This window comes from Allorhizobium ampelinum S4 (assembly GCF_000016285.1).
GTDB lineage: Bacteria > Pseudomonadota > Alphaproteobacteria > Rhizobiales > Rhizobiaceae > Allorhizobium > Allorhizobium ampelinum.
The window spans coordinates 1-57671 of record NC_011982.1 but is presented as its reverse complement, the minus strand read 5'-3'; the positions used below and the strand labels follow the sequence as shown (position 1 = coordinate 57671).

Annotated in this window: 42 protein-coding genes and 17 pseudogenes (1 of these 59 running past the window's edge); 26 read left to right on the top strand and 33 right to left on the bottom strand. The window is 57.3% G+C overall.

The features are described 5' to 3' along the window. From AVI_RS29975 to AVI_RS31275, 5 genes and pseudogenes are all read right to left on the bottom strand, one after another. Positions 1 to 1051 (bottom strand): IS630 family transposase gene (locus AVI_RS29975; RefSeq protein WP_174083776.1). Its coding sequence is split into 2 segments (ribosomal slippage): positions 1 to 557 and positions 560 to 1051, totalling 1062 coding nucleotides (it extends 13 nt beyond the left edge of the window); the frame shifts between segments, so codons are not numbered across the junction. 86 nt (positions 1052 to 1137) lie between these two features. Then, positions 1138 to 2505 (bottom strand): annotated as a pseudogene (locus tag AVI_RS24740) (lactate dehydrogenase); the annotation flags it as partial. Positions 2506 to 2733: 228 nt separating this feature from the next. Beyond that, positions 2734 to 3336, bottom strand: coding sequence for a DUF1419 domain-containing protein (locus tag AVI_RS24735; protein ID WP_012648950.1), 603 nt, complete (start codon positions 3334 to 3336; stop codon positions 2734 to 2736). A gap of 142 nt (positions 3337 to 3478) precedes the next feature. Continuing rightward, positions 3479 to 4441: a DUF3991 and toprim domain-containing protein gene (locus AVI_RS24730; protein ID WP_041699470.1), complete on the bottom strand. Its 963-nt coding sequence runs from the start codon at positions 4439 to 4441 to the stop codon at positions 3479 to 3481. A 217-nt stretch (positions 4442 to 4658) separates the two neighbouring features. Then, on the bottom strand, positions 4659 to 4835 hold the full coding sequence (locus tag AVI_RS31275) for a hypothetical protein (protein ID WP_041699469.1): 177 nt from the start codon (positions 4833 to 4835) through the stop codon (positions 4659 to 4661). 759 nt (positions 4836 to 5594) lie between these two features. Between AVI_RS31275 and AVI_RS24720 the strand changes: the two genes are divergently transcribed. The 4 genes and pseudogenes from AVI_RS24720 (at position 5595) to AVI_RS24705 (ending at position 8409) form a co-directional block, all read left to right on the top strand. Then, entirely contained in the window at positions 5595 to 5954 is a 360-nt protein-coding gene (locus AVI_RS24720) for a type II toxin-antitoxin system RelE/ParE family toxin (protein ID WP_041699467.1), read from the top strand. After that, a complete protein-coding gene (locus AVI_RS24715; protein ID WP_041699465.1) occupies positions 5951 to 6277 on the top strand; it encodes an XRE family transcriptional regulator in 327 nt (108 codons plus the stop codon). The genes AVI_RS24720 and AVI_RS24715 overlap by 4 nt, the downstream gene beginning before the upstream one ends. Before the next feature lie 168 nt (positions 6278 to 6445). After that, on the top strand, positions 6446 to 7696 hold the full coding sequence (locus tag AVI_RS24710) for a glucoamylase family protein (RefSeq protein ID WP_041699553.1): 1251 nt from the start codon (positions 6446 to 6448) through the stop codon (positions 7694 to 7696). Continuing rightward, positions 7693 to 8409 (top strand): annotated as a pseudogene (locus tag AVI_RS24705) (IS6 family transposase). The gene AVI_RS24710 and the pseudogene AVI_RS24705 overlap by 4 nt, the downstream one beginning before the upstream one ends. Before the next feature lie 379 nt (positions 8410 to 8788). Here AVI_RS24705 and AVI_RS24700 read toward each other — a convergent pair. Continuing rightward, on the bottom strand, positions 8789 to 9541 hold the full coding sequence (locus tag AVI_RS24700) for an IS6 family transposase (RefSeq protein ID WP_041699462.1): 753 nt from the start codon (positions 9539 to 9541) through the stop codon (positions 8789 to 8791). Between the two features lie 529 nt (positions 9542 to 10070). Between AVI_RS24700 and AVI_RS24695 the strand changes: the two are divergent. From AVI_RS24695 to AVI_RS24670, 5 genes and pseudogenes are all read left to right on the top strand, one after another. Then, a pseudogene (locus AVI_RS24695) lies at positions 10071 to 12282 on the top strand (putative bifunctional diguanylate cyclase/phosphodiesterase). Positions 12283 to 12296: 14 nt separating this feature from the next. Continuing rightward, the gene (locus AVI_RS24690) at positions 12297 to 12719 is read left to right on the top strand and encodes a helix-turn-helix domain-containing protein (protein WP_041699550.1); all 423 of its coding nucleotides are present in this window, start codon (positions 12297 to 12299) and stop codon (positions 12717 to 12719) included. Then, positions 12716 to 13660, top strand: a complete 945-nt coding sequence (locus AVI_RS29360) for a sensor domain-containing diguanylate cyclase (RefSeq protein ID WP_012648940.1) — start codon at positions 12716 to 12718, stop codon at positions 13658 to 13660. The genes AVI_RS24690 and AVI_RS29360 overlap by 4 nt, the downstream gene beginning before the upstream one ends. Positions 13661 to 14140: 480 nt before the next feature. Next, positions 14141 to 14877 (top strand): annotated as a pseudogene (locus AVI_RS29970) (IS5 family transposase). Between the two features lie 150 nt (positions 14878 to 15027). Beyond that, a pseudogene (locus AVI_RS24670) lies at positions 15028 to 16127 on the top strand (IS630 family transposase). On the opposite strand, the pseudogene AVI_RS31585 reads toward AVI_RS24670, so the two are convergent. Continuing rightward, a pseudogene (locus tag AVI_RS31585) lies at positions 16124 to 16246 on the bottom strand (IS481 family transposase); the annotation flags it as partial. The pseudogenes AVI_RS24670 and AVI_RS31585 overlap by 4 nt on opposite strands. Before the next feature lie 166 nt (positions 16247 to 16412). Between AVI_RS31585 and AVI_RS24660 the strand changes: the two are divergent. After that, positions 16413 to 17763: pseudogene (locus tag AVI_RS24660) on the top strand (IS3 family transposase). Here AVI_RS24660 and AVI_RS31915 read toward each other — a convergent pair. The 3 genes and pseudogenes from AVI_RS31915 to traA all read right to left on the bottom strand — a co-directional run. Further along, a pseudogene (locus tag AVI_RS31915) lies at positions 17760 to 17918 on the bottom strand (hypothetical protein); the annotation flags it as partial. The pseudogenes AVI_RS24660 and AVI_RS31915 overlap by 4 nt on opposite strands. A 12-nt stretch (positions 17919 to 17930) precedes the next feature. Further along, positions 17931 to 18182, bottom strand: a complete 252-nt coding sequence (locus AVI_RS31910; RefSeq protein ID WP_080517077.1) for a S24/S26 family peptidase — start codon at positions 18180 to 18182, stop codon at positions 17931 to 17933. A gap of 44 nt (positions 18183 to 18226) precedes the next feature. Then, positions 18227 to 21520: pseudogene (traA, locus tag AVI_RS24650) on the bottom strand (Ti-type conjugative transfer relaxase TraA). A gap of 255 nt (positions 21521 to 21775) precedes the next feature. Here traA and traC point away from each other — a divergent pair. From traC to AVI_RS31905, 4 genes are all read left to right on the top strand, one after another. Then, the gene (gene traC, locus AVI_RS24645) at positions 21776 to 22072 is read left to right on the top strand and encodes a conjugal transfer protein TraC (RefSeq protein ID WP_012648938.1); all 297 of its coding nucleotides are present in this window, start codon (positions 21776 to 21778) and stop codon (positions 22070 to 22072) included. A 4-nt stretch (positions 22073 to 22076) separates the two neighbouring features. Further along, positions 22077 to 22292, top strand: coding sequence for a type IV conjugative transfer system coupling protein TraD (traD, locus tag AVI_RS24640; protein ID WP_012648937.1), 216 nt, complete (start codon positions 22077 to 22079; stop codon positions 22290 to 22292). Then, the gene (locus AVI_RS24635; protein WP_012648936.1) at positions 22279 to 22827 is read left to right on the top strand and encodes a hypothetical protein; all 549 of its coding nucleotides are present in this window, start codon (positions 22279 to 22281) and stop codon (positions 22825 to 22827) included. The genes traD and AVI_RS24635 overlap by 14 nt, the downstream gene beginning before the upstream one ends. An 81-nt stretch (positions 22828 to 22908) precedes the next feature. Next, a complete protein-coding gene (locus tag AVI_RS31905; protein WP_041699461.1) occupies positions 22909 to 23529 on the top strand; it encodes a BA14K family protein in 621 nt (206 codons plus the stop codon). An 83-nt stretch (positions 23530 to 23612) separates the two neighbouring features. Here the strand turns inward: AVI_RS31905 and AVI_RS24625 are convergent, their stop codons facing one another. Continuing rightward, positions 23613 to 24329 carry an IS6 family transposase gene (locus AVI_RS24625; protein WP_012648935.1) on the bottom strand — a complete coding sequence of 239 codons (717 nt, stop codon included), beginning with the start codon at positions 24327 to 24329 and terminating at the stop codon, positions 23613 to 23615. A 7-nt stretch (positions 24330 to 24336) separates the two neighbouring features. Here AVI_RS24625 and AVI_RS29965 point away from each other — a divergent pair. Both AVI_RS29965 and AVI_RS31270 read left to right on the top strand, forming a co-directional pair. Continuing rightward, positions 24337 to 24684, top strand: a pseudogene (locus tag AVI_RS29965) (helix-turn-helix domain-containing protein); the annotation flags it as partial. Between the two features lie 755 nt (positions 24685 to 25439). Beyond that, positions 25440 to 25634 (top strand): hypothetical protein, encoded by a 195-nt coding sequence (locus AVI_RS31270; RefSeq protein WP_162292250.1) that lies wholly within the window; start codon positions 25440 to 25442, stop codon positions 25632 to 25634. Here the strand turns inward: AVI_RS31270 and AVI_RS29955 are convergent. Further along, positions 25542 to 26242, bottom strand: a pseudogene (locus tag AVI_RS29955) (IS6 family transposase). The gene AVI_RS31270 and the pseudogene AVI_RS29955 overlap by 93 nt on opposite strands. A gap of 65 nt (positions 26243 to 26307) precedes the next feature. On the opposite strand from AVI_RS29955, the pseudogene AVI_RS24605 reads away from it, so the two are divergent. Then, positions 26308 to 26946, top strand: a pseudogene (locus AVI_RS24605) (Tn3 family transposase); the annotation flags it as partial. Between the two features lie 17 nt (positions 26947 to 26963). Then, a pseudogene (locus tag AVI_RS24600) lies at positions 26964 to 27430 on the top strand (DUF1612 domain-containing protein); the annotation flags it as partial. A gap of 101 nt (positions 27431 to 27531) precedes the next feature. Here the strand turns inward: AVI_RS24600 and AVI_RS24595 are convergent. Next, positions 27532 to 28332 (bottom strand): SbcC/MukB-like Walker B domain-containing protein, encoded by an 801-nt coding sequence (locus AVI_RS24595; RefSeq protein ID WP_012648932.1) that lies wholly within the window; start codon positions 28330 to 28332, stop codon positions 27532 to 27534. Between the two features lie 105 nt (positions 28333 to 28437). Here AVI_RS24595 and AVI_RS24590 point away from each other — a divergent pair. Next, positions 28438 to 29160 (top strand): annotated as a pseudogene (locus AVI_RS24590) (IS6 family transposase). A gap of 63 nt (positions 29161 to 29223) precedes the next feature. Here AVI_RS24590 and AVI_RS24585 read toward each other — a convergent pair. Next, positions 29224 to 29544: an ArsR/SmtB family transcription factor gene (locus AVI_RS24585; protein WP_012648931.1), complete on the bottom strand. Its 321-nt coding sequence runs from the start codon at positions 29542 to 29544 to the stop codon at positions 29224 to 29226. Between the two features lie 756 nt (positions 29545 to 30300). On the opposite strand from AVI_RS24585, the gene AVI_RS24580 reads away from it, so the two are divergent. Further along, the gene (locus AVI_RS24580) at positions 30301 to 30579 is read left to right on the top strand and encodes an HU family DNA-binding protein (protein ID WP_012648930.1); all 279 of its coding nucleotides are present in this window, start codon (positions 30301 to 30303) and stop codon (positions 30577 to 30579) included. Positions 30580 to 30932: 353 nt separating this feature from the next. Here the strand turns inward: AVI_RS24580 and AVI_RS24575 are convergent, their stop codons facing one another. After that, positions 30933 to 32717 carry a methyl-accepting chemotaxis protein gene (locus tag AVI_RS24575; RefSeq protein ID WP_012648929.1) on the bottom strand — a complete coding sequence of 595 codons (1785 nt, stop codon included), beginning with the start codon at positions 32715 to 32717 and terminating at the stop codon, positions 30933 to 30935. Between the two features lie 196 nt (positions 32718 to 32913). After that, a complete protein-coding gene (locus tag AVI_RS24570) occupies positions 32914 to 33630 on the bottom strand; it encodes an IS6 family transposase (protein WP_012648935.1) in 717 nt (238 codons plus the stop codon). A 50-nt stretch (positions 33631 to 33680) separates the two neighbouring features. On the opposite strand from AVI_RS24570, the pseudogene AVI_RS24565 reads away from it, so the two are divergent. Then, positions 33681 to 34514 (top strand): annotated as a pseudogene (locus AVI_RS24565) (recombinase family protein); the annotation flags it as partial. A 27-nt stretch (positions 34515 to 34541) separates the two neighbouring features. On the opposite strand, the pseudogene AVI_RS29950 reads toward AVI_RS24565, so the two are convergent. From AVI_RS29950 to AVI_RS24555, 3 genes and pseudogenes are all read right to left on the bottom strand, one after another. Further along, a pseudogene (locus tag AVI_RS29950) lies at positions 34542 to 34775 on the bottom strand (IS66 family transposase); the annotation flags it as partial. 222 nt (positions 34776 to 34997) lie between these two features. Beyond that, positions 34998 to 36659 carry an alpha-amylase family protein gene (locus AVI_RS24560; RefSeq protein ID WP_012648927.1) on the bottom strand — a complete coding sequence of 554 codons (1662 nt, stop codon included), beginning with the start codon at positions 36657 to 36659 and terminating at the stop codon, positions 34998 to 35000. Positions 36660 to 36718: 59 nt separating this feature from the next. After that, positions 36719 to 37696: a TIGR03885 family FMN-dependent LLM class oxidoreductase gene (locus AVI_RS24555; RefSeq protein WP_012648926.1), complete on the bottom strand. Its 978-nt coding sequence runs from the start codon at positions 37694 to 37696 to the stop codon at positions 36719 to 36721. 294 nt (positions 37697 to 37990) lie between these two features. On the opposite strand from AVI_RS24555, the gene AVI_RS29940 reads away from it, so the two are divergent. Both AVI_RS29940 and ligD read left to right on the top strand, forming a co-directional pair. After that, positions 37991 to 39054, top strand: a protein-coding gene (locus tag AVI_RS29940) for an IS630 family transposase (protein ID WP_174083776.1) whose coding sequence is annotated in 2 segments (ribosomal slippage) — positions 37991 to 38482 and positions 38485 to 39054 — 1062 coding nt in all. Because the reading frame shifts where the segments join, the coding sequence is not laid out codon by codon here. Positions 39055 to 39396: 342 nt separating this feature from the next. Next, positions 39397 to 42078: a DNA ligase D gene (gene ligD, locus AVI_RS24540; RefSeq protein ID WP_012648924.1), complete on the top strand. Its 2682-nt coding sequence runs from the start codon at positions 39397 to 39399 to the stop codon at positions 42076 to 42078. Positions 42079 to 42141: 63 nt separating this feature from the next. Here ligD and ku (AVI_RS24535) read toward each other — a convergent pair whose 3' ends face one another. The 7 genes and pseudogenes from ku (AVI_RS24535) to AVI_RS24505 form a co-directional block, all read right to left on the bottom strand. Continuing rightward, positions 42142 to 42963 carry a non-homologous end joining protein Ku gene (gene ku / locus AVI_RS24535; protein ID WP_012648923.1) on the bottom strand — a complete coding sequence of 274 codons (822 nt, stop codon included), beginning with the start codon at positions 42961 to 42963 and terminating at the stop codon, positions 42142 to 42144. 3 nt (positions 42964 to 42966) lie between these two features. After that, entirely contained in the window at positions 42967 to 43854 is an 888-nt protein-coding gene (gene ku / locus AVI_RS24530; protein ID WP_012648922.1) for a non-homologous end joining protein Ku, read from the bottom strand. Positions 43855 to 43963: 109 nt separating this feature from the next. Beyond that, on the bottom strand, positions 43964 to 44152 hold the full coding sequence (locus tag AVI_RS24525; RefSeq protein ID WP_041699447.1) for a hypothetical protein: 189 nt from the start codon (positions 44150 to 44152) through the stop codon (positions 43964 to 43966). Then, positions 44149 to 44637: a hypothetical protein gene (locus AVI_RS24520; RefSeq protein ID WP_012648921.1), complete on the bottom strand. Its 489-nt coding sequence runs from the start codon at positions 44635 to 44637 to the stop codon at positions 44149 to 44151. Before AVI_RS24520 ends, AVI_RS24525 begins: the two co-directional genes overlap by 4 nt. Before the next feature lie 28 nt (positions 44638 to 44665). Next, positions 44666 to 44839: a hypothetical protein gene (locus AVI_RS24515; protein WP_234618235.1), complete on the bottom strand. Its 174-nt coding sequence runs from the start codon at positions 44837 to 44839 to the stop codon at positions 44666 to 44668. 208 nt (positions 44840 to 45047) lie between these two features. Next, on the bottom strand, positions 45048 to 45764 hold the full coding sequence (locus AVI_RS24510; RefSeq protein ID WP_012648919.1) for an IS6 family transposase: 717 nt from the start codon (positions 45762 to 45764) through the stop codon (positions 45048 to 45050). 48 nt (positions 45765 to 45812) lie between these two features. After that, positions 45813 to 46661, bottom strand: a pseudogene (locus AVI_RS24505) (IS110 family RNA-guided transposase); the annotation flags it as partial. Positions 46662 to 46902: 241 nt separating this feature from the next. Here AVI_RS24505 and AVI_RS24500 point away from each other — a divergent pair. Further along, positions 46903 to 47325: a hypothetical protein gene (locus tag AVI_RS24500; RefSeq protein ID WP_234618160.1), complete on the top strand. Its 423-nt coding sequence runs from the start codon at positions 46903 to 46905 to the stop codon at positions 47323 to 47325. 89 nt (positions 47326 to 47414) lie between these two features. Here the strand turns inward: AVI_RS24500 and scpB are convergent, their stop codons facing one another. Further along, positions 47415 to 48110 (bottom strand): SMC-Scp complex subunit ScpB, encoded by a 696-nt coding sequence (gene scpB / locus AVI_RS24495; RefSeq protein WP_012648916.1) that lies wholly within the window; start codon positions 48108 to 48110, stop codon positions 47415 to 47417. Between the two features lie 62 nt (positions 48111 to 48172). Next, the gene (locus tag AVI_RS24490; protein WP_409065508.1) at positions 48173 to 48859 is read right to left on the bottom strand and encodes a DUF1403 family protein; all 687 of its coding nucleotides are present in this window, start codon (positions 48857 to 48859) and stop codon (positions 48173 to 48175) included. Between the two features lie 319 nt (positions 48860 to 49178). Between AVI_RS24490 and AVI_RS24485 the strand changes: the two genes are divergently transcribed. Next, positions 49179 to 50315 (top strand): site-specific integrase, encoded by a 1137-nt coding sequence (locus tag AVI_RS24485; RefSeq protein WP_012648915.1) that lies wholly within the window; start codon positions 49179 to 49181, stop codon positions 50313 to 50315. Positions 50316 to 50401: 86 nt separating this feature from the next. Here AVI_RS24485 and AVI_RS24480 read toward each other — a convergent pair whose 3' ends face one another. Further along, a complete protein-coding gene (locus AVI_RS24480) occupies positions 50402 to 51331 on the bottom strand; it encodes a hypothetical protein (protein ID WP_012648914.1) in 930 nt (309 codons plus the stop codon). Between the two features lie 157 nt (positions 51332 to 51488). Here AVI_RS24480 and AVI_RS24475 point away from each other — a divergent pair, with 157 nt between their 5' ends. Next, positions 51489 to 52376, top strand: a complete 888-nt coding sequence (locus AVI_RS24475; RefSeq protein ID WP_012648913.1) for a hypothetical protein — start codon at positions 51489 to 51491, stop codon at positions 52374 to 52376. A gap of 37 nt (positions 52377 to 52413) precedes the next feature. Here AVI_RS24475 and AVI_RS24470 read toward each other — a convergent pair whose 3' ends face one another. From AVI_RS24470 to repA, 4 genes are all read right to left on the bottom strand, one after another. Next, positions 52414 to 53706: a hypothetical protein gene (locus AVI_RS24470; RefSeq protein ID WP_012648912.1), complete on the bottom strand. Its 1293-nt coding sequence runs from the start codon at positions 53704 to 53706 to the stop codon at positions 52414 to 52416. Between the two features lie 234 nt (positions 53707 to 53940). After that, positions 53941 to 55185, bottom strand: a complete 1245-nt coding sequence (repC, locus tag AVI_RS24465) for a plasmid replication protein RepC (RefSeq protein WP_012648911.1) — start codon at positions 55183 to 55185, stop codon at positions 53941 to 53943. A 155-nt stretch (positions 55186 to 55340) separates the two neighbouring features. Beyond that, on the bottom strand, positions 55341 to 56336 hold the full coding sequence (repB, locus tag AVI_RS24460; RefSeq protein ID WP_012648910.1) for a plasmid partitioning protein RepB: 996 nt from the start codon (positions 56334 to 56336) through the stop codon (positions 55341 to 55343). Positions 56337 to 56420: 84 nt separating this feature from the next. After that, a complete protein-coding gene (gene repA, locus AVI_RS24455; RefSeq protein WP_041699443.1) occupies positions 56421 to 57611 on the bottom strand; it encodes a plasmid partitioning protein RepA in 1191 nt (396 codons plus the stop codon). Between the last annotated feature and the right edge of the window lie 60 nt (positions 57612 to 57671).

The following is a 57671-nucleotide window of genomic DNA, read 5'->3' as shown; positions in this document are numbered from 1 at the left end:
GCCCATTTTCGGCGGCCGATGGTCATGATGCGCCAAGGCTGATCGACCAGCTTGTTCCAAGCCTCGCAGCAGTGGTCGAGAATATTGTCGTGGGAGGTAAAAACGCGATTGGAAAGCCAGTTATCGCGCATGAATTGCCAAACGTTCTCGACCGGGTTCAGCTCGGGACACTTGGCGGGTAGCGCGATGATGCTGATGTTGTCGGGGACCTCGAGCTTGTCGGTCATGTGCCATCCGGCCTGGTCCATCAACACCACGGCGTGCGCGCCCGGCGCTACGGCGAGCGCGATCTCAGCGAGATGTAGCGACATCGTTTCTGTGTTGCAAAAGGGCAGGATCAGCCCGGCACCCTTGCCCTGTTCGGGGCAGATGGCTCCGAAGATGTAGGCCGATTTCGTGCGCTGGTCCTTGGGCGCCGAGGGTCGTGTTCCGCGTCTGGCCCAGCGCCGTGTGATGGTGTTCTTCTGACCGACGCGGGCCTCGTCTTGGAACCAGACTTCTATGGACGTGCCCTTCGGGAGGCTTGTCCGGACCTTTGCCACTTCGGCAGCAAAGCCCCCTTTTTGAATGTCTCCATGGCCAGCTCGTTCTGCGCATGATGACGTGGTCGCGCGGTCAGCTTCACATAGCCCAGCTTTTTCAACTCGCGGCTCACGGTGGTTTCGTCGAGCGACACCGCGAACTCCTCGTGCAGCAAATACACAAGGTCGATCAACCGCCAACGCACGACACCATGGATCGCCGGGATCGGCCCGCGCTCGACCGCCTCGACCAGCGCACGACGCTGGGCATCGTTGAGGATCGACGGCTTGCCCGGCGCCTTGCCGTCCAGAAGACCGTCGGGGCCACGGGCATTGAACCGGATCACCCAGTCCCGCACGATCTGAAGGGTCACCCCGCCAATCCTTGCGGCCTCGCTCCTGCTGCTCCCCTCGTAGATCTGCGCCAGGGCCAGCAGTCGCCGGGCCTGCGGCGCGCTCTTTGATAATCGCGCCAGTCGCCGGAGCGACGCTCCGTCAAAATCTTCCCGCAAGCCGATCGCTTGTCCCATCGCCACGTCCTTTCGATGCAGGACGCCATTGATTCACACTTTCATCGCTTTGGGAATCCACAACCTGAGTCAGCCTCAACGCAGGCTGGTATTAGATCAACGATATCACCGAGTTCCTCCTCCAAGTCGATGTCCACAGGCGTCGGCCCACCGTCGTAAATTCCTTCGGGAAGAAGGGCGATGGCCTCTTGAAGCACCACTTCCAGATCCTCCCCGGTGCTTGGCAGGCAGGTGTAGGTCTCACCGAACGGACCCGAGGTCAGCGCATGTTCGCCCAGCACCAGACCCGGGTGCCGAGCAAACCAGCGGTTGACGCGAATAGCGCCTTCGTCCTCTGTCGCGGGACGAACTTCTTCCAGATCGAGCCAGTCCTGGTCGCCCTCGGCTTGGCCGACCTTGCGCTTGCGGAAGAACAGGATGTCGACGACGACATCCGTGCCGGCGTCGCGACGGAAGCTGCCCTCCGGCAATCGAATGGCGGCGCTCAGGTCCGCAGACCTCGCAATATGCTCGCGCGCTGTGGCATCCGCCTTGTCCATCGTGCCGGAGCTGGTCACGAAGGCGGCCAGCGCACCGGGCCTCAACAGATCGATTGACCGTGCAATGAAGTAGTCATGGAGGCGAAGGCCGAGCTTGCGATAGGATCGGTCAGAACGGACGCTGCGATCGGAAAAGGGCGGATTGCCAATGGCCAGGTCATAGATCGGCGCCAGATCGGTGCGGGCAAAGTCCGCGTTGATGATCCGCGCCCTCGGCTGAAGCAGCCGGGCGATACGGGCGGTGACCGGGTCGAGCTCGATCCCGGTGACAAAGCTGTTGTCGCGATAGGCTTCGGGCATCAGTGCCGGAAACAGCCCCGTACCAATACCTGGCTCCAGAATGCGTCCACCACGCCAGCCGAGCCGTTGCAGGCCAGACCAGATTGCCCGGATGATAAACTCCGGTGTGAAGTGGGCATATTGGGTGCAACGGGCGAGTGAAGCATAGTCGGATTCGGCGACCGCCGTTTCCAGCGATGTGCCGAGATCATCCCAACCCTTGCGAAACTCCATCTCACCCGGCCTGCGGAACATGCCGTTGGCAAGCTCCGATGCCCCGAAACCCGTGAAGCGGATCAGCTTCCTCTGATGCTCGCGGGTGACGGGTATGTTGTGATTTTCGATCTCGTTGGCGGTAACGATGGCGGCGACATTCATCCGTGCCCGCTCCTTCCAGCTTGCCGCAAGGCCGCGGTCTTCGCTGTCGAGATAGAAGTTGGCGCGATGCCCCTGTCTGCGCGGCGGCTGTTTGGTCGCGCTGACGGACAAGGCTGCGGCGGGCGCGGGCGGCGTCGGCTCTGGTTCATCATCGTTGGCAGGGGCTGAAAAGCTGCCGAAGGCCGTGACGCCGAGACCAAGTCCCGGCGAGAGAGCGGTATTGCCGAACATATCGAGTGTGAAGGGATTGTTGCTCATGAAAAGGCTCCTTGGAAAACGAGCAAGCGCCGTCGTCCCCGGCCGGCAGAACGGCACGGAGATGGTCGCGGGGGTGTTGGAAGATTGGATGTGAAAGCCGTGGTCAGGGGTGGATCAGGCTGATGAAAAGGGACGTGTCGTCCGTGGTAATCCGCAGATGCGTCGCTGACCACGGACCGACACAGCCCGAACGTCGGTGGCAGGAAAAGTGAACATGTCACGCCCCCGTCACGCCGCGATCGCGTCGGGCAGATATCGCAGATGCACCGGCAGTTTCGCGGATATCTCGGTATCGGTGAGCTGGTCGAGCCGCTTCAGGAATGTGCCCTCCTTTCCGCCGTAGATCAGGACCGTACGCTTGCCATGATCGCTTGACGGCCAACGTTCGCCGGCATAGCCGCGATAGTCATCCGCCGTGCTCGACCAGATATGCTCGAGACGCTCTTCACGCGTCATCGCCCGAACGGGCCGGGATTCGCGCTCGATGATCGCGTTGCGCATGCGTTCGGGAGAGCCCTTGTCAGCCAGATCACAGTAACCATGGAAATAGCGGATGTGCCCGTCGATCAAGAGCGTGAAAAAGATGCTGGTGATCGAGCCGGTCAGGAACTCGCGCATGGCGAACATCTCCCCCCGCATCCACAGCGGCGGGAGGATCTCGAGCATGTAATCGTGGCATGTCTCGCCAATCTCGAACCATTCACCGCTGTAGAGCGCACTGTCGTCGCCCTCCCATCGGTTCGGGCGCTGCGCGTGGCGGTCGAACATGCGGAACATCTGCCTGATATCGGCAACACCTTCAAAAACTTTGCGGATGGTGGAGAGGGTCATGATCGGGCTCCTTCAGCCTCGTCCGAACTGGAGCGCGGCGGATCCTCATGGTCGCCATCGTCTCTTCAGCCCTTCCTGACCCCTCCCTTCAGGCCGCCTCTCCGTCCGGGCGGGTCAAGGGCCGGCACAGCCGGGCGAAGCTTCACCCTTGACGCGGCCGGCGGGCATGCGGCAGGCCTCGTCTCCCCTCGTTCTGCTTTTCCTGCTTTTCCTTTTCTCGCGCGCACAGTGCGTCGTTCCAGTCTTCGTCCGGAGGCGTGAGGCGCAGCCAGTCGCAACCAGCCTCATCGGCGATGTCACGCAATCGGCTGGCGAAGGTCTCACCTTGGATGTTGGCATCCGTGGCAGCGACAAGTTGGATGCCGGCACGCGCGGCAAGCTTGCGCACCGCAGCATCGGTGCTCGGTGACCACCCTCCTCCAGTGCTGAGATAAAGACTGCCCTCCCGCAACCCTTCGAAGGCGGCAAGGCTCATGGCATCGATCGCGGCTTCGGTGACGCAGAGACGGAGCGCATCGATAGCTCCGAGCCGGAAGAGCACTTTCGAACCGCCGGTCGAGAAGCCGCGCCAGTCGGGGCCGCGTTCTTCCCAGCCGGAAATGGCACCATGTTCATTGACATGCGCGGCCCACATGCTGCCTTGTGGACCCTCTCGCAACACATCGTCACGTATAGCGGCGCGGATGATGGTCTCCGATAGGCGGCGTTCAACCTGCAGATAGCGCCAAGTCATCGACCCTCGCCACGGTTTGCGGCGCTTCGCCCAGCGCTCCGGAATGGTATCAGACGGCGCGGGATCTCGAACAGTTCGGCTCCAGACCGGTTCGTTCGCAACGAAGCCGACCAATGCGGCGACCTGGTTCAGGCTTTCGACGAAGGAAAGTCCATCGAGGTGTGCGGCGAGGTTGAAGACATCGCCCTTGGCGTCCGAGAGCGGGTCGAACCAACCCCTCCCTTGGTGGATGACAATAATGATCTCCGCGCCGCGCCGATATTTAACTGCCCGTCGGGTGCTTTCCTTCACATCGACTGCAAAACCGGCCTGCTCCAGCACAACGGCGCACGGGACACGGTCCCGCAGATCTTCCAGTTTTCTTTTCTCCATTCCTTTGCCGGCGCTCCTGCGTCCGCCTTTCTTCGTGATTTTTATCTCCCCGCGGTTTGCGGGACCGTTCTCGACTGTCCGCGAAGAGCAAAGGAGGCAAGGGCGCGGCTGGCAACCTGCAGATCTGCAGGTTTGTGCCGATGCCGAGAGGCCAGCCGTGGCGAAGCTTCCCTTGCCGCCTGCCGCTCGCAAGCGGCACCTGTGAAAAGGAAGGGTCTCAATGAGACCCACCCGGAACATATTCATGGACGATCTCCAGATCGTCTTCGTCATCGAGTTCGTCGCTCGGCAGAACGCCGAACTCGTCGCCCGTCCGGAAGAGTGTGACCGGAACCATCAGGGTGCGGGAAAGCTGGAAGGCGTGGTTCTGCGCAAGGGAAAGATTGGTGTTCATCTGAGGGCTCCATCTTTGGAGCGGGCCATTCCCGCTCGATGCTCCCGTCAGTGTCCGGAACCGGTCGCGATCACCGCGAAGGCGGAGCCGGAGCGGCCGCAGCTTGCTAGCGGACCCCGTCAGCGGGTTGATCGACGGAGATCCGGGGCCGGACCAGGAAGCCATCCATCAAGAGCGGGAATGGGCTGTCTCCTATGGGCCCGCCTCCGACCGACAATGATCATGCTAATGCAGACCTCATCGCTGCCCCCGATACCTTGGTGCTTGGTTCTTTCCACCCCGGCATCAGTTTGGGGTCAATGCTTACGAATGGTGGAGACGGCTCATATGCGACGTGGAACCCCGAATTCCGCGGCGTCGATTATCTCGTCGTTTCGCGCATAGGTGCATTGCACAATTTTTGTTTGCGCATCGCATATATTCTAGGCATAAAGCCCATAGCTGATGCACGCGACGGCCTCCTCCCAGTGCCATCGCATCAGCTGTTCCCCCCTGGAGGTTTTAACCTTCACACTTCAAGGGCCTCGGTTTTCCGGTGGCCCTATTTTTTGCCTAGTAATCGGCCGACTTGCGGAGGCCGCATCGAGAATCCATCTCGCTCCTAAGCAGGTACAGATGACAAACTCGCTGGAATCGATTGAGATCGCAGACACTTGCAACTTAGTATCGTCGTCACTTGCCAGTCGAAAGCGATCGAGTTATTCCATCTGTGGAATATCGCTTGAAATATTCCACAGATGGAATACATTTGGAGCATCGATGAGTTGGAGCGTTGAATATACCGATGAGTTTGGTGAGTGGTACGCGACGTTGGTCGAAGCCATTCAGGACGATATTGTAAGGGTGGTCGGGCTTCTCGAAGCCAAAGGACCCCAACTCCCCTTCCCATACTCATCCGGCATCGAAGGCTCCAGGCACGAACATATGCGGGAATTGCGGATTCAGAGCGGTGGTGAACCCTACCGGGTATTCTACGCTTTCGATCCGCGTCGCACCGCTATTTTGCTGGTCGGTGGAAATAAAACCGGCGACGACCGCTTTTACGAAATCATGATTCCGGTCGCTGATCGCCTATATGACAATTACCTGATCGAGATCGGGAAGGAAGGGTTGATATGACTGGACATCGCTCCTTTAACGACCTGCGCAAGAGTATGGCGCCTGAACGTCGCGCCCGCAATGATGAAGCAACCAAGGCAATTCTCGAGGAAATGGCGTTGCATGAGCTGCGTCAAGCGCGTGAAAAGACCCAGCAGGATGTAGCGCGCGCACTCCACGTGAAGCAGCCGGCTGTCGCAAAGCTGGAGCAGCGTGCCGATATTTATGTCAGCAACCTGCGACGCTACATCGAAGCTCTTGGCGGCACGCTGGAGATCACAGCAAAGTTCCCCGATACCTCAGTCAGCATCAAGAATTTCAGCGAATTGGCCACCGAAAAATAATTTTTCGCCTTGATGAGATACGAACCGACAACCCCTTGTTCGGATTGGGTGATTGGGTCATCCAATCTCGTCGAAAGCGAGAGAGCTTCGATTCCCAACGGCTGGTAACGGCAAAATCGTATCGCCGCCATGGCACGATGCGTCGCAAGCGCCGAGATTTCACAGCATATGACCAATACGCCGCCATCCCGCTCAACCCCGCTCGAAGAACTGCTCGATCGCGTTCAGAGGACGACGATTGCCTATTTCTGGGAGGGTGCGCATCCCGTCAGTGGCCTTGCCTATGATCGCAGGTTGACCTGGGGTGATGCGCGCAACGATCTCGTTTCCATCAGCGGCTCGGGATTTTCGTTCCTGGCTATCATTGTCGCCGTCAGCCGTGGCTGGATCGACCGCGGGCAAGCGATGGAGCGGATGCTTCTGACGGTCGCCTTTCTGAAGGATGTGCCGCGTTTCCATGGCGCATTCCCGCATTTCATCAACGGCTCAACCGGAGAGGTCGTGCCTTTCTCGCACCGTGACGATGGCGGCGATCTCGTCGAGACCGCCCTCCTTCTACAAGGCTTGATATGCGCACGCCAATATTTCGATGGCGAGGCACCAGGAGAGCGTCCGCTACGCATATTGATCCAGGAATTGGTCGATGAGGTCGAGCGGTGTTGGTACGCGCCTGAGCCATCCAGGCCGCTGTATTGGCATTGGAGCCCAAAGCATCAATGGAAGATGGCGCTTCCGATCACGGGTTGGAATGAGGGGCTGCTCGCTTACATTCTTGCTGCGGGCGCGGGACGCCACGCAATTGACGACAATGTTTTTCATCACGGTTGGGCCGGAAATGGAACATTGCGAAATGGCAATGGCTACTACGGCCACATACTGCCGGTAGGCCGGCCGTTCGGGGGTCCCCTCTTCCTGGCGCACTCCTCCTTCTGCGGCCTCGACCCAAGCAGGATGCGGGACCGATATTGCGACTACTGGGAACAGAACGTCGCTCATGCGTCGATCCACCATGCTCACGCCGTGGCCAATCCGCACCAGCATGCCGGCTATGGTGCGGCTTGTTGGGGGCTGACGTCGTCGCACGGGCCAAGAAAATATATCGCCAGCGCGCCGGACAATGACCGCGGGATTATTGCCCCAACGGCGGCACTCTCGAGTTTTCCATACCTGCCAGAAGCGGCTGAAGCCGCGCTCAGGTATTATCTTGTGGCTGCCGATGGGCGGCTCTGGGGCCGCTACGGATTTGTCGATGCGTTCGCGGCCAATGGACGGTGGATTTCGAAAAGCTACCTCGCCGTAAACCAGGGGCCGATCGTGGCGATGATCGAGAACCACCGGTCGGGGCTTCTATGGAATCTCTTCATGGGGCACTGTAAAGTTAACCTGGCATCGATCAACATTTGGGATCTTGTGGCATGACCAGATTTGCCCGTGATCCTCTTTATCGTCTCCATCGATTTACAGCCGAGGTGATTGCCCATGCCGTTTGGCTCTATTTCCGGTTTCCGCTGAGCCTGCGGATGGTCGAGGATATGCTGGCTGCCCGTGGCCTCATCGTCTCTCACCAAAACGTGAGGCTCTGGGCGGAGAAGTTCGGTAGACATTTTGCCAATGATATCCGCAAGCGATCTGCCGGCAGGCTCGGTGACAAATGGCACTTCGACGAGGTTGTCATCACGATCGCCGGCAAGAAACATTAGCTCTGGCGCGCCGTCGATCAGGACGGTTTTGTTCTCGACGTGCTGGTGCAAAGCCGCCGCGATGCCAAGGCGGCAAAGCGTTTGATGCGAAAGCTTCTGAAAGGGCAATGCCGTGCGCCGCGTGTGATAATCACCGACAAGCTTCGATCCTACGGTGCGGCGAAGCGTGATATCATGCCCGGTATCGAACATCGCTCGCACAAGGGCCTGAACAATCGGGCCGAGAATTCTCATCAGCCTGTCCGACGGCGTGAAAGGATTATGAGGCGCTTCAAGTCAGCGAGGCACCTTCAACGGTTCGTTTCCATCCACGATCCGATTGCCAACCTCTTTCACGTTCCCCGCCACGACATTCCATCCACCCATCATCGCGAATTGCGAGAAACAGCCATGCAAACATGGTACCAAATCGCTGGCATTCAAGCCGCCTAAACCAAAACCTCAACCCCAAATCATGACTGCGAAGCGCTAAGTTTACATTGCCCAGCGATGAGCTGACAAAGCGCATCGAGAGTTTTTTGAGGCCAAACGAATTGGTGAGGTGCTGATGGTGTGATGACAAGGGTCGAAACCCGGATCGGGATAATCCGCTTTGCGACGAGCGCGAAAAGCGCGGGGGCTTGTTTGGAACCTGATCTGCGGACTTCATCATGGCCAGCGGCAGTCTTGAGAGGCCGCAATCAAAGGCCGGACACATGCCTGCTACCGACCAACCTGTCAAAACACCAAAATAATCCTTGCCAAACGGAGGCCGTCCACACATGTCGCAAAGATTTTCGTGGGCCGCGATTATCCCCTAAACGGTGTGCATTTATACTTTGTTAACCTTTTGCAGTCCGAAGAGGCGCGCAAGCAGATCGTTCTGGTCGTTGACGATCCAGCCGCCGGAATAGCCGAAGCCTTTCCTCAACCACAGCATCGCCTGGAAACCCGCGATGGTTCGCCGCGCAGTGTTGAATGACTGGACCCCGCCGATCTTGGGCATGTTCTTCTTCAGCCGGAAGTGATCGCTTTCGATGCCTTGTTGGAGATGCTTGGTGGCATAGTGCACAGGATCTGGATGCAACAGCCCGCTATCGACCAATGTTTTGATCGCCGACGGAAACGTATTGGCGCCATCCGTGCCGATCTTATTCGGTGACAACAAGGGCTCGTCCTTCAGCATCTTGCGGAAGAACCGCTTGGCGGCATCAAGATCGCGCTTTGCCGTCAGCAGAAAGTCGACGGGATTGCCGTGCTTGTCGATTGCGCGATACACGTATCGCCACTTGCCGCGGATCTTGACGTAGGTCTCATTGACGCGAACCGAGCCGCAATGTGGCCGACGAAACTGACGTAATCGCTTCTCGATCATCGGTGCGTAGGCCAGAACCCAGCGGTTGATCGTGCTATGGTCAATCTCGAAACCGCGTTCCCGGACCATTTCCTCCAAATCGCGATAGCTGAGCGGATAACGCAAATACCAGGCAACCGCCTGCACGATCAGCCACGCCTCAAAATGTCGTCCCTTGAAATCGTCTTTCGATTGGCGTTTCAGCTTCTCGGTAATGGCATTCAGAACCATCGGTACGCTCCGCAACAATAGGAGCGGAATTTCTCTTCCGATGGTCAACATACCGTTAACCGAAAAAACTGCGACAAGCCCGGCAAAGCTTTGCAGGCCAAGCGCCAATCCGCGTTGAGAATCTATCCCATGCTCAGAAAAGATTAAAACATTAACCTGTTCCATTGTAAAACAAATTGGGGCTGCGCGCAGCCTTGGGGCGTAGTAACCCCGAAGTACGTCGGTTGGTGCCTGCCGACAAGGCACCGGATTCCTTGACCTTTTTGGGTCGGGGAGCCATGGGCGCATGTCCAGGTTCCTCCGAACTAAAGGTCCATGGGACCGGGCGTACTCGGTTTACTAACTCCCCGATCAAGGGGTCAGGAAAGAGGCTTGGGGGCGTACCGCAGATTCTCCTACTGAGGCGACCGGAAAGGCTCGCTTGAGAACACTCTCCCTTGTGTTAACGGCATGATGCCGTACTGTTGCGTCGGATGAGAAACCGGCGGTCGGGTCATTTTGATTGCGACACCACGGGAAGGTTCTGTTCATGAAGCCGTTGATTGATAAATTTCGGCGTGCACTGGAGGTTTCGGGCGAAAACCCTGAATTGCTGAAAGCACAATATCTCGCGTTCTCACCGCAAATGCCGTTGATGTACCTCATTTTGCTTTCGAGCACCCGGGTGGTCGCGGGAACCCACATGCCGGTTGCACCTCTCTGGCTCTCGATAGGCATCCCAAGCATTCTGACAATCGGATGCGTTATGCGCATCGTCCACTGGTGGAGATCCCGCCACTCCAAGCCAACGCCATTCACCGCGCTGAATGCCCTGCGATGCACAAACCGATTGGCGTTCGTAATCGCGATCGCTTTCAACGGCTGGTCATTCTTCCTCTATCCTTATGGCGACGCCTACGCCCGCTCACACCTCGCCTTCTATATGGCGATCACGGTGATTTCCTGCATCTTCTGCCTGATGCATCTGCGCTCGGCCGCTCTGACGGTAACAATCATCGTCAACGGCGCATTCATTTTCTTTTTCGCTGCGACCGGGCAACCGACTTTCATCGCCACCGCCATCAATATCGCACTGGTTTCGATCGGCATGCTGGTGATCCTCAACATCAACTATGCCACTTATCTCGCAGATGGTGACGAGGCAGACCGAAGCACGCCGCAAGCAGGAGGAACAGGGGCGGCTGCTGCGCATGATCGACGACATGCCGGTAGCGGTGATGACCGTCGAACCCGAAGGTTTTACGATCACCTATGCAAACGAAACCTCGAAAGATCTCATCCGCAGCATCGAGCATCTTCTGCCCCTGAAGGCCGACGGTCTCCTTGGTTCGTCTATCGATGTCTTCCATCGCCATCCCGAGCACGAACGACGCATCCTGTCAGACCCCAAAAACCTGCCGCACAATGCCCGCATCGATCTCGGCCCGGAAGTTTTGGACCTGAAGGTGTCCGCGATCATGGCGGATGACGACACATATCTCGGGCCGATGCTGACTTGGGCGATCGTCACAAAGGAAGTGGAAGCGGAACGGCAAATCCGCCACCTCGCCCATTACGACACACTGACCGGTCTCGCCAACCGTGTGACGTTCAACGAGAACATGGATTCCGCCCTTGCCCTTCCGGGCGACGGACCCGCCCTCCTGTTTATTGATCTTGACGGCTTCAAAATAGTGAATGACACCAGTGGTCATCGTGTCGGTGACGAGTTCGCCATTCTGGTTCCGCATGTTGAAACATCCGAACTTGAAACTTTTGCGTCCCGTATCATTGAAACGCTGTCTCTTCCCTACGATCAAATCCTGATGGGTGCGTCCATCGGAATAGCTATCGCGCCAATACACGGCGACACCGGAGAATCGCTGCTGGCGCGTGCGGACATTGCTCTTTACGCTGCGAAAGCGGCGGGCAAGGGGACACACAGGACGTTTAGCGAAAATATGGAGAGCCGGATACAGAAACGGGTCCGCCTCTGTGCAAAGCTCCGGACGTCGCTTGCAACACGTCAGGGCATGTTCGTTTTCTATCAGCCGATTATTGACGCTCACACCAAGAAGATAACTGCACGCGAAGCCCTTGTCCGCTGGCTTCACCCTGAGCGGGGTTGGATTTCGCCCGCCGAATTCGTGCCGATCGCTGAAGAAAGCGGGCTGATCGACCAGCTCGGCGACTTCGTTCTAAATACCGCGTGCCTTGATGCGGCCGGGTGGAGCGATGCTGCACGGGTGGCGGTCAACGTATCGGCCGCGCAACTCGGAAAAGGAACCATCGCATCGGCCATTCTAGCGGCACTGACCCGTTCCGGGTTGTCCCCTTACAGGCTGGAAATCGAAGTGACCGAAACAGCTATGCTTTATGATGAACATGGTGTGATTGGCGATTTGCGCCGCATTCGCGACATGGGTGTTCGCGTGGCGCTGGATGATTTCGGGACCGGCTATTCGTCCCTTACCCATCTGCGCGCCTTCCCCTTCGACAAGATCAAGATCGATGGCTCATTCGTGAAAGATGCCGTCGAGCGGCCGGAGTCGGCCGCGATCGTCAGGGCAATCGCTGATCTGGGCAAGCGTCTCGGCGTCACGACCGTTGCTGAGGGCGTAGAGACGGAAGCGCATCTGATCCGCGTTCTTGAAGAAGGATGCACCGAAGTTCAGGGCTATTTTTATGGCAAACCGGTCCCGAGCGAACGGGATGCAGGAACGATAGCAGAGTTGAACCATAGGAAGGTGAAAACAGCATGAGTAATTTCGAGGACATGAAGAGAGGACCAAAGGTACCTAATCCCGTCGATATCGAAGTGGGGGAGCGCATTAAAGCACGGCGGCGCATACTTGGAATGAGCCAGGGCAAGCTTGCCGAAGCTCTGGGCGTGACATTCCAGCAGGTTCAGAAATACAAAAAGGGCAAGAACCGCGTCGGCGCAAGTCGGCTGCAGAACGTCGCAACCATCTTTGGTGTGCCGTTTTCGTATTTCTTTCCCGATCAGAGTTCCGGAACTGAGGGCGATATCACGTCGAATCCGGGCAAGGAGATCACCGCGTTTCTCGCAAATAACGAGGGCCTTGATCTGAACAGGGCTTTCGCCCTGATCAGTTCACCACTCGTTCGCAAACGCGTCGTGGGCCTCGTAAAATCGATCTCTGAAGCAGGTCTTGGTGAAGCAGGGAGTGGGGGATGAAGGAACTTTTCGAGCGAGCGGAAACGGGTTCGGCAACATCATTCCGCGACCTGCATATCATCCTCGATGCCATGCCTGTTGCCATGTCCTGGGCGACCCTTCCGGGCGGGGACATCCGTTTCGTCAATCGCACCTTTATCAGGTTGTTCGGATATCCTGAAAGCCGTTTCGCAACCGTCGATGAGTGGATTGCAGAAGTCTACGCAACGTCGGCAGAGCGGCGTACCGCCCGCGAACGTTGGGCCGCTCTCTGGAGGGGAGACCAATCGGGCATTGCGGAAATCGATCCGCTTGAATGCCGGGTGCGTTGTGCTGATGGGACATATCGCACAACGCTCCACCGCGGGACCTTACTTTGGGATGTCGGGATAGGGATCGCTACTTTCGAGGACATTTCAGATCGCAAAATTGCCGAAGACGCCATCCGTCGCATCGCAATGGAAGATCCTCTTACCGAACTCGCAAACCGCCGGGCGTTGCACGAGCGCTGGGAAACCGAAGTCACATCGGCACCAACGAAAGCCAACCTCAAGCTGGGGGTCCTGCTCGTTGACCTCGACGGTTTTAAGCCGGTCAACGACCGTCTGGGGCACGAGGCTGGCGATCAAGTCCTGAAGATGGTTGCCGATCGCCTGCGCAACGCCGTCCGCGATACGGATCTCGTCGGCCGGATTGGTGGCGATGAGTTTGTGGTTCTGTTGTCCAGCCTTCAGAGCGACACACAGGCAGAGGCTATCTGTGATCGCATCAATGCCACCTTTGACGCGCCATTCGTATTTGATGTGGAAACGATAACCCTTGGCGCGAGCATCGGGGTCAGCCTTTATCCGCAAGACGCCACAGATCTGGCCGGTCTTATACGGCAAGCCGATCAGGCTCTTTACAGACGAAAAAGGACAGGGCGGGGTGGTTGGGAATGGTTCTCCAATCCCGCCGCATAAACCAGAGCAAGCGCCACGGCATCGTAACGTTAACCCCTCGGCGATTGCCCTGTGCGATTTTGCGGCATGACCCAAACCGTTCGTGATCCCCTTTATCGCCGCCACCGGTTCCCAGCTGAAGTGATTGCTCAGCGACGGCGTTGTCCAGATCGGCGATTCATGCATCTAGGAGGCCCGGATAGCTAGCCAGAAGCGAGCCAATCCGGGCCTTAGCTTTGCCCAGGCAATGTGGGGCATTCGGGGCAAAGCGTTAGACATCGAGATCGGTGGCAACGATCCGACGGTTATAAAATATACCAAATATTGTTCTTGGTCTTTAAAGTTATTTCCCATCGCGTGATCGTGTAGACGTATTTGATGACGAGAAGTAGCCTCGGATACTGGAGATTGGCGCTTCCTATGCTACCGGCGGATCTGCATCCTGTAAGAGCCTGACTGAAAAAGAGTTGAGTGAAATCAGCCAGTTGTGCTTCCTTTCGGATTTGCTTAAAATTCGATGGAGACCGCAATGGGCTGACTGATTTCATCCGTCGTCAATATGGCCGACGGACGGGGCGTTATGCAAGTGATGTTACCGACAGGGAGTGGTCGCTGATCGCTCTGTTTATGCCGACGCCACGCAGGCTCGGCGGCCCCCGCAAGACGGAGTTGCGCGAGGTTTTGAACGCACTGCTTTATATCGCGTCTTCCGGATGCCAATGGCGGATGTTGCCGAAGGATTTTCCACCCTATTCAACTGTGCAGGGTCACTTCTACGAGTGGCGGGCGACTGGCCTTTGGCTGCGGATCAACCATCATCTCGTCATGGAGACGCGAGAACTGGAGGGAAAGGAAGCCTCGCCAACGGCGGGGTGATCGACAGTCAGAGTGTCAAAACGACTGAAAGCGGCGGGATTGCGGGCTATGACGCGGGCAAGAAGATCAAAGGTCGCAAGCGTCATATCGTTGTCGACATGCTCGGTTTGATGGTGGGGCTCGTCGTCCACAGCGCTGACATTCAAGACCGCGATGACGCAGTGGCGGCTCTCAAAACCGTCCTCCGACGCTTTGAAGTGCGGCCGCGTCGCTGGGTGGTGGAGCGCACATTCGCCTAGCTTGGCCGATGCCGGCAACTGGCCAAAGATTGGGAGAAGTCAATCGCTTCCGCTGAAGCCTGGATGCTCATCGCCCACATCCGAATTCTCACCCGCAGGCTAGCAAGGTACCATTTCTATTGAGTTCTTTTCGAATCAGGTTCCAACGCTACTGATTTCAGCATAAATAACAAGACCAGATGAGCGATTTACGGCGGCAAAGCCGCTAGTAACGTGGAACTAAAGTAGGCATCATTTTATTTTGCTTCTGTTGTAACAGCGGGAGTTTGATTGATGGTCGGCAGGCAAGCGGGCTTTGTCGCTCTGAGCGACGAGGATAGAAATTTTCTTGAGTCTCAGGTGCGGCGGCACAAGGCGCCGCGCTCGCTGTCGGATCGATGCCGGATAGTTTTGCTGTGCGCGCAGGGCTTGCGGAGCAAAGATGTTGCCGAACGCCTTGGCGTCCACGAGCACACGGTTGGCAAGTGGCGCCGCAGGTGCGTGCAGGGTGGCATTGACGGGCTGACCGACGAATATCGCGCAGGTCGGCCACGAACCGTCTCTGACGCCCAGGTAGCTGAGGTCGTCGAACGGACATTGAACACCACCCCGAAGGATGCCACGCACTGGTCTATCCGTTTGATGGCAGCCGACCGCGGGCTGTCGCACACCACCATCCGTCGGATATGGACCGCGTTTGGTTTGCAGCCGCATCGTTCGGAGACATTCAAGCTGTCTTCCGATCCCCTGTTCGTTGATAAGGTGCAAGACATAGTCGGCCTTTACATGTCGCCACCTGATCGGGCAGTCGTGCTATGCGTGGATGAGAAATCGCAAATCCAGGCACTGGATCGCGAGCAGCCGGTTCTGCCCATGGCGCCGGGCATCGCCGAGCAGCGGCGCACCCATACCTATGTCCGCAACGGCACGACATCCCTGTTCGCCGCGCTCGACGTTGCGACTGGCGCGGTAATCGGCCAGTGCTACAAACGTCACAGGGCGACCGAATTTCTCGACTTCTTGAAGCGGATTGACGCCGAGATGCCCAAGGGGCCGGACGTGCATTTGGTGATGGACAACTATGCGACCCACAAGACGCCGAGGATCAAGGCCTGGCTCGCACGCCGCCCGCATTGGCATGTTCACTTCACGCCAACGTCAGCCTCCTGGATCAATCAAGTCGAGCGGTGGTTTGCAGAGCTGATGCGCAAGCAATTGCAACGCGGTGTCATCGTTCCACCGCCGAACTGGAAGCCGACATCGACGCGTTTATCGCAACGCACAACGAGAATCCCAAGCCATACAGATGGGTGAAATCCGCCGGCCAAATCCTCGCCTCCGTCAAGCGATTCTGCCAAAAAACAATGAGCCGAACTTCAGATTCCGGTGACTAGGTGTTTGGTCCCAACATGTCATGGCTTGGGTTTCGAATGAAGATTTCCGGCTTTTTCTCGCTGAGTTGGCGGATGGCTTCGTAGGGTGTTTTGAATCGTAACGCTTTGAGCTGTTTGGCGAGCAGTGTCGTCTTAAGTTTTGTACGATAGAGCAGTGGGCATGAACATTTCTTCGTCTACCTTCGCCTCCTATCGTTGTCCGACATCAGCGCCCATGAGACAGAACTGGCTTAATTGAGAAGAGAGGATTTTCGGCTCATCGTAGCTCATTCAAAGGAAGCGAAGATGAGACAAAAATCCGGGCCGCAGACATCGACGACCGAGAAGACGATCAAGGACATCCGCCGCGCCACGCGCAAGCACCATTCGTCGGAAGAGAAAATTCGCATCGTGCTGGAAGGCCTTCGTGGCGAGGACAGCATTGCCGCAATCTGCCGACGTGAAGGGATTGCCGAGAGCCTGTATTATAGCTGGTCCAAGGAATTCCTCGAAGCTGGCAAGAAGCGGCTTGCGGGCGACACCGCCCGTTCGGCAACCACTGACGAGGTGAAAGCACTGCGCCGTGAAAGCCGCGACCTGAAGGAGGCTCTGGCCGACCTCACCCTGGAAAACCGCCTGCTTAAAAAAAGCATGATCGGGGATGGGGACGGCGACGAATGAGATATCCCGCCACCGAGAAGCTTGAGATTATCCGGCTCGTGGAAGAATCCCACCTGCCTGCCAAGCAGACCCTCGACAAGCTCGGCATTCCTCGGCCGACCTTCTACCGCTGGTATGATCGTTTCCTGACCTACGGCGTCGAGGGGCTGGAAGACCGGACATCCGCCCCGTCACGGGTATGGAACCGTCTTCCCGACGATGTCAGGGACCGTATCATCGAAATGGCGCTGGATCATGCCGAGTTGTCGCCGCGCGAACTGGCCGTGAAGTTCACCGACACGGAAAGCTATTTCGTATCAGAGGCTTCGGTCTACCGCCTGCTCAAGGCCCACGATCTGATAACGTCGCCCACCTATATCGTCATCAAGGCCAACGACGAGTTCAAGGACAAGACCACGCGCCCGAACGAGATGTGGCAAACTGACTTCACCTATCTGAAGGTCATGGTTGGGGATGGTTCTACCTGTCGACCATCCTCGACGACTTCTCGCGCTACATCATCGCCTGGAAGCTGTGCACCAGCATGAAAGTCGAGGATGTTACCGACACGCTCGACTTGGCGCTTGCGGCATCAGGATGCGACAAGGTCAAGGTCGAACACCGGCCGCGCCTGCTGTCCGACAACGGCCCGTGTTACGTTGCTTCCGATCTCGGTGAATGGCTGGAGAAATACAAGATCGGGCAGGTCCACGGCGCTCCCGGCCATCCGCAAACGCAGGGCAAGATCGAACGCTGGCACCAGACGCTGAAGAACCGCATCCTGCTCGAAAACTACTTCTTCCAGGAGGACCTCGAAGCTCAGGTCGCGGCTTTTGTCGAGCACTAGAACCATCGGCGCTATCACGAAAGCCTCGACAATCTTACCCCAGCCGACGTCTACTCCGGGCGCGGCCAGACCATACTGCTCGAACGCGAAAAGATCAAAAGAGACACCATCAGACAACGCCGCTTGAACCACCAAAAGAAAGCAGCTTAAATCAACGCGCAAACCGAGCCGGAAACTCCATTCTTCCAAAGCCGAGGAAGTCTCAAATCATTCGACGACGGACAGTTACGGATCAGCGTCAGGGCATCATCCGGTGTCGCAGGCTTCGGTGCTAGAATGACTCGGCCCGCAGAGCGAACCGTATTAAAGAGTGGATCCTAGGACCCTGCCCGTTTGATGAACTGCTCGACGATTGCGGGTTTCAGAGCAGGATCGGCACACAGTCCACGTCGGAGATAGCCGCGCTGCCATGCCTCCTCGAACTGCGGCTTGGACGGAGGGCAGATGAACACGAGATCACCGACGATGGGCTCTCTCCCAAAAGGCTTGATGCGCCAGATACCAAGGGGCTCGCTCGGCGTCATGTTCAGCCTGATGCGGCCAAACCCGATCCCTGCAAGAGCGGCCATGACGCTCGCGCTCGCAGTGATGAACGCAATCACCCAGCGCCGTTTCACTGCTTCATCACCGGCGACTGGCGCTGCGTCAGCCGCAGGTTTTCAGCTTGTTTCAGCGTCTGGCTCGTGCGCTCGTGGGCGGCGAGCTGCTGGGACGTGCGCATGACCGGCCAGGCTTGCTTCAGCTGCTCCTTCTGTTCGGGCTTCATCCCCTCGGCAAGCTTTTCGTACAGCTTTCCGGACGGCTCGCGCGCCACGTTGCTCACCAGGGTCCGCTCGCCGAAGCGTTCGGTAACAGCCTGGCTGAACCCGTCGATTTCGAGCTTGGTCTCGCGATTGCTGAGCGCATATGCCATGGCCGCTGGCAGATCGTTGCGGTCGATCGCGTCGCGCACGCGCTCAAGCGTGCGGCCGGCGAGAGCGCCGGGATGTCGATCGAGACGCGCTGGCGCAGGGCTTGTTCTTCAGTCGCAACGCGTTGCGTCGCGGTCTCGCGCATCCGCAGATATTGCGCGAGATCGCGTTTCAGGGCGGGAACATTGACCTCTGCGACGCGGCGCGCCTCGCGCTCGGCCTTGCCAGCGAGGATTCCGGTCTTGCCCTTCAGCGGGCCGATCGATGCGGGGTCTGTCTCAAGCTTTTGAAGGACCTGTCCGGCCATCTCCCTGTCGGCCAGGACCATATCGAAGTTCATGGCCCGGAATGCGGTTTCGGGATCGGCGAAGACATAACGGAAGCGCGCCGACACCTCCTCCCATTGCTGCTTCAGGGCGGGATCTGTGCCGAGCCTGTCACCGACCGTATCCGCAACAGAACCGGAGAATATCTTGATGCCTGCGACCATGGGTGCGGCCTCCTTCTTCGTTTGAGTGGTTGGGGATTGGGTGAAGCCAAGGCGCGCGGCAAAGGCAGCAAGGCGCTGGCTGAGATCGACAAGTTTGGCCTTCTGGCGCAGCGTCCAGTCGAGCCGATCGCGTACCATCGTGCGTGCGACCTGGACGACGTAGAGGCCACGAGCCTCGGCGAAGCGCAGCGCGTCGCGATAGAACTGCCCACGCACGTAATCGAGCGTCGTCTCCTTGGCGTTCTTTCGGGAAAGAACCTTGGCCAGGCCGCCGTTGAAGGAGAAGGATCTGGTCCCGTAATAGAGCTGCAGATCCTCGCGATGGCGGGTCATCGCCACATAGGTTAGATGCCGATCAAGGGACAGGGAAGCGAGCACCTTGACCCTATCGACCGTGGCACCCTGGGACTTGTGAATCGTCGTGGCGTAGCCGTGATCGAGATTGTTGTAGAACCGCTGTTCGACGATCACCTGCCGGTGCTGATCACCTTCTCCGATGATAGCAACGATCCTGTTCGGTGCGGCCTCAATGACCTGAGCGATCATGCCGTTCTTGACGCCGAGCGAGGTCTCATTCTTCAGGAAGACGATCTGGTCGCCCAAGTCGAACTGCCTGACACCGTCAGCCGTTTTGAAGACATGGCCCTCACCGACAAGTCCGCGTTCAACGAGTTTTTCGCGGGCCATAACGTTCAGCATGCGCACGTCGCGGCGCAGATGGGCGAGGATCAATGTCGTCTTCGTCTGATCGTAATCACGGTTCCAGTCGGCGATCAGGCGCTCAACCGCTTCCGCCTTCAGACGTTCGCCAACAATTCTCGCATTGGCATTGTAGAGCGCCAACGCCTTCTCGACATTGCCGCGCGCCAGATCGAGCGATGCCTTGCGCATCCAGTCCTCGCGCTGGCGATAGATTGTCTCGAGTTCAGCGTAACCTATCCGATCGACAATGGCGCGGAAGGCAGCCCCCGCCTCGATCGGCTGAAGCTACTCGGGATCGCCGACCAGCACGATTTTCGCCCCTGCCCTCACAACGACATCGACAAAGCCCGCCATCTGTTTGGAGGCGACCATGCCGGCCTCGTCCATGACGAAGATGGTCCTGTCATCGAGCATGTCGCGGCCACGGCCCCAGCGCAATTCCCAGGACGCCAACGTCCGGCTTTGAATGCCGGCTTCCTTCTCCAAGCCTTCGGCCGCTTTGCCCGCAAGCGCGCCGCCGACAACGCGATAGCCGGCGAGCTCCCAAGCCTCTCGCGCCGCCTTCATCATCGTGGTCTTGCCAGCACCAGCGCGTCCGACGACGGCAGCGATCCGGGCGGGGTCAGCGATCCGTTCGATTGCCATCCTTTGCTCTTCCGAAAGCCGCTGATGACGTCGGAACGTCGCATCCAGCATTGCTTCCGATACCGCATGCCGTTCACGGCTCGACAGCCAGATCGCTTGGCGCGACATCGTTGCTTCCAGCCGGATCATCGCCCGTGTTGTGTAGCGGGCCGGCATCTTGTCGCCGGTGGTGAAATCGATCGTATCGCGCTGCAAGCGCAGAATATCCCGGCTCTGGATGATGCGCGCCATCAAATGCTGAAACGTGCCGGGATCGTCGATATAGCGATGCAGCACCTTGGCGATATCCCGCTCATCGAAAACGCTTTTCACCCGGGTGATCAGGTCGAGGACGATCTCCGGGCGTCGCAGAATTCGACGGGTGTTCTCGCTTCGACGCTGCGCATTCAGCAATCCGCTCGAGCCCCGGACGCACGCCTTGGCTTTCGGCCTTGCGCTCGATCGCTTTTGCGCCAACGCCGAGATGGATGGTCGGCTCCAGGTCTATGCCCTGCTTCTCGTAGGAGCGGCCATCGACACGAAGATCGAGACCACTGAGCGCCAAGTGATGGTTCTGGCGTTCGAACCAGCCATCGCGCAAGACATTGAAGTCGTCGGTGGAACCGGCCCAGAGTTCGTAAAGGATCTTGCCGGACTTGGTGCGGACCGGCTGGCCATCCTCACCAATGACCGCGACCTTCTTTGCCCCAAAGCCATCTTCGGTGAGCGGGCGCAATGTGGTCATCAGATGGATGTGAGGATTGCCGGGATTGTCGTGGTAGACCCAATCGGCGAGCATTGCCTTGGCAAGGATGTGCTTTTCCACGAAGTCGCGTACCAGTGCGATGCTTTGGTCAGTCGTCAGCTCCAGCGGAAGTGCGATGGTCAGGTCGCGGGCAAGCTGCGCATCGGAGCGCTTCTCGAAGGCCTCGACCTTGTTCCAGAAGGCCTCGACCGCTCCCGATACAGAGCGATCGGTGATAAGGGAGCGGACCCATTTCGGGGCATCCGCGGGTAGAACGAACTCCTCATGCACGAGGCCTTGCTTGCGGGTATAATCAATGGTTCGGGCCTCGCGCTCATATTCCATTTTCGCGCAATGCCGGTAGGCCGCAGACAACACAGCACTGCGGCCGTCGCCACGGCTGACGATACTGGCTGAGAAATGGGCGATGGCCACGGCGTAAAACACTCCCGGTTCGAATCTCGTTCGTCGGGGGCGACAACCCCACGACGGCCCCGCCAGGGCCGCCAGCAACTCGTCGGCCAGCGACGTATAATTGCGCCCTTGGAACCGCTCCTTCGGAACGGCGGGATCATCCTCCAAAGTGTCGGCTTTGCCGACGTGCAGATCTGCACATTCCTTCGGACGTGCTTTTGGGGAAATCTTGCAGCGAGATAAACGCCGCAGGATTTCCAGGGAGATGCGACCGGAATGAAGAAACCATCGTTGAAGATCAGGGAAGAAATCGCCAGATTGCAGGATCAGCTGAGACAAGCCGAAACACGCGAGGCGGAGCGCGTCGGCAGGATCGCGCTGAAGGCCGGCCTCGGTGAGATCGAGATCGAGGAAACCGAGCTACAGGCTGCGTTCGAAGAGATCACCGGGCGGTTTCGCGGAGGCAAGGCGGCTTCGACTGGGAAGAGAAATGCTGGTGACGGCAGGACAGCAGGTGAGACGGTCACGACGATCGAGACTGGCGCTGCTGCGAGCAGCGGTCGTGAGGCTTGAACGGATGGCCCGCACGATCACGAATGACGCGCGAAAGAAAGACACGCGCGAGAAAATCGAACTCGGTGGCCTGATCGTCAAGGCAGGACTGCGCTACGAGAAGCGGGCTCTTCTGCTTGGCCTGTTGATCGATGCCGGTCGCCGCCTTAAGGGCAACGATGGGGAGCAATCGCGCCTCACGGCGATAGGCGCGGAGGCATTCGCTCATGACGGCGAGTAAAGTGTTCCTCGCCGTCATCCCGGCCGCGATGATGATCGTCGTCTTGGTGTTCATGGCGGGGATCGAACACTGGCTGGCCGCTCTCAGTAAGACCGGGCAGGCAAAGCTGATGCTCGGGCGGATCGGCCTCGCGCTGCCCTATGCGACCGCGGCTGCGATCGGCACGCTTTTCCTGTTCGCGTCGAATGGCGCAGCGGGCGTCAAAGCGGCAGGATGGGGTGTTGTCAGCGGAAGTGGAGTGGTAGTCGCGATCGCGGTGCTGCGTGAAGGGGTTCGCCTTTCCGGGATAACCGGTGAAGTGCCAGCAGGACAGTCCGTGTTTGGATATGCGGACCCCGCAACGATGCTTGGCGCATCGACAACGTTCCTCGCCGGCGTCTTCGCACTGCGCGTGGCGACGAAGTCTGTGGTCTGGGACCCTAACTTCGAATGTTCGAAGGCCTCAAGTGCGTTCGTGATGGCTCGCAAGAGAACGGTGGGCGTGGCGGGAAACACGACGGCAAGTCGCACTTCATCCTTGAACCCACCACGGTAACCATGGCTATTGCATAATTCGTCCGCTTGGAACTCTTATGCTTGTCGCGCATTTGTGCACTGCAACCGCGGAGCCTTTGTGATGAAGTCGATACTCTCAAGCCTAGTTTTGTCCGCCTGCTGCGTGCCTCTTGTCATGGGAGCGGCTCAGGTGGCCGCGGCGTTCAATGCTACCGCCGCCAGTCATAAGTTTGCGAACCTCAATGCCCCGCTTTGGTCGAATACGCCTATACAGATAGACCGTACCAATCAGCCTTATGAGCGGCTGCCTGCGATCTTGGCCGCGTCGACTCAAACGATAGGGGCTTCTCAGAGCAAAACGGACCAAGTTGCCGAGGCACGGCCATCAACGACGCCGGATGACCGGCAGACCGCAATGGCTGCCATAGAGCATGCACGCGTTGCCCGGTGCCAGAATCGTTACACCTCCTATCGTGCTGAAGACGACACCTATCAGCCGTTCGGTGGCGGGCCGCGGCACGCCTGCGAGGCTCCTCAGTCGTTGACCGGGGGAGCGCTCGCTGAGACGTCCCGCCCGCAAGTGACGAATGATCTGGGCGAGGCACATGTTCGTTGGTGCTCCGACCACTTCAGCTCTTACCAGGCTGCCGACAATTCCTACAGGGCCTTTAGCGGCGCTCGGCGGCAGTGCGCATCGCCGTTCGCTGGAACGCGCTCGAACAGTCTTCACGCGTCTATGTAAGGCCGCCTGGGAACAACTTCAGTGTTTCAGGGGCAATGTAAACTTAGCGCTTCGCAGTCATGATTTGGGGTTGAGGTTTTGGTTTAGGCGGCTTGAATGCCAGCGATTTGGTACCATGTTTGCATGGCTGTTTCTCGCAATTCGCGATGATGGGTGGATGGAATGTCGTGGCGGGGAACGTGAAAGAGGTTGGCAATCGGATCGTGGATGGAAACGAACCGTTGAAGGTGCCTCGCTGACTTGAAGCGCCTCATAATCCTTTCACGCCGTCGGACAGGCTGATGAGAATTCTCGGCCCGATTGTTCAGGCCCTTGTGCGAGCGATGTTCGATACCGGGCATGATATCACGCTTCGCCGCACCGTAGGATCGAAGCTTGTCGGTGATTATCACACGCGGCGCACGGCATTGCCCTTTCAGAAGCTTTCGCATCAAACGCTTTGCCGCCTTGGCATCGCGGCGGCTTTGCACCAGCACGTCGAGAACAAAACCGTCCTGATCGACGGCGCGCCAGAGCCAATGTTTCTTGCCGGCGATCGTGATGACAACCTCGTCGAAGTGCCATTTGTCACCGAGCCTGCCGGCTGAGCGCCTCCGAATGTCATTGGCGAAATGCCGGCCGAACTTCTCCGCCCAGAGCCTCACGGTTTGGTGAGAGACGATGAGGCCACGGGCAGCCAGCATATCCTCGACCATCCGCAGGCTCAGCGGAAACCGGAAATAGAGCCAAACGGCATGGGCAATCACCTCGGCTGGAAATCGATGGCGACGATAAAGAGGATCACGGGCAAATCTGGTCATGCCGTAAAAGCACATCTGGCGGGCCGAGATCATCCTGCTGAGTGGAGATGGCGTCGGAACTGTCGAGATCATGCGCCAGACCGGAAAATCGAAGAACTGCGTGTGGCGCTGGCAGGAGCGCTTCGCCACAGAAGGCGCCGAGCGTGTGGTGGCGCTGACGCTTGCCGATCCGCCGGGCGAGACGACGCACTGGACGGCCGACATGATGGCGAAGGCCGCTGGCATCAGCGCCAGCGCAGTCGGGCGCATCTGGAAAGCGCATGGCCTGGCACCTCACCGGTGGCGGCAGTTCAAATTGTCCAACGACCCGAAATTCATCGACAAGCTGCGAGACGTCGTCGGTCTCTATGTCAACTTACTGGCTGGATTGCGGCGCGGCGAAATAGACTTTCTGATCAGTGCGTTACGCAATCCCCAGCCCGTCGAAGACGTGGAACAGCGCCAGCTATTTACCGGCACACTGGTGTTGCTTGCAGGAAGGACCATCCGCTATCGCGGCAGCATCAAATTAGCCTCGAGGAACTCGCATCTTCCCTGGGTCGTGGCTCAAGCGGCACGCCCATTCGCAATCATTTTGACGCCCTGTTCGCCCGTCTCGGACTCATGCCCGAAAAGCATCGGTCGAATCCGAGTCGGTCATCCTCGTGCGCGAATTGCTGAACCGGACGGAGCATCTCGGCTGTATTTCGATGCTGCAAGCGGACGCCGAGATGGCAAGGGTGGTAGCCTTCCATCATCTTCGCGTCAGGACTTTCCTCGGGTGCGGCGCGATCCGGTTCTTCCAAAGGATAGGGAACTTATTGCTATGTCCAGCGTTAATTAATCACATTAATCTGCTCCGGAGGTTCTATGAGCAAGCCAAAGTTATGGATAACGGTCGCGGCGATTGCTGCGGTAGTCGCTACGTCGCCAGCTTTCGCCGACACGGTTATTATTACCCATGACAAGCCGGCAGAAAAAAAAGATCCACCGCCACCGCCACCGCCGGAATGCGGCATACCGCCGGCGCCACCTTGCCCGCCTACACCGCCGCCGCCGCCGCCGAAGAACTGACTGAAGGTGATCGAAGATAATTAAAAGTGCGGGCATCACTAGGCAGTGTGGACGGATTTGATCAAGATGAAGCCTGCGGCGATTGTGACGATGGAGGAAAAATTTTGGTGTTGTTACATTAACTTTGTCATGCCGGCAAAGCCTCTTGCACTGGAATTTTCAGGCGGTGCAAGCCGCGCTATTCCAGGCATCGAAGGCTTCGAGGCGATGGTAGCGAATTGTTTGTGCGGCTCGGCGGCAGGATGGAACTGAGAAGCAGTTGCGAGTAGCGGAGTGCATGGAAACGAACCGTTGCAATGCTCCCGGGGATCGGTGGCCCTGCATGGTTCGTTCCCGTTTTCGAAATGGCAGGTGGCTATTTTCGGCCCGATTGTTGAGGTCCTTGTGCGACCAATGGTCGACGCCGGGTGTGACGTCCGCCTTTGCTGCGCTGTAAGAGCGGAGCTTATCGGTGATGATCCGTTTGGGAACAAAGCCATAGCGCTTCATTAACGCCACGAGCAGGCGCTTGGCCGCTCTTTTGTCACGCCGCCTCTGCAAGATTTCTTCAAGAACAGTGCCATGCTGATCGACCGCACGCCAAAGCCAGAACGTCTCTCCGGCGCATTTCACAACGACTTCGTCCAGATGCCAAACATCGCCCGGCCGTGGCTGTCGTCGCCGCAAGTTGCGAGCGATCTGGGGTCCGAACTTGGCGATCCAACGCGAACCGTCTCATAAGAAACGTCGACACCACGCTCAAGAAACATTTCCTCAACTTCACGCAGGCTCAGATTGAACCGTAGATAAAGCCAAACTGCGTGAGCAACGATTTGTGGCGGAAAACGTTGACGTTTAAAACTGATAGCGGATGTTTGCATCGTCGAAATCTACGACCAACCCGAAACGTAGGCAATAGCGGGCCGGTTAATGTGACAACACCCAGCGCATTCCTGATCTCGACGGACGATGCCTCTATGGCTTCGGACCTGGCAAGCAATATGGAATTCTCCAAAATGTCATGGGCGATCGCATCGATGCCGACCTGATCCGAGCGCATTGGGACGATATTCTGCGCCTGATTACTTCGCTGCGCACGCGCACCGTCAGCGCCTCGCTCATGCTTAAAAGGCTGTCGGCGAAAACCAGCCAAAGCGGTTTCTCTCAGGCACTACGCCAGATGGGCCGGATCGAACGAACCCTATTCACCCTGGACTGGATCAATGACGAGGATCTGAGAAAGACGACAACGGCAGAGCTGAACAAAGGGGAAAGCCGCAACAGCCTCGTGCGTGCGGTCAATCTCCATCGCTTCGGTCGCTTCCGAGATCGCAGCCAGGAAAATCTTTCGATCCGGGCATCCGCTCTCAATCTGGTCGTCACAGCCATTATTCACTGGAACACAATCTATACCGGCCGTGTCATCGAGGCCTTGTATCGCGCCGGGCAGCATGTGCCCGATCATCTGCTGTCGAGCCTGTCACCGCTAACCTGGGAGCACGTAAATCTCACCGGTGATTACATATGGGAAGACAAGCCGGCGCTCGACGATTCGGGCTGCCGACCACTGCCGTTCTCGGTCTGATCCATCTACCGTATACCCGGCTCGATGAATGGCGTGGCGTGTTGCGCCAGACGGAGAACTTGCCGCCAGTGCTGCAGGCGATCATCGCCCTCGACGCCTGGAACGAGATTTTGGTCCTGCAACATGTCCCCTGGCTCGGCCGACTGCTTTGCGCCTCGATCTTACGGCAGGCCGGCATCGTGATCGAGAAACCCGGTTGCTTGCCATCACCCACGGCCTGATCGCAGCCGGCGAAATTGTTTTGAAAGAGCATGACCGGCTGACGCTGGCGAAGAAAATGATGGACCGAAAGCTGGACGGACGCCGGACGTCGTCAAAGCTGCCGGAGCTGGTCGAGCTGGTGATGGCAAAACCATTGGTGTCGGCCGGGATGGTGGCGAAGACACTGGACGTCACGCCGCAGGCGGCGCGGCGGATTGTTTTGGAACTGGGCTTGCGGGAGATGATCGGGAGGGGGAGGTTTCGGGCGTGGGGGATTTTATAAGCGAAATGGCTCGCAGTCCTATTGAGATTGAGCATCTACTTAATGCGAAATGTTTGCGTCAACGCGGAGGGCGGTCGGTCAAGCTTTAAGCCTGGTAGACTTCAATGGCGCTTTTCCCGCTTCCTTGTTTGTTCACGGCTATACGCGTGAGGATACGTTCCTTCATCGCCTCGACATGGCTGATGACACCGACCTGACGACCTTGTGACTGAAGGTTTTCCAGCGCATCTATCGCCAAAGTCCAGGCTGCCTGCATCGAGTGATCCAAACCCCTCGTCGATGAACAATGTCGATGCAAGGCCACCCTTGCCGCCCATTCGCGAGAGCGCGAGCGCAAGGGCGAGCGACACCAGAAAACGCTCGCCGCCCGAGAGACTGCGTGTCGCACAGGCTTCATCACCCATAACGCGATCTTCGACCTGTAGTGCGAGGTCAGCCGCGCGGCGCAAGCGGTAACGTGGATTAAGGTCTACTAGATGATGGTTGGCGTGATCAACCAACACGTCCAGCGTTATGGTATGCGCAACCCTGGCGAATTTGTCGCCGCTGCGAGAACCTGCCCCGTGGTCCACGGCTTCCCACACGTCCAGCTCTGATTGTGTCTGCTTGATTTCCTCTTCCAGCCCGGCAAGGGCGGCCCGCGCGGCAATATCGCGTTGGAGTTCGCTGTCGATTCCGCCGATGCGTTCGGCCCGCGTTCGTATGGCTGCTTCCAGTGCGGACAGTGCGCTTGTCAATGGCTCTGGCGGATCTTCCGGCAGGCCTGCCGCTTCCGCTTCGGCATGATCCTTGCGGCGCGAATCTAGCGCGGCGCGCGCTGAAATGACATCGTCGTCAAGCTTGCGAAGACGTTGACGCAGGGCGACAATCGTTGTCTCTTCGAGAGCAAATATTCGGTCCAAATCATCTTGGACCAAATCGGAAAGGACGAGTGCGTCCGCAAGCGTCGCTTCTGCAGTCTCAAGGGCACTGTAAAGTTAACCTGGCATCGATCAACATTTGGGATCTTGTGGCATGACAGATTTGCCCGTGATCCTCTTTATCGTCTCCATCGATTTACAGCCGAGGTGATTGCCCATGCCGTTTGGCTCTATTTCCGGTTTCCGCTGAGCCTGCGGATGGTCGAGGATATGCTGGCTGCCCGTGGCCTCATCGTCTCTCACCAAACCGTGAGGCTCTGGGCGGAGAAGTTCGGCCGGCATTTCGCCAATGACATTCGGAGGCGCTCAGCCGGCAGGCTCGGTGACAAATGGCACTTCGATGAGGTTGTCATCACGATCGCCGGCAAGAAACATTGGCTCTAGCGCGCCGTCGATCAGGACGGTTTTGTTCTCGACGTGCTGGTGCAAAGCCGCCGCGATGCCAAGGCGGCAAAGCGTTTGATGCGAAAGCTTCTGAAAGGGCAATGTCGTGCGCCGCGTGTGATAATCACCGACAAGCTTCGATCCTACGGTGCGGCGAAGCGTGATATCATGCCCGGTATCGAACATCGCTCGCACAAGGGCCTGAACAATCGGGCCGAGAATTCTCATCAGCCTGTCCGACGGCGTGAAAGGATTATGAGGCGCTTCAAGTCAGCGAGGCACCTTCAACGGTTCGTTTCCATCCACGATCCGATTGCCAACCTCTTTCACGTTCCCCGCCACGACATTCCATCCACCCATCATCGCGAATTGCGAGAAACAGCCATGCAAACATGGTACCAAATCGCTGGCATTCAAGCCGCCTAAACCAGAACCTCAACCCCAAATCATGACTGCGAAGCGCTAAGTTTACATTGCCGAGACGAGGTTTCAGGTATCGAAAAAAGTACGCTTAGTATAGAATTCTGAGAGTATTGCCAAAATCCGCAGAACCGCGCTGGACTTACAAATATAATAGACGGTATGTGCCTCCCGGCGGGTCGACACAAGACCAGCCTGTCGCAATTTGGCGAGATGCTGTGACAACGCCGATTGGCTCAAGCCAACAAGTTCACTGAGCGGGCCGACGGAAACCTCTCTTTCAGCCAGAATAATCAGAATGTTAATGCGGGCAGGGTTCGCCATCGCTTGCAGGAGCGCTGCGCTCGTTTCCACGAAGTCCGGCTGCTCTGCTAGGGAGATATTGTTCATCGTGTACCTCGTGGTGGCTTGGGTCCAGGCATATGCCAAAACCAGCAAGAAAGCGCCAAAATATTGACAAATCAGGACCTTGTTGTCAGTGCATACATTCTATCATGGATCGCTAATTCAGAAAGTTAAAATGTCCGCATGCATCATGGACGTGTCACAGCAGATTTGGCAGTGGTATCACTCGCGTTCAGGCTGGGTCGAAAGTACGTTCAGTGCTGACCTCAAATATTGGGCTGCAAGTTCATTGCCGCTTTCGTTAACAAGCGAAAGGACTGCACGGCAATATGCTTCCAAAGGGTTAAAGCCTACAGCAACGTGCGGCAGCGTGTCATCCATGACGGTACCAGAGACAATCGATGTGACGTTCTCTGTTGGAACTGTATCAGGTATGGCAATCGCTGCCGACCGTACTCTCATGTTCCGCTCAAGAGTGTCGTGAAAACTTCTTGCCCATTCCAGCACGATTTTTCGACTTCTTCCCCCAACATGTGCCCGACACCGAAGGGGTTGTGGATCACGCTGGAACGCCCTGCTACCACGGGGTGATTGACGGCCCTCGTTGTATTCGGCCGTACAGCGTCCTGGACCTGCCGCAGGTTGTCGATAAAAAGCGGTGCAATACCGCAAAAGTCCGCGAATCTAAATTTCCTGTGATTTTCGGACGATCTGCAGACGCGAGGTGCCTCACGCCCCTTTCCCCGCCGCATCTTCATTGTGATACTGGGAAGACACCGTACCCAAGGAAAATGTCTTTCCATGACCACCACAAACGAAATTGCTGACAAGATCGCATCCGAGCAGAGCCTAACAAGGGCGCAGGCCAAGACCATTGTCGAAAGCGTCTTTAAACATATCACTGATGCTGCTCTTGCCTGCGCGGAAACGTCGATTCCGTCGTTCGGCAAATTCAAAATCAAGGACACTCCGGAACGCCAAGGCCGCAATCCGGCCACGGGCGCAACGATCAAGATCGCCGCATCGAAGAAGCTGACCTTTACACCCGGCAAGGCCGTCAAGGATGCGCTGAACGCATGAGGCGAAAAGGCTGCCGGCGGCGGTACGATGTAAGCCTCCTAGAAAGGAGGCTCCGCGCTGACGTTGCGCCCTGCTCGGTCGTGATAACTGCAAGCTCGGCCAGCGCCAGACCGAGTTCAGCCCCGATTTGGGGGCGTTCGCACCTGGTTGCCGGTTCGCGTGCTTCCAGTCGCAGTTCCTCGATATGCTGTTCGATTGAAATCGTCATCTCTGTGAAACCGCGCCGAGGATGCCCCACTCTCGGTGCGATTTTGCAGACAAAGTCAGGCGCTTCCCATCTTTTCGAACGGGTCACCCTTCTGTGCTGTTTCACACCCTGTCGCATTGAAATAGAGAAATTTCTCCAGAACAACTCACGAGGCAAGCTTCACCTTAGAAGAGCCTTTCGTCTGTTGATGAGCACGCTCGGGTTGGTAAATCGTATTCTTACCATACCCCCTGCTTTCCGGACCAAGCTTTGCTGCCTCTGAACCCGGTTCGCGGATCCACTCGCGACGGTTGAGCTTGAAGCGTTTAACAAGCGCTTCAAGCCCCGCAGCGCCGGATGCCACAGCTTCGGCAATGGTGCCCATGCTGCTCACCATGCCAGCATTTTGTTGAGTCATCTGGTCAAGGGAGTTCACAGCTGAGTTGATCTCATTGAGACTGGTCGACTGCTCTGACGATGCCAACGCGATACCATCGATGTTTGCATCTATCGACTGCACATAGCCTTCGATGCTCTTAAGGGCATCGCCCGTTTCGCCTACCAGGCGCACACCGTCCTTCACCGCATTTGAAGAATTGCCGATAAGAACGGCGATTTCTTTGGCGGCTTTGGTTGACCGCTGAGCAAGCTCTCGTACCTCTTGTGCTACAACCGCAAAGCCCTTGCCGGCGTCACCAGCGCGCGCTGCTTCAACACCGGCGTTCAGGGCGAGAAGATTTGTTTGAAATGAGATCTGGTCGATCACGTCAATAATGTTTGTGATTTCCCTCGACGCAGCCTCGATTCGCCCCATCGCATTCACGGTAGAATTGACGATTTGAACCGATTTTGAGGCGGCGGACCGAGCGTCTCGAACCAGGTCTCTTGCCTCGGCTGTTCTCCCAACGGACTCACGAACAGTCACAGTAATTTCTTCCAGTGCAGCCGAGGTTTCTTCCAGTGCTGCTGCCTGCTGCTCCGAGCGTTGGGCAATGCCGTTTGCGCTCTCGCTCATGTCTCCACTTTTTGAAGAGAGCATGGTGGTCTGTGACAAAACCTCTTCCAGCGTCTCCTGGAATTTGGCGAGCGACTCGTTGAAGTCGTGGCGTAGATGTTCGAATTCTTCGACGAAGGGTTCGTCGATAGTAACACGTATATTGCAGTCTGAGAGGCGCTCGAGCCCCGATCCAATCTTTTGCAGCGCCAAGACGCGCCCGGATACATCGGTCGCAAATTTCACAACCTTGAAGACGTTGCCGTCCTCGTCCAAGATCGGGTTATAGGTTGCCTGTATATAGACTGGGCTACCATCTTTGCGGATGCGCTTGAACTCATCGCTATAGTATTCGCCTTTGGCAAGCCTCGTCCAGAATTCCGAATATTCGCGCGATGCCACGAAATCGGGTTCGCAGAATATTCCATGATGCTTGCCAACAATCTCCTCAAGCGTGTAACCGAGTGTCTCGAGGAAATTCTTATTGGCTGTCAGGATTTTTCCGTCGGGCATGAACTCGATAATCGCCTGGGCGCGCGAAAGCGCATCAAGCTTACCTTTACTCTCCAGGCTTTCGTGTTTTGAAGCGGTTATCTCAGTTGCAATTTTGACCACCTTGACCACCTTGCCACCGCGAATGACGGGGTTATAGGACGCCTCGATCCAGATTTCCTTTCCACCTTTGCCAATGCGCTTGTACTGACGCTGGTCGTACTCACCGTCAGCTAGTCGTTTCCAGAAGGCCTTGTATTCGGGCAACTGAGCCTCTTTTGGGTCAATGAACATGCGATGATTCTTGCCAACGATCTCTTCGCGGGTATAGCCGATAGCCTTGCAGAAATTCTCGTTGGCATCGAGGATCTTGCCATCCGGCGTAAAGGAAATGATCGCCTGAGAGCGATCGAATGCCTTCATGATATAAGCGAGATCGTTACCAAAAATCGATAGAAGTCGCATTCAATGCCTCATGAATGGCCGAATTAGTGATGCGCTTAAGTTAGCTATAGACACATTAACAACAGGTAATTTAATGCCCATTTTTTGCTGAATTGTATTTTGCCAAATTTATCTAAGGTTGCTGATGTGCTCTGGAGTACAAATGGCAATGTAAACTTAGCGCTTCGCAGTCATGATTTGGGGTTGAGGTTTTGGTTTAGGCGGCTTGAATGCCAGCGATTTGGTACCATGTTTGCATGGCTGTTTCTCGCAATTCGCGATGATGGGTGGATGGAATGTCGTGGCGGGGAACGTGAAAGAGGTTGGCAATCGGATCGTGGATGGAAACGAACCGTTGAAGGTGCCTCGCTGACTTGAAGCGCCTCATAATCCTTTCACGCCGTCGGACAGGCTGATGAGAATTCTCGGCCCGATTGTTCAGGCCCTTGTGCGAGCGATGTTCGATACCGGGCATGATATCACGCTTCGCCGCACCGTAGGATCGAAGCTTGTCGGTGATTATCACACGCGGCGCACGGCATTGCCCTTTCAGAAGCTTTCGCATCAAACGCTTTGCCGCCTTGGCATCGCGGCGGCTTTGCACCAGCACGTCGAGAACAAAACCGTCCTGATCGACGGCGCGCCAGAGCCAATGTTTCTTGCCGGCGATCGTGATGACAACCTCGTCGAAGTGCCATTTGTCACCGAGCCTGCCGGCTGAGCGCCTCCGAATGTCATTGGCGAAATGCCGGCCGAACTTCTCCGCCCAGAGCCTCACGGTTTGGTGAGAGACGATGAGGCCACGGGCAGCCAGCATATCCTCGACCATCCGCAGGCTCAGCGGAAACCGGAAATAGAGCCAAACGGCATGGGCAATCACCTCGGCTGGAAATCGATGGCGACGATAAAGAGGATCACGGGCAAATCTGGTCATGCCACAAGATCCCAAATGTTGATCGATGCCAGGTTAACTTTACAGTGCCACAGCGCCACATTCACGACCTAGAACTGCGGCAGGACCGCTACGAGGCAAGCCTTGCCGAGCGGCGTTATGCGGCATGCGATCCAGACAATCGCTTGATTGCTGCACAGCTAGAGAAGAATTGGGAAACGGCGCTCCGCCGCGTTCGTGATCTGGAAGTGCGCAAACCTGCAGATTGCCCCTCAACCATAGAAGTTGACCCAGGCAATTTCGTAAACCTCGCTGACAATCTGCAAGCGGCCTCGTCGACGCCCGATGTCACCATGCGCGTGCGCCAGCAACTGCTACGTACACTGATCGCCGACATTGTGGTCGATGTTGATGATGCGGTGCGCGACGTGGTGCTCACGATCCATTGGAAGGGCGGTCAGCACTCGGAGCTGAGAGTTCGCAAGCCTCAGAGCGGTGAACATGGGTGCGCCACAACGGAAGACGCCTTGGCGGTGATGCGGAGCATGGCTGGACGCTGGTCCGATGAACATATCGCCGCGTCGCTCAATCGAATGGGCATGCCGACCGGGCAAGGAAAAACCTGGACCGCGCACCGTGTCGCTTCGGTGAGGCGCGTACGCGCCATCCACGCATACAAATCAGCCGACAAAGACGGCGACTGGCTGACCATGACCGAGGCTGCGGCGGCTTTGGGCGTGACCAACCACCGGATACGACACTTGATCAAGAGGGTGTTGTCTGCCGAGCAGGTGGTTCCCGGCGCACCGTATCAAATCCGGGCCAGTGACCTCAATTCTGCGAACGTCCGAGCCGCGATAGTGCGAAAGGGTCGCCCGTGTCGCATTGCTGATGCGGAGACGATTCCAATGTTTACCGATACTTAGAGAAGGATTGCACAATGACTCAGGTCCGCCAAGGGGACTGATGGTCCGCTCGACGCTGTTGTCGATTTCGACCCGGCCATCGTCGATGTAGACGCTCAAGGCTGCCCATCGAGAGAGGGCATATCGCATTGCCTCGGCCAGCTTCTACTTCTGCGGCAACGTCGAAAGCGTAGCCTCAATCCAGCCCTTCAGGTCCGATAGAATGGGCTTGGCGTGATCCTTGCGCAGTTTGCGTCGCTCGTCGGCCGGCATGCCGCGGATGATGCAGGCGGCCTCGATGATCTGTTACCGTAGAGCTTCTTGTAGACCTGGTACACGGTCGCGGTGTGCCACCACTTGATATCGGGAACCGGATTGTCGGGAGCAACTACAGGCATTGCGGATCTCGCTGATTTGAGTCGGCTGGCGGAATGACGGACGGCAAGAGACGCCGCTTCGCCTATCGGGCAACGGGTGGAGCAAAGCCGAGGTTCCGGTGCGGGATCAGATGTCGCTTCTCTTGAGCAGGTAATCGAGCCCGCCGGCGCGGTACCAGCGATAACCGAATGGCTCGATCACCATGTTATGCCGGCCTTTCTCGTCCGCGCTGCTGTCGCTGCCGTCGGCGATGTCGATCAGGACGCGTCCACTCTCACCTACGCCGGGATCGAACGAGATATCGACTGGCTTGTCGTGGAGATTGTGGATGATGACGACGGCGTTGTGGCGCCAGTCGTAGCGCATCGCCAGGACACCGGTATCGCCGCAGTCCAGAACGCTGAAACTTCCCCATCCGATTTCAGGGGCTTCCTTTCGCATACGGATCATCCGCTCGGTCCAGTTCAGCATCGATTCCGCGTCCCGCCGCTGTGCCGCGACATTGACATGTTCGAACCCATAGGGACCTCCTTCGATGACGGGCAAGACGGGTTTTTCCGCCTTGGTGAAGCCGCCATGCGGCTCGGTCGACCATTGCATAGGCGTGCGGGCGCAGTTGCGCTCCTCCAATGCTAGGTCGTCTCCCATGCCGATCTCGTCACCATATCGCAGGACCGGGGTGCCCGGCAGCGAATACATCAGGCTATAAGCAAGCCTGAGACGCCTGGTATCGCCGCCCAGCATCGGCGCTAGGCGACGCCGTATCCCCCGATCATAGAGCTGCATGTCCTTGTCTGGACCGAAGGCGGAAAACACGGCTTGCCGCTGTTTTTCCGTCAGCCGGCCAAGATCGAGTTCGTCGTGGTTGCGCAGGAATATTCCCCATTGCCCCGTTTGCGGTCGCTCCCGGGTTTCGTTCATCGCCTTGTCAAGGGGCCGGGTATCGGCGCTAGCGAGCGCGTAGAACAGAGCCTGGTTGACGTGGAAATTGAACATCATCTGCATACGATCGCCGTCGTCGCCGAAATACTGCAGGTTCTCCTTGGGCACGACATTGGCCTCCGCAAGGATGATGCTGTCACCCTTGCGCCACTGCAGGAACTCGCGGAAACTGCGCAACAGATCGAACTGCGGCTTCGATTCCTTCACATCTGCACCCTTTTCGGCGATCACGAAGGGAACGGCGTCCATGCGAAAACCCGATACGCCGAGCTGTATCCAGAAACCCATGATCTTGAGGATTTCCGCCTGGACATGTGGATTGCTGGTGTTGAGATCCGGCTGGAATTTGAAGAAACGGTGAAAATAGTATTCGCCGGACTTTTCGTCCCGTGTCCATGTGGTCTTTTGTACACCAGGAAAGACCATGCCCTCGTCGGCATTTTCCGGCTTCTTCTCAGACCATACGTACCAGTCCCTGTATCGGGAATTCTTGTCGGCGCAGGCCTGTTTGAACCAGGGATGCTGATCGGACGTATGATTGACGACGAGGTCGATCAGCACCCGTATACCGCGTTGCTTTGCGCTATGGGTGAATTCGACGAAGTCGCCGAGGGTGCCGTATCTGGGATCGATGTTGTAATAGTCGGAGACATCGTAGCCATCATCGAGACCCGGAGAGGCCTGAAACGGCATCAGCCAGATGGCATTGACGCCCAGACCGGCCAGATAATCCAACCGCCGTTGCAGCCCCTGAAAATCGCCCACTCCATCGCCGTTGGCATCCATGAAGGTCTCGACGGACAGGCAGTAGACGACAGCGTTCTTGTACCAGAGGTCGTTGATCAAGCTGCTTTCCTTTCCGGTAATAAAGCCCAGGCGCTCAGCGCGACGATAATTCGTGCATGTCAGGTTTCGGATACGCGCAGTGCGGGGAGGACCTGACGTTTCATGAAATTGATAAAACCTATCTGGTCACGAGAGACGTTATGGATGAACATCTCCTCAAATCCGCAGTCTTTTGCCACGAAGATCAGCTCGAATAGCCTATCCGGACCCGTGACAAGCGGAATGACCTCATCGATGTCCTCGGGCTTGACGTGCCGCGTTGCCCTCTCGAAATCCTTGGGCATCGGAAGATCCGCCAAGGCAGCGGGCGGCAAAGTTGCGTTCCGCCATTCTTCAAAAGCTGCTGCTCTCGCCTGGGCCTCGGTTTGCGCCCAGGAAACTTGTACCTGCAATGCAAGCGGCTTGCCCTGCCCGCCACCATGGCGGTAAACGTCCCTCATCTCATCAAGCTTCTGCTTCGGTTTGTTGACCGTAACCAGTCCGTCGGACCATTCGCCCGCCCATTGTGCTGTCTCGTTGGACAATGCCGCGGCAAACAGGGCTGGTGGCGTAGCTGGCAGTGACCAGAGCCGCGCCTTGTCGACCGTAAACCAGCGATCATGCCGGTCCACCTCTTCGCCGCGCAGAAGGGCGCGGATAATCTCGGTGCCTGCGAGTAAGCGCGCATTGCGTTCTGCCTTTGCAGGCCATTTGCCGCCGACGACATGTTCGTTGAGAGCCTCCCCGCTCCCCATCGCGATCCAGCGCAATCGGCCGGGAAACATTTCGCTGATCGTTCCGACAAGATGTGCAAGGACCGTCGGGTGATAGCGCAAGCCGCCTGGGATCGCTAGACTGCCGAACGGGAGCGACGTTTTGGCCATGGCTGCACCAAGCCACGCCCAGTTGTTCCCGGAATTACCCTGACGGCTCAACCATGGGGCGATGTGATCAGAAGTCATGATGGCTTGAAAACCAGCATCCTGCGCAGCTTGCACATATGATAATAGATCGCTGGGCGCAAACTGCTCATGAGATGCATGGTATCCGATGATCATGCGCAGCTTCCTGTCATTCTCGCTCGACGTGGGTTTGGCCGATTCCATGGGGGTTACGAGCACCCGCGAGGCATCCACCAAAAACGAGAACGCGCTGCGTAGTTCGATGGTTCCCTGTCAACGGGGTGAGTGTGGCCTTGGGCCTGCTGAGCGAGATGTTTTTTTGCTGCCCAACCGCGATCCCACCGTGGGCCGCGGGCTTATACCAGCCTGCGTTGAGGCTGACTCAGGTTGTGGATTCCCAAAGCGATGAAAGTGTGAATCAATGGCGTCCTGCATCGAAAGGACGTGGCGATGGGACAAGCGATCGGCTTGCGGGAAGATTTTGACGGAGCGTCGCTCCGGCGACTGGCGCGATTATCAAAGAGCGCGCCGCAGGCCCGGCGACTGCTGGCCCTGGCGCAGATCTACGAGGGGAGCAGCAGGAGCGAGGCCGCAAGGATTGGCGGGGTGACCCTTCAGATCGTGCGGGACTGGGTGATCCGGTTCAATGCCCGTGGCCCCGACGGTCTTCTGGACGGCAAGGCGCCGGGCAAGCCGTCGATCCTCAACGATGCCCAGCGTCGTGCGCTGGTCGAGGCGGTCGAGCGCGGGCCGATCCCGGCGATCCATGGTGTCGTGCGTTGGCGGTTGATCGACCTTGTGTATTTGCTGCACGAGGAGTTCGCGGTGTCGCTCGACGAAACCACCGTGAGCCGCGAGTTGAAAAAGCTGGGCTATGTGAAGCTGACCGCGCGACCACGTCATCATGCGCAGAACGAGCTGGCCATGGAGACATTCAAAAAGGGGGCTTTGCTGCCGAAGTGGCAAAGGTCCGGACAAGCCTCCCGAAGGGCACGTCCATAGAAGTCTGGTTCCAAGACGAGGCCCGCGTCGGTCAGAAGAACACCATCACACGGCGCTGGGCCAGACGCGGAACACGACCCTCGGCGCCCAAGGACCAGCGCACGAAATCGGCCTACATCTTCGGAGCCATCTGCCCCGAACAGGGCAAGGGTGCCGGGCTGATCCTGCCCTTTTGCAACACAGAAACGATGTCGCTACATCTCGCTGAGATCGCGCTCGCCGTAGCGCCGGGCGCGCACGCCGTGGTGTTGATGGACCAGGCCGGATGGCACATGACCGACAAGCTCGAGGTCCCCGACAACATCAGCATCATCGCGCTACCCGCCAAGTGTCCCGAGCTGAACCCGGTCGAGAACGTTTGGCAATTCATGCGCGATAACTGGCTTTCCAATCGCGTTTTTACCTCCCACGACAATATTCTCGACCACTGCTGCGAGGCTTGGAACAAGCTGGTCGATCAGCCTTGGCGCATCATGACCATCGGCCGCCGAAAATGGGCTCGTCAGTTCTGATCAATGCAGGTTGGTATTAATCGGTAGTTACCCAATCGTGAGCCGAATAACCGTATCGTCTATCAACTCAGCGCGTTACTGCGCCTAACGACCTTGTATAGAGATAAGCGACTTGAAGAGATCAGAACCGTCGACATGTTATCTACTGACCTAAGAGAGCGGGCATCTCGGCAGCTTCGGAAGGCACCGGTAGAGTTGGGTGTAGCTTCCACATTCGTTGAATGACGCTAACAATTGGGATCTTGCTACCCCTTCCGATGAATGCACAGCTTTTGCTAGACGAGAGGTGGAACAAACGCCGCACGGACAACATTTGCATTGCAAATCAACCGTGAGACGCCGATGCCCGATAATCTCTCGAAATACCGCGAGAAACGCGACTTCAAGAAAACCGCCGAGCCCAGCGGTGAAGTCGGGGTGAAGTCATCGAACCGCCGTCGCTTCGTCATCCAGAAGCACGACGCTACACGGCTCCATTACGATCTTCGGATCGAGATGGATGGTGTTTTCAAATCCTGGGCGGTCACCAAAGGTCCATCACTCGATCCACATGACAAGAGATTGGCGGTCGAGGTCGAAGATCACCCGCTCGACTATGGCGACTTCGAAGGCACCATCCCCAAGGGTCAATACGGTGGCGGAACCGTCATGCTCTGGGACCGGGGATATTGGGAACCCGAGGGAAACAAAACGGCGGAACAAGCCCTGGCCAAGGGCGATTTCAAATTCACGCTCGAAGGCGAGCGCCTGCACGGTAGTTTTGTGCTCGTCCGGATGCGCGGACGCGAGGGCGAGAAGCGCACCAATTGGCTCCTGATTAAGCACCACGACGACCATGCGGTTGAGGAGAACGGCGCAGCCATCCTGGAGGAGAACGACACCTCCGTTGCGTCCGGTCGCACGATGGAGGCGATCGCGTCGGGAAAGGGCCGCAAGCCGAAACCTTTCATGACGCAGGGCTCCGTCGTCGAGGCTGATGCTGTCTGGGATAGCACCGAGGGCCTGGCCGCCGACGAGCGAAAGGCCGGAACGAAGACGAAGGCAAAGCCGACCAAGAAAGCCGCCGCTGCTGCAAAGCAGCCGAACACCGGTATGCCGGAATTCGTGCCACCGCAGCTTTGCGAAACGTTCTCCCGCCCGCCTTCTGCCGAGGGATGGATCCACGAAGTCAAGTTCGATGGCTACCGGATCCAGATGCGGGTGGTGGATGGCAATGTCACCCTGAAAACCCGCAAAGGCCTGGACTGGACTGCGAAATGGCCCGCTATCGCCAAGGCTGCCTCGTCACTTCCCGATTGTATTATCGACGGAGAGATCTGCGCTCTCGACAATCATGGTGCGCCGGACTTCGCCGCCCTTCAGGCAGCACTTTCGGAAGAAAAGACCGATGACCTCGTCTTCTTCGGTTTCGATCTGCTATTCGAAGGTGAGGAAGATCTCCGCGAAGCTCCGCTCACCGAGCGCAAAGAACGATTGTCGGCAATGCTGTCCGATGCGGGTGACGATCCGCGTCTGAGGTTCGTCGAGCATTTCGAGACAGGCGGAGACGCCGTGCTGAAGTCGGCGTGCCGACTTTCGCTGGAAGGCATCGTGTCGAAAAAGGGCGATGCACCATACCAATCCGGCCGGAGTGACACCTGGACGAAATCCAAGTGCCGGGCCGGGCACGAGGTGGTCATCGGAGCCTATGCCACGACCAACGGTGCCTTCCGATCGCTGCTGGTCGGTGTCTATCGGGGCGACCATTTCGTCTATGTCGGACGGGTGGGAACGGGCTATGGAGCGAAGGTCGTCGACCAGATCCTACCGAAGCTTCAAGCGTTGGAAGCGTCGAAATCGCCGTTCACCGGAATAGGCGCCCCAAAAAAAGCCGCCGAGATCGTATGGCTGAAGCCGGAACTGGTAGCCGAGATCGAATTCGCCGGCTGGACGGCTGATGGGCAAGTGCGCCAGGCTGCGTTCAAGGGGCTGCGAGAGGATAAGCCCGCAAAAGAAGTCGAGGCCGAGAAGCCGGCAGAACCTGCCGAAGTCGATACGCCCGACCCGGAAACTGCTCGCAAGCCGGCCCCGACGCCGACGACATCTTCCCGTCTTCGCAAGGGTGCAAAGGTCGACGTCATGGGCGTCCTGGTCTCCAGCCCGGACAAGGAGTTGTGGCCTGACGCACTTGATGGCGAACCCGTAACGAAAGTGGACCTCGCTCACTATTATGAGGCAGTCGGGCCTTGGCTCATCGATCATATCAAGGGCCGGCCGTGCTCAATCATTCGCACGCCTGACGGTATTGGCGGGGAGCAGTTCTTCCAAAGGCATGCGATGCAGGGGACATCAAACCTGATCGAACAGGTGAAAGTCTCAGGCGACAAGCAGCCGTACCTCCAGATCGGCCGCGTCGAGGGTTTGGCCGCGATCGCACAGATCGGCGGCGCCGAGCTACATCCGTGGAACTGCGAACCCTATCAGCCTGAAGTCCCCGGTCGTCTCGTCTTCGATCTGGACCCAGGCCCGGATGTCGACTTCGCGACAGTGGTAGAAGGTGCACGAGAAATCAGGGATCGGCTTGAAGAGCTGGGTCTGGTCAGCTTCTGCAAGACGACGGGCGGCAAAGGGCTCCATGTTGTAACGCCGCTCGCTGTTCCGAAGGGCAAGAAGCTGAGCTGGGACGAAGGCAAGGCTTTCGCGCACGACGTGTGTCTGCAGATGGCCCGCGACAATCCCGAGCTTTACCTGACCAAGATGTCCAAGGCGCAGCGTGAAGGCCGTATCTTCCTGGATTATCTGAGAAACGACCGCACCTCGACGGCGGTGGCTCCCCTGTCGCCCCGTGCCCGGCCGGGAGCAACCGTCTCGATGCCCTTGAACTGGGCTCAAGTAAAAAAAGGTCTCGATCCGAAGCGGTTCACAATTCGCACGGTGCCTGGACTTCTGAAGGATAATACGGCGTGGCAGGACTATTGCGATGGTCAAAGGCCGCTAGAGCAGGCGATCAAGCGCTTGGAGAAACTTATGAGGCGGGCTGCGTGACCATACATTGCCCGCTTCAAGAAGCCATTAGGTGGCGTCGCCGCCGCTCAAGATAGGCAGAGATCATCCGGCTTTGCGGGATTTGAGTTCTTTGGCAACCGACTTTTTCAAGGCATCCATGATGTTGACGACGTTGCTCTTTTCCTCGTCGTCGCCCTTTGTGGATTTCGAAGCCTTCGCTTTGCTCGGTTTCTTTGCCTTCTTCTTATCGGCGATGAGCTTCAGCAAGCTTTCTTGAATAGGATCGGACACCATCTCCGGTGACCAGTCCTGCATGCGCTTTTTGATAACTGCCTCGACGGCCGACACGCCCTTTGCATCCGACTTTTTCTCGATGCCGGTAAAATACTCGCTTTCCGGCCGGACTTCATCGCCAAAGCGTAGCGTCCAGACGACGATGCCTTCGCCGCGTGGTTCAAGCACAACCGCCCGCTCGCGGCGACCCAGGACAACGCGAGATACGCCGACGACGTCCTCGGCCTCCATGGCTTGTCGGATGACCGCAAAAGCCTCGTCGCCGATCTTGTCGTTAGCCGTAAGATAGAAGGGCGTTTCCAAGTAAACCCATTCGATGCTTCCGCGTGGGATGAATTTCTCGATATCGATCGTGCGGACCGTCTCCAGCTCGACGGACTCCAGGTCCTCGTCTGTCAGAAGTACGTAGTCGTTCTCGCCACGCTCGTAGCCCTTGGCCTCTTGCTCGTCCTTCACGGGTTTTCCGGTGACGCTGTCGACATAGTGCGAGACGACACGATTGCCTGTGTCCTTATTGAGCGTGTGGAAGCGAACCTTTTCCGATTCAGAGGTCGCCGGGGTCATGGCCACAGGGCAAGTGACGAGCGAAAGCTTGAGGTAACCTCTCCAATAGGGACGACGCGGTGCCATCGATCAGCTCGCTTTCTTAGCTGCGGGTTTTGCCCGGCTCTTGGTGGACTTTGAAGCAGGCGCTTTCTTGCCCGCGTTGGCGTTGGCGGCCTTCGGTTTCTTCGCCGACGGCTTACCCATGCCAGCACTCTCCTGCAGCGCCTTCAGGAGATCGTTGGGTTTGGAGACCTTGACGGGCTTCGGCTTCGGAAGGGCCTTGCCTTCGGCCTTTGCCTTTACCAGGGCGGCCAGTGCGTCTTCATAGCGGTCATCGAACTTGGCCGGGTCGAAGTCACCCTTCTTTGTTCCGATAATATGCTTGGCCAGTTCAAGCATTTCGGCTTCGACCTTGATCTTCGCAACATCCTTGAATGCCTCCTGGGAGGATCGGACCTCGTAGTCAAAGTTGAGGGTCGTCGCGATAATGCCTTTACCATGCGCCCGGATCAGGACGGTTCGCATCCGGCGGAAGAGGACCGTCCGCGCAATTGCCGTGGCACTGGTCTTGACCAAGGCATCCCGAATGCTGGTGAAAGCGTCATGATCCGCATCATCGACCGGGACGAGGTAGTAGGGCTTGTCGAAATAGACGTCATCGATTTTTCCGCAGGGGATAAAGGCTTCGGCCTCCAGCATCTTGTCGGAGTCCGGCACGACTGCCGCGACTTCTTCCGGGTCGATCATGATATAATCACCGTTGCCGGTCTCAAAGCCCTTCACCTGTTGATCGCGTTCTACTGTCTCCTCGGTCTCGCTGTCGATGAATTCGCGCCTCAAACGGTTTCCCGTCGCCTCGTTGATCATGTGGAAGCTGAGCCGCTCTGATGTGGACGCTGCGGTGTAAAGCCCGACGGCACAGCTCAGTTCGCCGACCTTCAAGTGACCCTTCCACTGAGCCCGATGCGCTGCCATCTGTGTCCCTCCAAGTCCTTGCGCGCATAAACGGTAGCACGGCGGCTTTGTTCCGGACAATGCTTTCACCAAGTGGGCGCTCAAGCCAAAATTACGTGAGCAAGGCCACTTAGCAATCGGACCCGGTCGGCAAAAATCGTTTCGTAAGATTTTGCCGCTCCTCGGCGACGGCGTCCGCATATTGCTCAAGGCTGGCGAGGTCGAATTCCAGGAGGCCCTCTATGATCTCCATCTGGCGAAGACGGGAAAGGGCACGGCGCCTTTCGGGTGCCGGATCGTCCGAAGTCGGAATTCTCATCGCCACGTCTCCAGTATGCCACCGGATGATCCAAACAGAGGGTCTGTATCCGGCAGTGGCAATGACGAGATTGCCTCTTGCATTTCGGGTGAGGCCGCTTCTGTCTGGATGTCGGCGTGCTGACCCGGCGGATAAGCGCCGACGACCTGGAAATCAGGCGACGACTCCAGTTTGCGATGGCCTGTTCCCGCAGGGAGGATAAGACAGTCGCCCGTCGCGACTTCGAACGCCTTGCCGGTCGGACCGCCTATCAGGAGCGTGGCGTTGCCGCGCCCGACCCCGAGCACCTCATGAGCGCCGGAGTGATAGTGCTGATAATCGAAAACGCCGTTGCGCCAGATGCCGGTCCATCCATTCCGTGCGAAGGTATGTTCGAAGTCGGAAGACTGGCAATCCAGCATGGCGGCTCGATAGACCAGAACTGGAAACCGTTGGTTATTCGGTACCCAGTCGCTTCGTGGGAAAAGCACTTTCTCGACATTCATCTGGGATAACCTACGCTGGGCGCCGATGTCACTTGGAGGCTGGCTCGTCACTCTCATCGTTCAAGGACGGGAGGAAAGTCTCGACATCACGTTTTTCCCGGTCCGGCAAGGTTGCGATACGTTCGTTCCAGAATGCAGCCGCTTCCGCTGTATCGCCATCCCAGTCGCGTGATGATCCGACATTGTCGTCGATCACAGCCACTCGGCGGCCTCCGAGGGCCCGATACGGCACTGTGTCGGATTGGAAAGGAAGTATCGAAGACAAGGTTTTCAAACTGATCGGGCTGTTGACCTTCCAGTTCTGCCGAATGCTTCGCCACTACCTTGAACACCTCAGGCGGCCGGATGAAACCCGCCAGGCAATGTAAACTTAGCGCTTCGCAGTCATGATTTGGGGTTGAGGTTTTGGTTTAGGCGGCTTGAATGCCAGCGATTTGGTACCATGTTTGCATGGCTGTTTCTCGCAATTCGCGATGATGGGTGGATGGAATGTCGTGGCGGGGAACGTGAAAGAGGTTGGCAATCGGATCGTGGATGGAAACGAACCGTTGAAGGTGCCTCGCTGACTTGAAGCGCCTCATAATCCTTTCACGCCGTCGGACAGGCTGATGAGAATTCTCGGCCCGATTGTTCAGGCCCTTGTGCGAGCGATGTTCGATACCGGGCATGATATCACGCTTCGCCGCACCGTAGGATCGAAGCTTGTCGGTGATTATCACACGCGGCGCACGGCATTGCCCTTTCAGAAGCTTTCGCATCAAACGCTTTGCCGCCTTGGCATCGCGGCGGCTTTGCACCAGCACGTCGAGAACAAAACCGTCCTGATCGACGGCGCGCCAGAGCCAATGTTTCTTGCCGGCGATCGTGATGACAACCTCGTCGAAGTGCCATTTGTCACCGAGCCTGCCGGCAGATCGCTTGCGGATATCATTGGCAAAATGTCTACCGAACTTCTCCGCCCAGAGCCTCACGGTTTGGTGAGAGACGATGAGGCCACGGGCAGCCAGCATATCCTCGACCATCCGCAGGCTCAGCGGAAACCGGAAATAGAGCCAAACGGCATGGGCAATCACCTCGGCTGTAAATCGATGGAGACGATAAAGAGGATCACGGGCAAATCTGGTCATGCCACAAGATCCCAAATGTTGATCGATGCCAGGTTAACTTTACAGTGCCGCCCCAATCACCAGCAAGCGGCGTATGTAGGGATCGCCCTGCCTCGTGATCCTGCCAAGACGCTCCTTGCCGCCGGAAGAACTCTGCCGGGGAACGAGACCGATCCACGCCGCCAATTGCCGCCCGGAACGAAAGCTTGAGACATCCGTGATCGTCGCTGCAATCGCACTGGCCGTAACCGGCCCAATACCCGGGATCGTCGCCAGACGCTGGCTGAGCGCACTCGAACGGTGCCATTCGAGTATCTGCCGGTCCATCTCTTCGATCTTCGTGTGAACATGGCGCAGTTGATCGCACAGGGGAGACAAAGCATGTTGCACGATCTCCGGGATCAAGTGTTGGTCGATGCCTTCAATCACTGCCACCGCATCCTTTACGCCCATCGGCCCGAGCCGGGTGGCGATACCAAGCTCCGCCAGGTGAGCGCGCAACGCATTGATCAGCATCGTTCTTTGACGAACAAGCAACTCTCGGGCGCGGTGCAGCATCAGCACTCCCTGCTGTTCCTTGCTCTTGACCGGCACAAACCGCATCGTCGGACGTTGAACCGCTTCACAGATGCCTTCCGCGTCTGCCGCGTCATTCTTTTGCCGCTTGACATAGGGCTTCACATAAGCCGCTGGCATCAGCTTGACCTCATGTCCAAGCGCCATCAGATGTCGCGCCCAATGATGTGCTGTCGCACAAGCTTCGATACCAATCAGACAAGGTGGCAGACTTTCGAAGAATCCTGAAACCTTGCTGCGGCGAAGCTTCCGGCGCACCACCACAACACCTTGTGCGTCAACTCCGTGAACCTGAAAGACGTTCTTGGCAATATCAACGCCGACTGTGACAATTTCCTTCATGGACGGTCCTCCGATTTGCGGCTCCTAACAGCCGCACTATGGCACCTCACGTGCCGCGGTAGGAGGCCGTCCACCTCATCAAGCCTACTAATTGTCATCCGAAACCGATGCAGTTCAGCGTGGCGGACGTGGCCGGCATGCCACTCGCGCATGTTGTGGAGCGGAACTGTCTGAACCGTGCCGCCGGTTCGACACCAAGTCAATTTCATCCGCAGATCAAACGTCAGCAGCCTCACTTCTGATGCAGGCCAATCACACCAACCTACAGAACATGTACGCGAATAAAGCCGACGGACAACCGAGTATTGACTCTCCGCACCCAATTGATCAGCGTTGCCCTATGTCCCAGACGTCGGATTTCATTGCAAAGCTTGTCCGCGGTGCCAATCAATTGGACCGCCTTGACGCATACCAGAAACGCAGATTGCTGGAACGGGCTGTCACCACCATTCGCGAGATGCGCGCGGCAATCGGGATGCCGAACGGGCCTGGTCGTGATGTTGTTTTGGACCTCCACACAACGGCCTTATCCATCGAACAGGGTTGGCGGACGGATGACCAGGTGCGGAACGCTTTTCTCACAGCCGCTGGCATGCTGCGTGATCTCCACATTGTTCTCGACAGCAAGACATCCATCCGAATCGTTGTTCCGCTCACCACGTGAGAAAAGCGAAGCCTCGGTTTTTGCTTATGATACCAAGCAGCTTGCCGACGGGGTAGACTCCGACTCTAGCTCCGTTCCAGATCGCACGACTAGCCATCTTCCATCTCACCCTCTTCCCCATGTGCGCTGTCCATAATCTGAAGTTCACCCTTCCGGCTGAACAACCCGGCATCTTCAAGCGCTTCGATATCCGGGAGATCGCGGAGCGTTTCCAACCCGAAGGCGGAGAAGAAATGCTTGGTCGTCACATAGGTATAAGGTGCTCCGGGAGTAGGGCTGCGTGGTCCGGACGCCAAGAAACCTGCGCCGCGAAGTGCAGCGATCACGTCACGGCTCACCTCCTTGCCAAAGATCTTCGACAGCTCGGTACGGGTGACCGGCTGGAAATATCCCACCGCCATCAGCACCATCGCCTCAAACTCGGAGAGTGCCGCCGCCCCTCCCCGCGTCGGAGCCGTTGAGGCCCGGATCGCGCCGGCGAACCGCGAACGGGTTCGGTGTTGCCAGCCACCGGCCACTGACACCAGTTCGTAAGGCCGATCTCGCAGTTCCTCGCTCGAATCATCGATCAGCAAATCGATGCTGCAGTCTTTTCCCACCACGCGTGCCAAGGTTTCGCGGGGAACTGGCTCGGCGGAGGCAAAAATCACGGCCTCGACCTCCATCATCCATTCTCGCCAGCGCAATTCCGTTGGCAAATCCTTCAGCTCCCGATCAAACAGGACATCGTCCTGGGGATTCTTTTGATTCTTTTTCGCGATGCGGTGTGGCTGTCTTGAGCTCATATCAACCGCCTCACAACCCAAAGATCCGAAAGGAGGAGGGACCGGACAGCTCGCGCACCGCCTCAAAGCCGTTCGAACAGCCGGTTAGCCGCCCAGCGAGAGAGATTGCTGCCGGGCGCCGAGGCGGGCACCGTGTCCTCGCTAAGAAGTTTGGGGATAACAGGCTCGGCGCCTTTGGTGCGCAGTTTCGGCGCCGCCGCCAGCAGTCGGCCGGCGCGACGGTCGATCTCTACGGCGGCGCGGAGCGCCCCCTCGACACCATCGACCAACGCCAGGCAGATGGCTTTTGGAAAAGCCGGCTCGCCCGGCCGAACCCGGCCTCGTCCGCCGATCGTGCGAAAAGCCGGCCCATAGCGTTCGGGCAGCAGCAGCGGCACAGACTTTGGCCAATTGAGCTTATGCGCCAGGACGACCTCGGCCAGCGCAAGCGCCAGCACCTCAGCATCCGGGCGAACGGCAAAGATCGCCGTAATAAGGTCCGCCACCGCGAAGGGTGCTGCTCGCCCGGACTGGATGGCAGAATCGACGATATCGGGAGTTGAGGCAAGTCCGTTGTTCCACCGAAGCCCTAAAAGATCAGCGAGTTCTTTGACAAAGGAGGTGGTGACGGGTCCGGACCGGCGGGTCAGCATTCGTGTCGCCACAAACAGGTTTCCGGCCGGGCCGGGATCGTCGCCGGTGACGGTCAGCAGGACGGCGTCCCGGATGGCGCCATCCTCTTCATTGCGGCCAAGCGTCTTGGCAGCCACGGCAGCCGATTTGAGGGCGAGCCGATCGCGCCATCAGCCAAGCCATGGAGGGTCGGCGGATCAGATCGTCGAGAGGATACCGGCGGCGAAGGCAGCGCCGGTCTCGCTGGTGTCGCGACCACGCGGCAGGGCCCAGCCCGGCAGGCGGGGCGACGAAGTGGGAGTCGTGGAAGCGGAGGGTGCGAGCGTATCCATGCGCCAGAGTGTAAATCGGGTGTGCGGTTTAAGCCGCTTCTTTCGACATAAACCGCACTGTCTGTCGTCGTGTTATTACGTCCGATAATCTTGCATTATCGGACGTTTTTGTCACTATAGAGAAATGGCCCAAATCATCAAGCAAAACAGCGAAAATCACGTCGAGGAGACCTCAGCGCCGTCTCACAGCACGGTGGCCGAGCGTGATGTCTCCGCGTCGGAGGTGTCGGGCGATAGCCCCCTCCCCTCTCTCGTCGGCGAGGATCAGACGCCCGCCCATCTTGCAAGCCTTGCTGATCGCGCCCGCGGCTATGTCGCAGCAGCAAGTTCCGCCAATACCCGCAAGGCTTACGCGTCAGACTGGAAGCATTTTGCCGCCTGGTGCCGGCGGTCCAATCTGGCTCCGCTCCCACCACACCCGCAAACCGTCGGTCTTTACATCACGGCTTGTGCTTCAGGACATGTCGAACGCAGTGGCAAACCGAATTCGGTCTCAACGATCGAGCGGCGCCTCTCTTCACTCAGTTGGAATTACGCGCAGCGCGGCGGACAAAAACTTGATCGCAGGGATCGGCATATTGCAACGGTCATGGCCGGCATCCGCAACAGCCATGCCAGGCCTCCGGTGCAGAAGGAGGCGGTCATGGCAGAGGATATCATCGCCATGGTCGAGACGCTTGATCGCGGCTCTCTGCGCGGGCTGCGGGATCGGGCAATGTTGCTCATCGGCTTTGCCGGCGGTCTTCGGCGCTCCGAAATCGTTGACCTTGATCTGAAGCCGGACCAGACCGAAGACGGCCGAGGCTGGATTGAGATCCTCGACAAGGGCATGCTCGTCACCCTGCGCGGCAAAACTGGATGGCGAGAAGTTGAGATCGGGCGCGGTTCGTCGGACGCCACCTGCCCAGTTACCGCGGTCGAGATGTGGATCAAGTTTGCCAAGCTGGCCCATGGCCCCCTCTTTCGCCGCGTCACGGGGCAAGGGAAGGCTGTTGGGCCAGAACGGCTGAATGACAAGGAAGTGGCTCGGCTGGTTAAGCGGGCCGCGATGGCGGCCGGCGTTCGCGGCGATCTCAGCGAAATCGAACGTGCGTTTAAGTTCTCCGGTCACTCCCTTCGCGCCGGGTTGGCCTCCTCTGCCGAGGTCGACGAACGGTATGTGCAGAAACAGCTGGGACACTCGTCCGCGGAGATGACCCGCAGATATCAGCGGCGGCGTGACCGCTTCCGCGTCAATTTAACGAAGGCTTCAGGGCTTTAGCCTAGGCGACCCCTCCCTCTCCAGTGCGAACAATGAGAGTTCAGCGCCAATACGAAATCGGACGCGTCGATCAGAAGGTGACTCGGTCATGGAATGTTGAGCAACAACGGAACGAGGTACGCCAGTGCATCGTCTGCGGCCAGGCCGTTGCGGGCCCGTAAATCAAAGTAGATAGCGCAAAGGGCGTTAGGAAACTCCTCTGGAACGATTACATACCTTTCGCCTACGTAGCGGAGGTAACCAGAGCTTTCCATAAAGCCAAGAGCGTCGGCGACCTCATCCATATCGCGAGCCCCACCCGCAAGCTCGGTCCACTGCTCCGCTATATCCTCGAGATCACCGTTATCAATCGGTTCATTCGCGCCACCGAATGCCCTGCAGAGCAGGTCTAGCGTCATGTAGTCGTCGAGAGTGGCCAGGTCCGAGAAACATTCTCGCGCTGCATTCAGGACAGGGTCGTCTTGGCAGAGGAGGCGCGTAACAGTCGCCTGAAGCTCCCAATGCGACAGAAGGGTGAAACCACGGACCTGCACCGGTTTCACGATCGTCAAGTTGGCAAAATTCTTTAGCTCTGCAGAAATCATTCGAATCTGTTTGCGATGCTCGTGAGCGTCAGTACAGAGGATGAGGAAATAATGCTCAACACCCACGTTTTGCATTGCTTCCGTATATTGCGATTTCAGCGTCTTCATGAAAGTCTTGTCTTCCTTCGCCACCCAGTCTTGGAACTCCGGGTAGCTCTTGATCTGGAGCCCGATCTTTGTGGCTCCGTCCTCGGAATCATATTTCAACAGGATATCGACGCCGTCGTCGCGCATACCCTGAATGTCGTGGCAGCCGGCGCGATAAGCTTTGTAAGACTGCAGGATTTCAACGCCGAGGGATTCAAACATCGGACATAAGTCCGCATCGTGCTTTTTGGTTTTAAACCAATCCGTGTCAGCAATTATAGACGAGTTCTTTTGAAGAATTTCCGCCAGTGTTTCCGCGGGCGACAATGCGTTGGTGATGAACATACGGACACTCAGCTATTTGACTTGTAATCGATCTAGCTGAAAATCGCCAAGAAACTGGTAAGGAATTCGAACAAATATCGGCCGGTTTGCTTGTGCAGCCCCTTGTTGGTGATCAAGAAAGTCGCGGCAATGAAGTGAGCTTGGGGAAAAAGCGACCATGGGATTTGATGACGAGTATGGATTTCGCGAAGTGGAGTTTTCCCTCCATGAAGCGCAGGCCGAGAGGTTATTCATCAGGGGAAAAAATGCCGCAAACGACCAGTACTTCGATAATCAGGCGCGGGAAAACCACATCTACAGCGTCAACAACGCATTGAACCAGCTCTTGGGTGATGCGGCAGTATTGGTCGAACTCGGTGTCCTCACACAGACGGCCGACTACTTCATGCGTTTCGGCGTACTTCGCCGACTAAGAATGATGATATCTTCTTTTCGCAACCTCCAAAGTATCATCATGCCGGACCGTACAGTCCCCCTGACAATGGATCAGTCTGACGAGGTTTGTCGCGACCTAAACGCAATATACGTCAACATCCTTGGCCTCCTCGATAACTATGCGTGGACGATCGTCCATCAGGTGGGCAGCGTCGCAACTCAAGCCGCAAAGCCGCTTTCCGTTAGCCTTTTCAAGCCCATGTTTGCCGCCGACCCGGCTCTGTCGAACGTGGCGGCCACTCTAAGATCATTCGCGACCTGGGAAACCGACGTGAAAAAGCGAAGGAACCCGGCGGCCCACCGAATGCCCCTTTATGTCCCGCCTGCCGGATATGACCGGGAGGCGACAGAGACTCTTCGGGATCTCGACCAACAGATTTCGACAGCCCTTCGCGAGCAGGATTTCGACAAGATGCACAATTTGCAGCGCAAGCGCGAGCGGGTCGGCATTTTCGTTCCCATCTTCGTCCATGATCCTGGAGAGGAGATAAACGACATCTACCCTACTCTACCGCAGGACCTAGGGCAGATGGTCAAGATCGGCCGTATCTCCCAGACCTTTCTCCGAAAGCAGCATGCGCCTAACGACGCCTCTCACGAAGGAAACTGACGCAGTACGAGCCATCGAGGGTAAACCAACTCGGGCACTACTCTCTCGTGACGAAAATCAGAGCTTGAGGCCGCTCCAACTCCTCCTCCTGTGTCTCCTCATTTTCTGCCTCTCGATAGCTAAGCCGCTCGACGATGGCTTCAGCAATCTCGATATCGTCGTCTTTTACAACAGTGGAAGCTGCCGCTTTCGGAGGTATCGCGTCCAGTTGAACTTCTTTCAGATCATTTTCTCGGCCCAGAACCGCAAATCCGTCTGGAAAAATTGCCCCACCCGATTCCTTTGCTGCCTCAATTAGGTCTGCACCAAACTCAGGAATATTTTCCAACATTCGGCCTTCAGGTTCTTCTGCCTCGATATAGGCAAAAACCCTCCGGGCGGTTTCTAGGTCGATCGCCAGTCCATTGAACCAGTGAGACCATGTCCCCTTAAAGACAACCTTCCCATGACGACCGGTCACAATTGCCTCAGCATCAACTTCTTCGCCTAGAATCCACGTGCGACCGAGCCATTCAACCGTCGAGAAGGTCTGCTCGGATGGGTTCCACAGGCGAGAACGTGCGGCCTCGCCGATCTCGGGACCAAAAAGAAGTGTAATCACACCGCAATAGCTGCCGAACCGAACGCCGGTCGGGTCAGAGGCCTCCTCTGGGTCTAGACCATCGGGATCTACTGGATCCGGTAGCGCCGTGTGATGGACAAACATCTCCGCTCGCTTCAACGATGTCATCCAGGTACCGACCGAATACCCATGCGAAGCAATCCAGCTGCCAATTTTGCGGCCGAGATAGGGTTCAATTTGGCCCTTATAGCCATCTGCAACCCGTTCATTGAAGGCTCCCTTTGACGTGCCTTTAGTGGCCTTCGATTCCGCAAGTGCTACGTACAGGTCATTGGTTCGGCTGAAGATAAAGTCTGGCGATCGCCCAGTCGGCTTTTTTCCATGTACGACGTGGCTCTCGAAATGATCGACCCACCGGTAACCATCGCGCACCATTTGAAGGTAGGCTATCCCATCACCGACCAGTCCTGTCATCGCCTTCCGTACATAGTCTTTCAAATCGCGCGCGGAATTTAGCAGCGCAAAACGATCATTGGCGTCATCGACGTGCTGAGCAATTAAATGCTTGCAAAAAGCAACCTGCGCCCTCGCCGCTCGTTGGTCCATTCGCGCGCGACTGGAGCATTGAGCCATAGCTCCGAAAAGCTCTGCCGGCGTAAAAGACAATTCCGTACTGCCAGGAGCCCGGCCACGGATGAGACGAGACGGGCCTGCTGGATGTGGGCTCACTTGTTCAACATTTAAAAGCTTGCGCTTCGCTTTCCACATCGAATTGCTCTCCCAACATTGCTTACCAGGCAAGAGCCCGCGCGAAACCATCAGATGTTACGCTCAAACCCCACATAATAGGCTGTGAGGTTCCAACCCATCGCATTATCAACGACGACAAGCTATTGAATCTTATCAGAAATCAACCGAAAAAAACGGCTGACAATTTTTCAAATCCAGCGTCGCATGGGCTTCTGGACGTTCCTCCTGCCCTGGATTCGCTAAGCTCCAGCCTCAGCCGACGCGACGTGCGGTCTCTCCGTTGACCTTAAGCAGGGCAATCAGCATAGGACCCAACGAAAATTCTCCACGCTCCGAGCGCTTCGTCAGGTCGCGCAGATAGCCGCCGGCCGAGTTTATGAAGTTTGATCGCTCGAGAATGCATGCCATAGCCACCGCGGCATTTTCTGGCCCCATCGCATTGCAGGCCTCCTCATAGGCTGACGGGCTGACACCCAACATCGAGCGGATCACTACAGCCGCGGTCATGAGCTCGCGCCAATGGGCGATGCCGCCGCCCGGCCCATAATCAGCAATCTGCGGGCAAGCTCGAAGGACCATTCCCAGCGGGAACGCTTTGATTTGTTCGAGCTTTGCCTTTGTCTTTCCGGACGTCACACTCTTTGCGTGCGGCTCGTCCGGCACGCTTTCGCCCTGCTCGTTGTCAGAGCGCGGTTCAAGTTCATTTATAGATTCGGTATTTGAATTCTGTATGTGACGGTCATCCAGACTGGCATTGCCGTGCATATCTTTAGTTTCTGACTGCATTTCCAGGAGGTTGAGGATCTCCGCACGCAAGAGCTCCATCTCATCGAGTGTTGTTTCGACCTGGTTTCTGTCCGGGTAGCGAGGATGCCGCCTGAGAATTCCAACGTATATTGTTTCAACATGCGCCCAATTGCCTGGAGCGCCTTCCTCCATCGCGGCTGTAATCAGCTTACGGACATCTCGGCGGCAGATCGTGAGTGCTTCCTTCGCCCGGCGAAAACGCATGCGCTCCGCGGCGACATCCTGAGCCAGCAAGGCAAGCTCGGCGGCACGCGTAAGCAGCGGGCTCAGATCGAAGCCGTAAGCCTGCTCGATTTCACCGTCTCGACTGCGATGTGCGTATCGCTTCCCGTTCGGACTATCACGACGCTGGATAAGTCCTGCATCCACAAGTGCGCCGAGCTGGCGGCGCAGTGTACTTTCCGTGATCCCATGAGCGCGGACGGATAGCTGCGCATTGGATGGAAATACAACAAGCCCGTTTTCAGCGTCGAGCTGTGCATCGGGGTAGAATGTCAAAAGGGCATCGAGAACGGCAAGCGCTCTGTCTTGCAAACCGAAGCGCTCTCTCGTCTCGCACACATCGCGAAATACTTTCCACTTTTCGACTCGCGTGCCCGGTGTTGATGCCGCGACAGCCAGTTGCCCTTTCACCAAGGCAAGCGTCGCCGGCCGCCGCCCAAAGGGCGTCGTTACATGTCCCGTCTGCATTTTTCTCTCACCTTTCTCCGGGCAAAGGAAATCCGCTCACCAAATCGGTGCCAAGACTCTTGACTGTGATTCCGGGAAATGCGATTCTCAATCCTGCGAGAGATACGAGAGAGGCTTCCACGGTTTACCGTTTGGGGGCCTTTTTCTTTTGCGGTTTAGTCTCCGTTGTTTTCCTGCTTCGATCCTCTGTACTCGTCGTACAAACGATCCATGTGGGCTGATAGCCACTCGCTGAAGGGCTTCGCTTCGACATTCGAAAGCTCGATCGCAACCTTTTTCGATTTGGCATTCATCACGAAATTCAGTGACGTATCGCTCGAAGTCCAATCCCTCCCGGACGCACCGGCCTTGGGCTTCTTTGCAGCCGATTTGGCCTTGTAGCGCTTCAGGTAGTCATGGAGCTCATCGAACCGCTTGTCTTCAGTCAGCTCAACGAAGCCTGCCGTTTCGACATGCTCCGTCGCAACCTTCAGGAGGGCAGGAGCAAGAAGCAATTGACGGAGGCTAAGCCACCGGTCGCGCCCAATCTTCTTGGAGGCCCCGAGCACCTTAAGGATCGAAGCTGGGACGGCCTCCACGACACTGAGCATTTTCGAAAGCATCGCCTCATCGATCGCGAGCGACGACCGAACCACGTCCTTCGTCATTCCAGACGAAAGGAGGTTCTGCGCGAAGTACGCACGCTCTATGAACGACAGGTTGGAGCGTGCGGAATTTTCCTGCCCCTGGGCGATTGCGGACGTGATGTCATCCAGCTTCTTGACAACTGCCTTGACCGGAATTCCAAGCTCTTTGGCGACTTTGAGACGGCGGTGACCGAAGACGACCATGAAGCGTTGACTATCCGACGAACTGGGTCGGACCAGAATCGGTGTCGTCTGGCTGGACGACGCAATCGCCTGCTTCAGCTCCTGGTACTCTTCGCCATCGTCGGAAAGGCGATCGGCGAGAAAGGAAACGTCAATCAACCGCGGATCCAGATCCACGATCACCTCGCCTTCCATCAGCTTCTTTGTGTTCTCAGCCAGATCCTCGATGGACCGGACGACGGTCTTGGCTGCCCCCGTCATACCGTAGCCAGGCTTTGTCGGTGTCTGGTTCGACGCGATGGAAGCCATGTCCAATTTAGAAAAAGGATTTTCACGTGCCATAGCCGGCCTCCGCACTCGCTTTCAACGTCGACAAGGACTTGATATAGTTCATTAAATCCCGCAAAAAAACGGCTGACAAGTGTCTCATTTCCGCCCCCATGCGCCGTGGATTAGTTCCATGATTTCGCCATTGGCTGCGTTCAGGCTCTCCATCGCCCGGTCATAGGTAGAACGGACGAAATCGCCTCGCTCTACCTCGTACAAAGTTTGCTTCTTTATCGAAGCATCTGAAATGGCCGTCGATTTGAGAACGTGATTTCGCAACATTTGCTGGGCAAACATCGATTGCATAAACCCGACCATCTGTGCTTGCGGGATGTCCGTCGGCTCGAAGCGAGTTACGAGATAGCGGAACCATTCGACACGCATCTCCGCACCGGCCTCTGCGACCGGCCCCATTATACCTCCCAACATCATCAGGAATTGGCTCATCGACATGATATCCAGCATCTGGGGATGGATAGTGATAAGAATGCCAGTCGAGGCCATAAGCGCGGTGATCGTCAGGTACCCGAGTTGTGGGGGGCAATCGATAACGACAACGTCGTATCTGTCGTCAACCTGCTTCAGCGCGTTGAAAATCCGCATGTAGAACAACCGGCCGTCCTCTCCTTTTTTGGAGGAGATTGCCAGGGGAACATCATACTCATACTCCTGCAGGACCAGATTTGCTGGAATCACATCAAGGCAGGGAATGTTGGTGGGCTGGATGACTTCAGAGATGAATTTTTGCTCGTCATCGAACCGAAGCGCCTCGTACAGAGATGCGGTGTCGTCAAGTTCAGGCTGAATTCCGAACAGGGACGTTAGAGACGCCTGTGGATCGAGATCGACCGCAAGTACGCGATGGCCGGTGAGGGCGAGATATTGAGCAAGGTGCGCAGCGGTCGTAGTCTTTCCACTTCCACCCTTGAAATTTACCACCGACACGACCTGCATCGGTTCGCCTTCACGACGCCGAGGAATGTAATACCGCTTGTCGGATTTTTTATTGGCTTCAAGATAATTTCGAAGCTCCAACATCTGATCAGCCGTGTAATAGCGACGGCCACCTATCGACTCGACCTCCGGACCTTTACCCTCCAAGTGGATCTGCCGAATATGGCTCTGGGTAACTCCGATGAAGTCCGCGACTTCTCCCAACTGAAACTTCCGCAATCCCTTCTTGGCGTCCGGCGGATATTGTTGGCTGCGCAGCATATGCAACGCATTTGAGATCTTTGCTCCCTGCTGGGCAATCTCGATATCAAATCTGTTGGGCTGCAGATGGCTCATTTTGCAAACTATATCCCGGAGGGCCTTAATTTCGAAAAAATGGCCACAACGCCATCATTT

Excerpts from the sequence above, each read along its gene's own strand:
- scpB (WP_012648916.1), bottom strand. The coding sequence starts at position 48,110 with ATGAGCTCAAGACAGCCACACCGCATCGCGAAAAAGAATCAAAAGAAT.
- AVI_RS24570 (WP_012648935.1), bottom strand. The coding sequence starts at position 33,630 with ATGACCAGATTTGCCCGTGATCCTCTTTATCGTCGCCATCGATTTCCA.
- AVI_RS29360 (WP_012648940.1), top strand. The coding sequence starts at position 12,716 with ATGAAGGAACTTTTCGAGCGAGCGGAAACGGGTTCGGCAACATCATTC.
- ku (WP_012648922.1), bottom strand. The coding sequence starts at position 43,854 with ATGGCAGCGCATCGGGCTCAGTGGAAGGGTCACTTGAAGGTCGGCGAA.
- AVI_RS24735 (WP_012648950.1), bottom strand. The coding sequence starts at position 3,336 with ATGACCCTCTCCACCATCCGCAAAGTTTTTGAAGGTGTTGCCGATATC.
- AVI_RS24480 (WP_012648914.1), bottom strand. The coding sequence starts at position 51,331 with ATGTTCATCACCAACGCATTGTCGCCCGCGGAAACACTGGCGGAAATT.
- AVI_RS24500 (WP_234618160.1), top strand. The coding sequence starts at position 46,903 with ATGCAGGCCAATCACACCAACCTACAGAACATGTACGCGAATAAAGCC.
- AVI_RS24525 (WP_041699447.1), bottom strand. The coding sequence starts at position 44,152 with ATGAGAATTCCGACTTCGGACGATCCGGCACCCGAAAGGCGCCGTGCC.
- AVI_RS24470 (WP_012648912.1), bottom strand. The coding sequence starts at position 53,706 with ATGTGGAAAGCGAAGCGCAAGCTTTTAAATGTTGAACAAGTGAGCCCA.
- traC (WP_012648938.1), top strand. The coding sequence starts at position 21,776 with ATGAAGAAACCATCGTTGAAGATCAGGGAAGAAATCGCCAGATTGCAG.
- repC (WP_012648911.1), bottom strand. The coding sequence starts at position 55,185 with ATGCAGACGGGACATGTAACGACGCCCTTTGGGCGGCGGCCGGCGACG.
- AVI_RS24625 (WP_012648935.1), bottom strand. The coding sequence starts at position 24,329 with ATGACCAGATTTGCCCGTGATCCTCTTTATCGTCGCCATCGATTTCCA.
- AVI_RS31905 (WP_041699461.1), top strand. The coding sequence starts at position 22,909 with ATGAAGTCGATACTCTCAAGCCTAGTTTTGTCCGCCTGCTGCGTGCCT.
- AVI_RS24555 (WP_012648926.1), bottom strand. The coding sequence starts at position 37,696 with ATGATCATCGGATACCATGCATCTCATGAGCAGTTTGCGCCCAGCGAT.
- ku (WP_012648923.1), bottom strand. The coding sequence starts at position 42,963 with ATGGCACCGCGTCGTCCCTATTGGAGAGGTTACCTCAAGCTTTCGCTC.
- AVI_RS24720 (WP_041699467.1), top strand. The coding sequence starts at position 5,595 with ATGAGTTGGAGCGTTGAATATACCGATGAGTTTGGTGAGTGGTACGCG.
- traD (WP_012648937.1), top strand. The coding sequence starts at position 22,077 with ATGGCCCGCACGATCACGAATGACGCGCGAAAGAAAGACACGCGCGAG.
- repA (WP_041699443.1), bottom strand. The coding sequence starts at position 57,611 with ATGAGCCATCTGCAGCCCAACAGATTTGATATCGAGATTGCCCAGCAG.
- AVI_RS24730 (WP_041699470.1), bottom strand. The coding sequence starts at position 4,441 with ATGGAGAAAAGAAAACTGGAAGATCTGCGGGACCGTGTCCCGTGCGCC.
- AVI_RS24520 (WP_012648921.1), bottom strand. The coding sequence starts at position 44,637 with ATGAATGTCGAGAAAGTGCTTTTCCCACGAAGCGACTGGGTACCGAAT.
- AVI_RS24715 (WP_041699465.1), top strand. The coding sequence starts at position 5,951 with ATGACTGGACATCGCTCCTTTAACGACCTGCGCAAGAGTATGGCGCCT.
- repB (WP_012648910.1), bottom strand. The coding sequence starts at position 56,336 with ATGGCACGTGAAAATCCTTTTTCTAAATTGGACATGGCTTCCATCGCG.
- AVI_RS24700 (WP_041699462.1), bottom strand. The coding sequence starts at position 9,541 with ATGGTTCTGAATGCCATTACCGAGAAGCTGAAACGCCAATCGAAAGAC.
- AVI_RS24580 (WP_012648930.1), top strand. The coding sequence starts at position 30,301 with ATGACCACCACAAACGAAATTGCTGACAAGATCGCATCCGAGCAGAGC.
- AVI_RS24575 (WP_012648929.1), bottom strand. The coding sequence starts at position 32,717 with ATGCGACTTCTATCGATTTTTGGTAACGATCTCGCTTATATCATGAAG.
- AVI_RS24585 (WP_012648931.1), bottom strand. The coding sequence starts at position 29,544 with ATGAACAATATCTCCCTAGCAGAGCAGCCGGACTTCGTGGAAACGAGC.
- AVI_RS24690 (WP_041699550.1), top strand. The coding sequence starts at position 12,297 with ATGAAGAGAGGACCAAAGGTACCTAATCCCGTCGATATCGAAGTGGGG.
- AVI_RS24710 (WP_041699553.1), top strand. The coding sequence starts at position 6,446 with ATGACCAATACGCCGCCATCCCGCTCAACCCCGCTCGAAGAACTGCTC.
- AVI_RS24475 (WP_012648913.1), top strand. The coding sequence starts at position 51,489 with ATGGGATTTGATGACGAGTATGGATTTCGCGAAGTGGAGTTTTCCCTC.
- AVI_RS24510 (WP_012648919.1), bottom strand. The coding sequence starts at position 45,764 with ATGACCAGATTTGCCCGTGATCCTCTTTATCGTCTCCATCGATTTACA.
- AVI_RS24635 (WP_012648936.1), top strand. The coding sequence starts at position 22,279 with ATGACGGCGAGTAAAGTGTTCCTCGCCGTCATCCCGGCCGCGATGATG.
- AVI_RS31275 (WP_041699469.1), bottom strand. The coding sequence starts at position 4,835 with ATGAACACCAATCTTTCCCTTGCGCAGAACCACGCCTTCCAGCTTTCC.
- AVI_RS31910 (WP_080517077.1), bottom strand. The coding sequence starts at position 18,182 with ATGGCCGCTCTTGCAGGGATCGGGTTTGGCCGCATCAGGCTGAACATG.
- ligD (WP_012648924.1), top strand. The coding sequence starts at position 39,397 with ATGCCCGATAATCTCTCGAAATACCGCGAGAAACGCGACTTCAAGAAA.
- AVI_RS24485 (WP_012648915.1), top strand. The coding sequence starts at position 49,179 with ATGGCCCAAATCATCAAGCAAAACAGCGAAAATCACGTCGAGGAGACC.